At 54.4% G+C, this 54,179-nt stretch carries 60 protein-coding genes, 1 other RNA gene and 3 pseudogenes; 36 read left to right on the forward strand and 28 right to left on the reverse strand.

Going from position 1 to position 54,179, the window contains the following annotated elements; all coding sequences use genetic code 11:
- A pseudogene (locus tag RHK62_RS09540) lies at positions 1-124 on the forward strand (photosystem II protein D2); the annotation flags it as partial.
- 57 nt (positions 125-181) lie between these two features.
- Here the strand turns inward: RHK62_RS09540 and rfbC are convergent.
- Genes rfbC through rfbB form a run of 3 tightly spaced genes read right to left on the reverse strand, consistent with a single transcriptional unit; the run spans position 182 to position 2,686 of the window.
- Positions 182-730, reverse strand: coding sequence for a dTDP-4-dehydrorhamnose 3,5-epimerase (rfbC, locus tag RHK62_RS09545; protein WP_310453642.1), 549 nt, complete (start codon positions 728-730; stop codon positions 182-184).
- Positions 723-1,610 (reverse strand): glucose-1-phosphate thymidylyltransferase RfbA, encoded by an 888-nt coding sequence (rfbA, locus tag RHK62_RS09550; protein ID WP_310453643.1) that lies wholly within the window; start codon positions 1,608-1,610, stop codon positions 723-725. The genes rfbC and rfbA overlap by 8 nt, the downstream gene beginning before the upstream one ends.
- Positions 1,607-2,686 (reverse strand): dTDP-glucose 4,6-dehydratase, encoded by a 1,080-nt coding sequence (gene rfbB / locus RHK62_RS09555; protein WP_310453644.1) that lies wholly within the window; start codon positions 2,684-2,686, stop codon positions 1,607-1,609. The genes rfbA and rfbB overlap by 4 nt, the downstream gene beginning before the upstream one ends.
- Positions 2,687-2,789: 103 nt before the next feature.
- Between rfbB and RHK62_RS09560 the strand changes: the two are divergent.
- A pseudogene (locus tag RHK62_RS09560) lies at positions 2,790-3,128 on the forward strand (nucleoside deaminase); the annotation flags it as partial.
- Between the two features lie 16 nt (positions 3,129-3,144).
- Here the strand turns inward: RHK62_RS09560 and alr are convergent.
- A complete protein-coding gene (alr, locus tag RHK62_RS09565; protein ID WP_206199700.1) occupies positions 3,145-4,296 on the reverse strand; it encodes an alanine racemase in 1,152 nt (383 codons plus the stop codon).
- A 297-nt stretch (positions 4,297-4,593) separates the two neighbouring features.
- Between alr and murI the strand changes: the two genes are divergently transcribed.
- The gene (murI, locus tag RHK62_RS09570; protein ID WP_310453645.1) at positions 4,594-5,487 is read left to right on the forward strand and encodes a glutamate racemase; all 894 of its coding nucleotides are present in this window, start codon (positions 4,594-4,596) and stop codon (positions 5,485-5,487) included.
- A gap of 77 nt (positions 5,488-5,564) precedes the next feature.
- Complete coding sequence (locus RHK62_RS09575) at positions 5,565-6,287, forward strand: Bax inhibitor-1 family protein (protein WP_206199702.1); 723 nt, start codon at positions 5,565-5,567, stop codon at positions 6,285-6,287.
- Here the strand turns inward: RHK62_RS09575 and aroC are convergent.
- The 6 genes from aroC to rimI all read right to left on the reverse strand — a co-directional run bounded on the left by aroC (position 6,284) and on the right by rimI (position 11,027).
- Positions 6,284-7,375 (reverse strand): chorismate synthase, encoded by a 1,092-nt coding sequence (gene aroC / locus RHK62_RS09580; RefSeq protein ID WP_310453646.1) that lies wholly within the window; start codon positions 7,373-7,375, stop codon positions 6,284-6,286. The genes RHK62_RS09575 and aroC overlap by 4 nt on opposite strands.
- 15 nt (positions 7,376-7,390) lie before the next feature.
- The gene (locus RHK62_RS09585; protein WP_302676218.1) at positions 7,391-7,729 is read right to left on the reverse strand and encodes an iron-sulfur cluster assembly accessory protein; all 339 of its coding nucleotides are present in this window, start codon (positions 7,727-7,729) and stop codon (positions 7,391-7,393) included.
- A gap of 11 nt (positions 7,730-7,740) precedes the next feature.
- Entirely contained in the window at positions 7,741-8,679 is a 939-nt protein-coding gene (locus RHK62_RS09590; protein ID WP_310453647.1) for a TIGR01777 family oxidoreductase, read from the reverse strand.
- Between the two features lie 6 nt (positions 8,680-8,685).
- Complete coding sequence (locus RHK62_RS09595) at positions 8,686-9,147, reverse strand: ChuX/HutX family heme-like substrate-binding protein (protein WP_399378131.1); 462 nt, start codon at positions 9,145-9,147, stop codon at positions 8,686-8,688.
- A 62-nt stretch (positions 9,148-9,209) separates the two neighbouring features.
- Positions 9,210-10,385: a transaldolase gene (locus RHK62_RS09600; protein WP_302677997.1), complete on the reverse strand. Its 1,176-nt coding sequence runs from the start codon at positions 10,383-10,385 to the stop codon at positions 9,210-9,212.
- A gap of 99 nt (positions 10,386-10,484) precedes the next feature.
- The gene (gene rimI / locus RHK62_RS09605) at positions 10,485-11,027 is read right to left on the reverse strand and encodes a ribosomal protein S18-alanine N-acetyltransferase (RefSeq protein ID WP_302677998.1); all 543 of its coding nucleotides are present in this window, start codon (positions 11,025-11,027) and stop codon (positions 10,485-10,487) included.
- A 61-nt stretch (positions 11,028-11,088) separates the two neighbouring features.
- Between rimI and RHK62_RS09610 the strand changes: the two genes are divergently transcribed.
- From RHK62_RS09610 to ald, 6 genes are all read left to right on the forward strand, one after another.
- Entirely contained in the window at positions 11,089-11,466 is a 378-nt protein-coding gene (locus tag RHK62_RS09610; protein ID WP_302677999.1) for a DUF2996 domain-containing protein, read from the forward strand.
- Positions 11,438-11,947, forward strand: a complete 510-nt coding sequence (locus RHK62_RS09615) for a peroxiredoxin (RefSeq protein ID WP_225901532.1) — start codon at positions 11,438-11,440, stop codon at positions 11,945-11,947. The genes RHK62_RS09610 and RHK62_RS09615 overlap by 29 nt, the downstream gene beginning before the upstream one ends.
- 98 nt (positions 11,948-12,045) lie before the next feature.
- Positions 12,046-12,768, forward strand: coding sequence for a DUF928 domain-containing protein (locus tag RHK62_RS09620; protein ID WP_302678000.1), 723 nt, complete (start codon positions 12,046-12,048; stop codon positions 12,766-12,768).
- A 7-nt stretch (positions 12,769-12,775) separates the two neighbouring features.
- An RNA gene (rnpB, locus tag RHK62_RS09625) (RNase P RNA component class A) lies at positions 12,776-13,140 on the forward strand.
- Between the two features lie 69 nt (positions 13,141-13,209).
- Positions 13,210-14,058, forward strand: coding sequence for a prephenate dehydratase (gene pheA, locus RHK62_RS09630; RefSeq protein ID WP_206199710.1), 849 nt, complete (start codon positions 13,210-13,212; stop codon positions 14,056-14,058).
- Between the two features lie 7 nt (positions 14,059-14,065).
- The gene (gene ald / locus RHK62_RS09635) at positions 14,066-15,157 is read left to right on the forward strand and encodes an alanine dehydrogenase (RefSeq protein WP_302678001.1); all 1,092 of its coding nucleotides are present in this window, start codon (positions 14,066-14,068) and stop codon (positions 15,155-15,157) included.
- 661 nt (positions 15,158-15,818) lie between these two features.
- Here the strand turns inward: ald and RHK62_RS09640 are convergent.
- Complete coding sequence (locus RHK62_RS09640; protein ID WP_149821646.1) at positions 15,819-16,676, reverse strand: phosphatidate cytidylyltransferase; 858 nt, start codon at positions 16,674-16,676, stop codon at positions 15,819-15,821.
- Positions 16,677-16,930: 254 nt separating this feature from the next.
- Here RHK62_RS09640 and RHK62_RS09645 point away from each other — a divergent pair, with 254 nt between their 5' ends.
- Both RHK62_RS09645 and RHK62_RS09650 read left to right on the forward strand, forming a co-directional pair.
- A complete protein-coding gene (locus tag RHK62_RS09645; RefSeq protein ID WP_206199712.1) occupies positions 16,931-17,596 on the forward strand; it encodes a sigma-70 family RNA polymerase sigma factor in 666 nt (221 codons plus the stop codon).
- Between the two features lie 41 nt (positions 17,597-17,637).
- Positions 17,638-18,174: a DUF4880 domain-containing protein gene (locus tag RHK62_RS09650; protein ID WP_310453648.1), complete on the forward strand. Its 537-nt coding sequence runs from the start codon at positions 17,638-17,640 to the stop codon at positions 18,172-18,174.
- On the opposite strand, the gene RHK62_RS09655 is transcribed toward RHK62_RS09650, so the two are convergent.
- The 6 genes from RHK62_RS09655 to RHK62_RS09680 form a co-directional block, all read right to left on the reverse strand.
- Complete coding sequence (locus RHK62_RS09655; RefSeq protein WP_310438257.1) at positions 18,158-19,084, reverse strand: NAD(P)H-dependent glycerol-3-phosphate dehydrogenase; 927 nt, start codon at positions 19,082-19,084, stop codon at positions 18,158-18,160. The two genes, RHK62_RS09650 and RHK62_RS09655, sit on opposite strands and share 17 nt — an antisense overlap.
- Positions 19,085-19,096: 12 nt before the next feature.
- Positions 19,097-19,417: a hypothetical protein gene (locus RHK62_RS09660; RefSeq protein ID WP_302678003.1), complete on the reverse strand. Its 321-nt coding sequence runs from the start codon at positions 19,415-19,417 to the stop codon at positions 19,097-19,099.
- Between the two features lie 99 nt (positions 19,418-19,516).
- Complete coding sequence (locus RHK62_RS09665) at positions 19,517-20,371, reverse strand: DUF6671 family protein (protein WP_310453649.1); 855 nt, start codon at positions 20,369-20,371, stop codon at positions 19,517-19,519.
- Positions 20,364-21,134: an ABC transporter ATP-binding protein gene (locus RHK62_RS09670; RefSeq protein WP_310453650.1), complete on the reverse strand. Its 771-nt coding sequence runs from the start codon at positions 21,132-21,134 to the stop codon at positions 20,364-20,366. Before RHK62_RS09670 ends, RHK62_RS09665 begins: the two co-directional genes overlap by 8 nt.
- The gene (locus RHK62_RS09675) at positions 21,135-22,082 is read right to left on the reverse strand and encodes a serine hydrolase (protein WP_310453651.1); all 948 of its coding nucleotides are present in this window, start codon (positions 22,080-22,082) and stop codon (positions 21,135-21,137) included. It lies immediately after the preceding gene.
- A gap of 110 nt (positions 22,083-22,192) precedes the next feature.
- Positions 22,193-22,945, reverse strand: coding sequence for an RNA methyltransferase (locus RHK62_RS09680; RefSeq protein WP_310453652.1), 753 nt, complete (start codon positions 22,943-22,945; stop codon positions 22,193-22,195).
- A gap of 410 nt (positions 22,946-23,355) precedes the next feature.
- On the opposite strand from RHK62_RS09680, the gene RHK62_RS09685 reads away from it, so the two are divergent.
- Positions 23,356-23,535 (forward strand): hypothetical protein, encoded by a 180-nt coding sequence (locus RHK62_RS09685; RefSeq protein ID WP_302676203.1) that lies wholly within the window; start codon positions 23,356-23,358, stop codon positions 23,533-23,535.
- A gap of 1 nt (position 23,536) precedes the next feature.
- Here the strand turns inward: RHK62_RS09685 and RHK62_RS09690 are convergent, their stop codons facing one another.
- Positions 23,537-24,544: a GntR family transcriptional regulator gene (locus RHK62_RS09690; RefSeq protein ID WP_190278210.1), complete on the reverse strand. Its 1,008-nt coding sequence runs from the start codon at positions 24,542-24,544 to the stop codon at positions 23,537-23,539.
- Between the two features lie 166 nt (positions 24,545-24,710).
- Positions 24,711-25,820, reverse strand: coding sequence for a glutamate 5-kinase (gene proB, locus RHK62_RS09695; protein ID WP_206199721.1), 1,110 nt, complete (start codon positions 25,818-25,820; stop codon positions 24,711-24,713).
- Positions 25,821-25,894: 74 nt separating this feature from the next.
- Here proB and RHK62_RS09700 point away from each other — a divergent pair, with 74 nt between their 5' ends.
- From RHK62_RS09700 to RHK62_RS09715, 4 genes are all read left to right on the forward strand, one after another.
- Complete coding sequence (locus RHK62_RS09700; RefSeq protein WP_206199722.1) at positions 25,895-26,698, forward strand: inositol monophosphatase family protein; 804 nt, start codon at positions 25,895-25,897, stop codon at positions 26,696-26,698.
- A 34-nt stretch (positions 26,699-26,732) separates the two neighbouring features.
- Positions 26,733-27,182 carry a DUF29 domain-containing protein gene (locus RHK62_RS09705; RefSeq protein WP_302676200.1) on the forward strand — a complete coding sequence of 150 codons (450 nt, stop codon included), beginning with the start codon at positions 26,733-26,735 and terminating at the stop codon, positions 27,180-27,182.
- Between the two features lie 16 nt (positions 27,183-27,198).
- On the forward strand, positions 27,199-27,633 hold the full coding sequence (locus RHK62_RS09710; RefSeq protein WP_310453653.1) for a DUF29 domain-containing protein: 435 nt from the start codon (positions 27,199-27,201) through the stop codon (positions 27,631-27,633).
- Positions 27,634-27,705: 72 nt separating this feature from the next.
- The gene (locus tag RHK62_RS09715) at positions 27,706-27,891 is read left to right on the forward strand and encodes a hypothetical protein (protein ID WP_302676198.1); all 186 of its coding nucleotides are present in this window, start codon (positions 27,706-27,708) and stop codon (positions 27,889-27,891) included.
- Here RHK62_RS09715 and RHK62_RS09720 read toward each other — a convergent pair.
- Both RHK62_RS09720 and ggt read right to left on the reverse strand, forming a co-directional pair.
- A complete protein-coding gene (locus RHK62_RS09720) occupies positions 27,888-28,472 on the reverse strand; it encodes an L-threonylcarbamoyladenylate synthase (protein ID WP_310438251.1) in 585 nt (194 codons plus the stop codon). The two genes, RHK62_RS09715 and RHK62_RS09720, sit on opposite strands and share 4 nt — an antisense overlap.
- A gap of 9 nt (positions 28,473-28,481) precedes the next feature.
- Entirely contained in the window at positions 28,482-30,209 is a 1,728-nt protein-coding gene (ggt, locus tag RHK62_RS09725; RefSeq protein WP_302676196.1) for a gamma-glutamyltransferase, read from the reverse strand.
- Between the two features lie 99 nt (positions 30,210-30,308).
- On the opposite strand from ggt, the gene RHK62_RS09730 reads away from it, so the two are divergent.
- The 12 genes and pseudogenes from RHK62_RS09730 to RHK62_RS09785 all read left to right on the forward strand — a co-directional run bounded on the left by RHK62_RS09730 (position 30,309) and on the right by RHK62_RS09785 (position 44,358).
- Entirely contained in the window at positions 30,309-32,138 is a 1,830-nt protein-coding gene (locus RHK62_RS09730) for an NAD(P)H-quinone oxidoreductase subunit F (protein ID WP_302678010.1), read from the forward strand.
- A complete protein-coding gene (locus RHK62_RS09735; RefSeq protein ID WP_310453654.1) occupies positions 32,123-33,619 on the forward strand; it encodes an NADH-quinone oxidoreductase subunit M in 1,497 nt (498 codons plus the stop codon). Before RHK62_RS09730 ends, RHK62_RS09735 begins: the two co-directional genes overlap by 16 nt.
- Entirely contained in the window at positions 33,616-34,761 is a 1,146-nt protein-coding gene (locus RHK62_RS09740) for a CO2 hydration protein (RefSeq protein ID WP_310453655.1), read from the forward strand. The genes RHK62_RS09735 and RHK62_RS09740 overlap by 4 nt, the downstream gene beginning before the upstream one ends.
- A gap of 66 nt (positions 34,762-34,827) precedes the next feature.
- Positions 34,828-36,105, forward strand: a complete 1,278-nt coding sequence (glyA, locus tag RHK62_RS09745) for a serine hydroxymethyltransferase (protein WP_206199729.1) — start codon at positions 34,828-34,830, stop codon at positions 36,103-36,105.
- A gap of 31 nt (positions 36,106-36,136) precedes the next feature.
- On the forward strand, positions 36,137-37,183 hold the full coding sequence (locus tag RHK62_RS09750) for an MraY family glycosyltransferase (protein ID WP_310453656.1): 1,047 nt from the start codon (positions 36,137-36,139) through the stop codon (positions 37,181-37,183).
- Positions 37,184-37,187: 4 nt separating this feature from the next.
- Positions 37,188-38,438, forward strand: a complete 1,251-nt coding sequence (locus RHK62_RS09755; protein WP_206199731.1) for a competence/damage-inducible protein A — start codon at positions 37,188-37,190, stop codon at positions 38,436-38,438.
- Positions 38,435-38,842: a hypothetical protein gene (locus tag RHK62_RS09760; protein ID WP_302678013.1), complete on the forward strand. Its 408-nt coding sequence runs from the start codon at positions 38,435-38,437 to the stop codon at positions 38,840-38,842. The genes RHK62_RS09755 and RHK62_RS09760 overlap by 4 nt, the downstream gene beginning before the upstream one ends.
- 969 nt (positions 38,843-39,811) lie before the next feature.
- Positions 39,812-40,342 (forward strand): annotated as a pseudogene (locus tag RHK62_RS13110) (hypothetical protein); the annotation flags it as partial.
- A 27-nt stretch (positions 40,343-40,369) separates the two neighbouring features.
- Positions 40,370-42,043 (forward strand): YadA-like family protein, encoded by a 1,674-nt coding sequence (locus tag RHK62_RS09770; protein WP_310453658.1) that lies wholly within the window; start codon positions 40,370-40,372, stop codon positions 42,041-42,043.
- A 263-nt stretch (positions 42,044-42,306) separates the two neighbouring features.
- Positions 42,307-43,269 carry a glycosyltransferase family 9 protein gene (locus tag RHK62_RS09775; RefSeq protein WP_302678016.1) on the forward strand — a complete coding sequence of 321 codons (963 nt, stop codon included), beginning with the start codon at positions 42,307-42,309 and terminating at the stop codon, positions 43,267-43,269.
- Positions 43,262-43,852, forward strand: coding sequence for an HAD-IIIA family hydrolase (locus RHK62_RS09780; protein WP_206199736.1), 591 nt, complete (start codon positions 43,262-43,264; stop codon positions 43,850-43,852). The genes RHK62_RS09775 and RHK62_RS09780 overlap by 8 nt, the downstream gene beginning before the upstream one ends.
- Positions 43,853-43,854: 2 nt before the next feature.
- Positions 43,855-44,358 (forward strand): hypothetical protein, encoded by a 504-nt coding sequence (locus RHK62_RS09785; protein ID WP_206199737.1) that lies wholly within the window; start codon positions 43,855-43,857, stop codon positions 44,356-44,358.
- Here RHK62_RS09785 and RHK62_RS09790 read toward each other — a convergent pair.
- Both RHK62_RS09790 and RHK62_RS09795 read right to left on the reverse strand, forming a co-directional pair.
- Complete coding sequence (locus RHK62_RS09790) at positions 44,347-45,042, reverse strand: Crp/Fnr family transcriptional regulator (protein ID WP_206199738.1); 696 nt, start codon at positions 45,040-45,042, stop codon at positions 44,347-44,349. The two genes, RHK62_RS09785 and RHK62_RS09790, sit on opposite strands and share 12 nt — an antisense overlap.
- Before the next feature lie 5 nt (positions 45,043-45,047).
- Positions 45,048-45,506, reverse strand: a complete 459-nt coding sequence (locus RHK62_RS09795) for a hypothetical protein (RefSeq protein WP_310453659.1) — start codon at positions 45,504-45,506, stop codon at positions 45,048-45,050.
- Between the two features lie 353 nt (positions 45,507-45,859).
- Between RHK62_RS09795 and RHK62_RS09800 the strand changes: the two genes are divergently transcribed.
- Genes RHK62_RS09800 through RHK62_RS09810 form a run of 3 tightly spaced genes read left to right on the forward strand, consistent with a single transcriptional unit; the run spans position 45,860 to position 46,927 of the window.
- A complete protein-coding gene (locus RHK62_RS09800) occupies positions 45,860-46,069 on the forward strand; it encodes a DUF2997 domain-containing protein (RefSeq protein WP_190278215.1) in 210 nt (69 codons plus the stop codon).
- Positions 46,070-46,089: 20 nt separating this feature from the next.
- Positions 46,090-46,476, forward strand: a complete 387-nt coding sequence (locus tag RHK62_RS09805) for a DUF1257 domain-containing protein (protein ID WP_149818434.1) — start codon at positions 46,090-46,092, stop codon at positions 46,474-46,476.
- A 22-nt stretch (positions 46,477-46,498) separates the two neighbouring features.
- Positions 46,499-46,927: a ferredoxin gene (locus tag RHK62_RS09810; RefSeq protein WP_206199741.1), complete on the forward strand. Its 429-nt coding sequence runs from the start codon at positions 46,499-46,501 to the stop codon at positions 46,925-46,927.
- Here the strand turns inward: RHK62_RS09810 and RHK62_RS09815 are convergent.
- The gene (locus RHK62_RS09815; protein ID WP_206199742.1) at positions 46,914-47,345 is read right to left on the reverse strand and encodes an NfeD family protein; all 432 of its coding nucleotides are present in this window, start codon (positions 47,343-47,345) and stop codon (positions 46,914-46,916) included. The genes RHK62_RS09810 and RHK62_RS09815 overlap by 14 nt on opposite strands.
- Before the next feature lie 203 nt (positions 47,346-47,548).
- Between RHK62_RS09815 and RHK62_RS09820 the strand changes: the two genes are divergently transcribed.
- The 3 genes from RHK62_RS09820 to RHK62_RS09830 are packed head-to-tail and all read left to right on the forward strand — an operon-like array spanning position 47,549 to position 49,264.
- On the forward strand, positions 47,549-47,725 hold the full coding sequence (locus RHK62_RS09820; RefSeq protein ID WP_190278217.1) for a hypothetical protein: 177 nt from the start codon (positions 47,549-47,551) through the stop codon (positions 47,723-47,725).
- A 38-nt stretch (positions 47,726-47,763) separates the two neighbouring features.
- A complete protein-coding gene (locus RHK62_RS09825; protein ID WP_310453660.1) occupies positions 47,764-48,528 on the forward strand; it encodes an EI24 domain-containing protein in 765 nt (254 codons plus the stop codon).
- On the forward strand, positions 48,509-49,264 hold the full coding sequence (locus tag RHK62_RS09830; protein ID WP_310438245.1) for a DUF429 domain-containing protein: 756 nt from the start codon (positions 48,509-48,511) through the stop codon (positions 49,262-49,264). Before RHK62_RS09825 ends, RHK62_RS09830 begins: the two co-directional genes overlap by 20 nt.
- Here RHK62_RS09830 and RHK62_RS09835 read toward each other — a convergent pair.
- The gene (locus RHK62_RS09835; RefSeq protein ID WP_206199745.1) at positions 49,261-49,560 is read right to left on the reverse strand and encodes a DUF6825 family protein; all 300 of its coding nucleotides are present in this window, start codon (positions 49,558-49,560) and stop codon (positions 49,261-49,263) included. The genes RHK62_RS09830 and RHK62_RS09835 overlap by 4 nt on opposite strands.
- A 285-nt stretch (positions 49,561-49,845) precedes the next feature.
- Here RHK62_RS09835 and RHK62_RS09840 point away from each other — a divergent pair, with 285 nt between their 5' ends.
- Positions 49,846-51,537 carry a SulP family inorganic anion transporter gene (locus RHK62_RS09840; protein WP_302678022.1) on the forward strand — a complete coding sequence of 564 codons (1,692 nt, stop codon included), beginning with the start codon at positions 49,846-49,848 and terminating at the stop codon, positions 51,535-51,537.
- Here RHK62_RS09840 and RHK62_RS09845 read toward each other — a convergent pair.
- The 3 genes from RHK62_RS09845 to RHK62_RS09855 are packed head-to-tail and all read right to left on the reverse strand — an operon-like array spanning position 51,528 to position 54,156.
- Positions 51,528-52,106 (reverse strand): DNA-3-methyladenine glycosylase, encoded by a 579-nt coding sequence (locus tag RHK62_RS09845; protein WP_310453661.1) that lies wholly within the window; start codon positions 52,104-52,106, stop codon positions 51,528-51,530. The two genes, RHK62_RS09840 and RHK62_RS09845, sit on opposite strands and share 10 nt — an antisense overlap.
- Positions 52,087-53,172: an acyl-CoA dehydrogenase family protein gene (locus tag RHK62_RS09850; protein ID WP_310438243.1), complete on the reverse strand. Its 1,086-nt coding sequence runs from the start codon at positions 53,170-53,172 to the stop codon at positions 52,087-52,089. The genes RHK62_RS09845 and RHK62_RS09850 overlap by 20 nt, the downstream gene beginning before the upstream one ends.
- A 3-nt stretch (positions 53,173-53,175) precedes the next feature.
- On the reverse strand, positions 53,176-54,156 hold the full coding sequence (locus RHK62_RS09855; RefSeq protein ID WP_302678024.1) for a J domain-containing protein: 981 nt from the start codon (positions 54,154-54,156) through the stop codon (positions 53,176-53,178).
- Between the last annotated feature and the right edge of the window lie 23 nt (positions 54,157-54,179).

Here is a 54,179-nt window from a genome sequence, read left to right on the forward strand (position 1 = left end):
GACCTTCTACACCAAGAACCTGCTCTTGAACGAGGGCATTCGCGCTTGGATGGCGCCCCAAGACCAACCCCATGAAAACTTTGTCTTCCCAGAAGAGGTACTCCCCCGTGGTAACGCTCTGTAGAGCCTAATCGTATCCTCGTCTGAGTGTCCCTCTCCAATTGGGGAGGGATTTTTTATCTCAAGCAAATAGGGGAAGTTCGTTAAACGACTTGCCCTGCTGATCCTTGGCAGAAAGGAGGGGTTCGCTGTCGATCGGCCATTGAATGCTGACAGTTGGATCATTCCACAGCAGCGTATATTCATCCTCCGGATTGTAGTAGTCCGTTGTTTTATAGAGGACTTGGGCTGTTGGTGACTTCACCCAGAAACCATGGGCAAAGCCAGGGGGAATCCATAGTTGCTGGAAGGTCTGCGCACTCAGCCAAGTCCCCACCCATTGGCCACAGGTGGGCGAAGAGCGCCGCAAATCGACTGCGACATCGAAAATTTCCCCCTCGATCACGCGAATGAGTTTGCCCTGGGGCTGTTGGTGCTGGTAGTGTAATCCCCGTAGCACGCCCTGTTGTGAGGCAGAGTGATTGTCTTGGACAAAGGTCACCTCTAAGCCTGTAGCGGCCATAAAAGCCCGCTGATTAAAGCTTTCTAGGAAAAAGCCCCGCTGGTCGCGAAAGACACGGGGTTCCAAGAGCAGAACGTCAGCGATCGCCAGCGGTTGTACCTTAAGCATGAATGCCTCCAGTGACTTCTGCCCACACCTGCAAGAGATATTGACCGTAGCTACTTTTGCGCAGGGGTTGGGCGAGTTCATAAAGTTGCTCTGGGGTAATGTAGCCCTGATGCAGAGCAATTTCCTCTAAGCAGGCAATTTTCACCCCCTGCCGTTCCTCCAGTGTGCGAATAAAGCTGCTGGCCTGTTGCAGCAGATCATGGGTACCCGTATCCAGCCACGCATAGCCGCGTCCCAGCAATTCCACCCGCAGTTGTCCCTTTTCAAGGTAGAGGCGGTTGAGATCGGTGATTTCCAGTTCCCCCCGCGCCGATGGTTGAAGCTGGGCTGCCAGATCGCACACTTGATGGTCATAGAAATAGATGCCGGGCACCGCATAGTTGGACTTGGGCACCGCTGGCTTTTCCTCAATGCCGAGGACGCGACCGCTGGCATCAAACTCAATCACACCGTACTGCTGCGGATTGGCCACCCGATAGCCAAAAATCATTGCCCCTTCCGTCAATTGCGCCCCCTGTTGCAATTTTTGGGGTAAATCATGGCCGTAGAGCAGATTATCCCCAAGGGTGAGGCAGATGGGTTCTCCTTGTAAAAACTCCCGCCCTAGGATAAAAGCTTCCGCGAGACCATTGGGCTGAGGCTGCACACAATAGCTGAGGGACAAGCCCCACTGATGACCATCCCCTAGAAGCTTTTCAAAAAGATAGAGGTGCTCTGGGGTAGAAATAATGAGGATCTCCCGAATCCCCGCCAGCATCAGAATTGAGAGGGGATAGTAAATCATCGGCTTGTCATAAATGGGCATCAGTTGTTTACTGAGCACCTGTGTCAGGGGATAGAGGCGGGTTCCAGAGCCACCAGCCAAAATAATTCCTTTCATGGGCAATGACTAAGAACGCTGCCATAGTGGGTTGCCAGCCAAGCACTGTAGTCGGCGGTGCGCGCTGCTTCCACCCAGTCTTGATGGGCAAGATACCACTGCACGGTTTTTTCGAGGCCACTGCCAAACGTTTCTTCGGGCTGCCACCCCAGTTCTCGCTGAATTTTACGGGCGTCAATGGCGTAGCGGCGATCGTGACCGGGGCGATCGCTGACAAAGGTAATCAAGCTGCGGTAATTCAAATCAGCGCGAGGCACAAGGGTTTGCAGTAGATCGCAGAGGGTGTGCACGACCTCAAGGTTCGGCTTTTCGCAGTTGCCACCAATGTTGTAGGTTTCCCCCACCTGACCCTTTTGCCAAACGGTATAGACCGCACGGCAGTGATCTTCAACGTAGAGCCAATCCCGCACATTTTGACCATCGCCATATATCGGCAGCGGTTGCCCCGCTAGGGCTTGGCAGATCACCAGCGGAATCAGCTTTTCGGGAAACTGGTAGGGACCATAGTTGTTGGAGCAATTCGTTGTCAGGGTGGGCAGACCGTAGGTGTGGTGGTAAGCTCGCACCAAGTGATCTGAGGCAGCCTTTGAGGCGGCATAGGGGCTGTTGGGGGCATAGGGGCTGTCTTCACGAAAGGGCGGATCCTCAGAGCCAAGGCTGCCATAGACTTCATCGGTGGAAATATGAATGAAGCGGAACTGCTCCTGTGCTCCAGTGGGTAACTGCTGCCAGTAGGTTTTGACCTCCTCTAGGAGATTGGCGGTGCCCACAACATTGGTTTGGATAAAGTCTTGGGGACTATTGATGGAGCGATCGACATGGCTTTCGGCAGCAAAGTGAATCACGGCATCGGGCTGAAAGGTTTGCAATAGCTCTTGCACAAGGGGGCGATCGCCCACATCCCCCTTGACAAATTGATAATTGGGCAATTGCTCGAGCATGGCCAAGGTGCCGGGGTGACAGGCATAGGTCACTTTATCGAGGTTGAGTACCGCCCCCCAGCCTTCCGTAAGGGCTAAGCGCACAAAGTTGGCGCCAATAAAACCACCCCCACCCGTTACCAAAAACTTGATCATGGACACTGACACCACCAGATTCTGGCTTGCATCATACCAAGACTAGACACCCGTTCAGAAAAAGACGTTTACTAGGAATGAACATTTGCTCAGGCGGACAATCATGGATGAATTTATGGCGGCGGCGATCGCCGAGGCAGAACAAGGACTCAGAGAAGGTGGCATTCCGATTGGCTCGGTCTTGGTGCGCAATGGCCAAATCATTGGTCGCGGACACAACCAACGGGTGCAGCGGGGCAGTCCGATTCTGCATGCGGAGATTGACTGTCTGGCCAATGCGGGTCGCATCGGTCGCTATGAAGATACGGTGCTGTACTCAACCCTAATGCCCTGCTATCTCTGTGCGGGTGCTGTAGTGCAGTTTGGCATCAAAAAAGTGATTGCGGGTGAATCCCAGACCTTTCCGGGGGCGCGGGAGTTCATGGCAGCCCACGGCTCTGAAGGAGAGTAGCGAAATTTTAGGACACGGGAATACGCGGCAAGCGGTTCTTGAAGCCACAGAGAATTTCCCAAGTAATTGTGCCTAGGGTGTCCGCCCAAGTTTCTACGGTTAGGCAGTCCCCGCCATCTTCGCCAAGAAGGGTCACCACATCCCCCTCCTGAAGGCCATCAATGTCACTGACATCAATCATCAGTTGATCCATCGTAATGGCCCCCACTTGGCGAACGCGCTTTCCCTGAACCAAGACTTCGAGCTTGTTGGAAAGAAGGCGGGGCACCCCATCAGCGTAGCCAATGCCCACAACGGCAATTTTCATCGGCTTGGGGGCAATGAATTGGTGGCCATAGCTAATGCCCGTATGGGCGGGAATCTCCTTCAACAGGGTAATGCGCGATCGCACTTGCATCACTGGTCGCAGCGGCACCACCCCCCGTAAATGGGGCGCCGGATACACGCCGTAGAGACTCAAACCAACGCGCACCATGTCATAGTGACTACTGCGGTTGGCCAAGGTGGCTGCCGAATTCGCCATGTGACGGCGCACAGCCCCTAAACCTAGGGCCGAAATCTGTTCCCACACCTGTTCAAAATAGGCCTGCTGCTGCCACATCAAACTGGGATCGGTGTCATCGGCACTGGCAAAGTGAGAATAGATTCCTTGGATGCGCAGGTGGGGTAACCGCTGCACAAACTGCACAAATTCGACTGCATTCTGCCACGGACAGCCCAAGCGGGACATGCCTGTATCAATCATCAAATGGACATCAAGAGGTTCCCGCCGGTGATCAGCGTAGTCAGAGAAAATCAAGGCTTGCTTGGGTGTAGAGAGGGTGGGCTGAAGCTGCCACTCGGCCATCATCTGCACCTGCACGGGCAAATTGACGGATCCCAAGACCAAAATTGGCGCTGTAATCCCCGCCTGCCGTAGGGCAATCCCTTCGGGGATTGTTGCCACCCCTAGCCAAGTTGCACCGTGGGCTAAAACCGTCTGTGCCACCGTGAGGGCACCATGACCATAGGCATCTGCTTTCACCACGGCTAAAAGTTCCGTTGTTGGTGCCAGCCATTGGCGAAGATGTTGGGTATTCGCTGCCAAGGCCGCCAAATCAATTTCAATCCATGCGCGCTCACACTCCTGGGAACTGGTGAGCTGTTCCTGACTGAGCATTGTTTTTCCTATCCTCACACCATAACTTCCCCACAGGGGGTGACCAACCCTACAGCCACGGGTGCTCTGTGATTCAATGTATAGCACCCGATGTTCAGTCTTAGCGTCAATCATTCGCTTCTTAGCAAAACCTGCTAGAGTGGCACTACAGCCCTTTTCTATGACCTAGAGTCCATCAAGGAGATCTCGCGGTTTTGAGCGTGTCCCATCTCCGTAAAAAGGGCAGTAGATTGGCTGTGGTTGCCCTCTTGCTGAACGGGGCAATGTCATTTTTGTTGGTGTGAGGTCGAGGTTCGAGTGGACAACTGGCACAAGACATCCCTAGGGCTAAATCCTCTGGGAGCGATTGGCGTGTTTGACAGTGGGGTGGGCGGCTTGACGGTTTTACAGGCACTCCAAAGCCTTTTACCCCAAGAATCGTTTCTCTACTTTGGGGATACAGCACGGTTGCCCTATGGAACTCGCCGCCGCAGTGAAATCCTGCAATATGTGCGGGAGATTTTGACGTGGATGCATTCCCAAGGCGTCAAGATGGCGGTGATGGCCTGCAACACCAGTTCAGCCCTTGCCTTGGCACAGGTTCGCAGTGAGTTTCCCTTTCCGATCCTTGGCTTGATTGTCCCCGCTGCCAAGATGGCGGTCACGCTGGGAAAGCGCATTGGTGTCATTGCTACCCCCGCAACGGTTAAAAGCGGTGCCTATGCACGGGCACTTCAGGAACTCTCACCCACAGTGGCGATCGCTCAAGTGGCTTGCCCTGAGTTTGTCCCCCTTGTGGAAAGCAATTGCCTAGAGGGCGATCGCGTCCACCGCATTGTTTGTCAGACCCTAAACCCCCTAGTTCAATTTGACCCCGATACCCTCATTTATGGTTGCACCCATTACCCCCACCTGCGCCCTGTGATTGAGCAGTATTTGCCCGCAACGGTTCATCACCTTGATCCTGCCCATGCCGTTGCCCGTGCAACAGTGCGCAAACTAGAGGCCATGAATTTAGCGACTCCTTGCCCCCAAGGCCAAGTGCACTTTTATGTCAGTGGGATACCCGAACAATTTGCCCAGTTAGCCAGTCAATGGCTGGGATACTACCCAACGGTGGAGCATCTATCCTTGAGTGTCTTGACCCAATTCTATCCGCCATTAGAGATAACCGCCCCGCCACCAGAGGTCTCCGTGGTTGTTGCCAGCTAGGTGCCCTTGGGAATTTTGGCACAATAGAACTATGCCATCTGGCTGTGTTGTCTATTCACCACCCTTGGAGGATTCCCGTGAGTAGTACCAGTAATTTTCAAGAGGCGATTCGCGAGGCGCGTAGTAGCGCGATTGTAGGGCCTAATGTGATTCGCAATGCCCTGCCCTTTGTCGGTGGTGGCCTCGTCCTGACGGCGGTGGGTAGCTGGGGTGGCCTCGGCGTCATCAGCGCCGCACCTCAACTGTTCATGCCCACATTCATTGTTGCCATTATTGCTGAACTTGTCCTCTTTTTTGTGGCGCAGGGAGCCGCTCGCAAAGGGAATAATGGGCTAGCCCTACCCCTGTTGGCCACCTACAGTTTGCTGTCGGGTTATACGCTCTCTGGATTGATTGCCCTTGCCCTCAGCACCGTAGGCATTATGGGGATCATCATTGCCGCTGGTGGCTGTGGCATCACGTTTATGGCCGCTAGTCCCATTGGTTCCAATCTGTCGGAACGCGATGGCTTTGCCCTTGCCAAAACGGTACAACTGGGGATTATTGCCCTGCTGGTGGTGCTCGTTCTCCAGTTAGTCTTCAGCTTCTTTGGTGTCTTTACACCCACGTTTCTGGAAATTGCGATTTCTGGCATTGGTGTCGTGCTCTTTGTGGGGGCTGCGGTGGTGGACTTCTTTGTGCTGCCCCGTACCTACCGCGATGATCAGTACCTCTCTGCTGCCCTTTCGATGTACCTGACCTACATCAACCTGTTTATCTTTATCCTGCGGTTACTGATTGCCCTCAATCGCAGTCGCTAAAACAGCAGATGACACTGGGCATGATCCCGGAGCAGATGGTCACAGAGAACGAGAGCTACCATTGCCTCGACCATCGGCACCGCTCGCGGTAACACACAGGGATCATGCCGCCCTTTTGCCGCTAGAATTGTCTCCTCGCCTGCTTGGTTCACGGTTTTCTGGGCTTGACCAATGGTGGCGGTGGGCTTAAAAGCTACCCGCAAAATAATGTTTTCGCCATTGGAGATGCCCCCCTGAACCCCCCCAGAGCGATTGGTGCGGGTGCGAATTCTTCCCTGTTCATCGGTATAAAACTCGTCATTGTGCTCTTGACCCGTGAGCAGGGTACCGGCAAAGCCAGAACCAATTTCAAAGCCCTTACTGGCGGGCAGCGACATCACCCCCTTGGCAAGATCTGCTTCTAGTTTGTCAAAGACGGGGGAGCCTAGGCCGACAGGCACATTGCGAACCACGCACTCAATGACACCGCCAATGGAGTTGGCCTGCCGCCGCACCTCATCCACAAGGGCAATCATCTTTTCTGCGGTGGTGGCATCGGGACAGCGCATGATATTCGCCTCAACGGCAGCCGCTGCCACGGTATCAGGATCAACAACGGCTTCAATGTCCTTGACCCGCTTGACGTAGGCAATGATTTCGGTACCCGCGACTTGAGCCAGAATTTTGCGGGCGATCGCCCCCGCGGCCACACGCCCAATGGTTTCCCGTGCCGAGGCACGGCCCCCCCCTTGCCAGTTGCGAATCCCGTATTTGCCGTCATAGGTAGCATCTGCATGGGAGGGACGATAGACCCGTGCCATTTCGGCATAATCTTCGGGGCGAGTGTCCTTGTTGCGCACCAGAATCGCAATGGGCGTGCCGAGGGTTTTGCCCTCAAAGACACCGGAGAGAATTTCACAGCGATCGCTCTCTTGGCGAGGGGTCGTGAGCCGACTTTGGCCGGGGCGGCGGCGATCCAGTTCCTTTTGAATATCCGCTTCTGACAGTTCCAATCGGGGAGGGCAGCCATCCACAACCACCCCCACACCGCCCCCATGGGATTCACCAAAGGTGGTGACGCGAAAGAGATGCCCAAACGTATTGCCCATAGTGATTTCTGAAACCTACGATCCGCTCACCCGAAAGGCCATGCCACAGCCACAGGTTTGACTGGCATTGGGATTGTGGAAGCGAAAAGCGCCCCCCATTAAGTCTTCGATGTAATCCACCCGCAACCCCCGCAACATCTCAGCCGCTTCCGCCGCGATCGCGATTGTCCAGCCTTGGGACTGGGTGAGCACATCCGTCGGCTCGGGTTCGGTCACAAGGGCAAGATCGTAGCGCCAGTCACCGCAGGCACTAGGTTGCACCTGAATCCGTAGAATCGCGGCCCGACCTCGACTGACGCCATGGGCTTGGAGACGTTCCAACTCTTGAATGGCTGCGGGGGTCAATTCCACCATCTTGCACCAAACTAGCGGGAACCATCAGTATATCGTGGTTTGAGGAGGTTGGTGAGAGCTGCCTTGGCGTTGGGGTAGTCAAATTGAAATCCCGTAGCCAGCGTCCGCTCCGGCAAGACCCGCTGCCCCTTGAGCACCACATCGGCACCTTCCCCCAGCAGCAATTGGAGAACTGGGGCGGGCACAGGCAACCAAGAGGGGCGCTGCATCACCTCTCCTAATACCCGGCAAAAGTCCGCTATCGTCAGTGGCTCTGGGGCGGTGGCATTGTAAACCCCCTGCATTCCCGCTTGATCCACTGCGGCCAGAATCAGGCGCACTAAGTCCTGCTGATGGATCCACGAAAACCACTGCTGACCCGACCCAAGGGGCCCCCCTAGATATAACTGAAAGGGCAATAGGAGCTTGGCCAGTGCCCCCTGCTCGCCGAGGACAATGCCAAAACGCAGAATTACGAACCGCACCCCTAAATCCGTTACCCCTTGGGCAGCCGCTTCCCAGTCCACACAGACCTTGGCCAGAAAATCATTTCCCGCTGCATGGGTTTCGACAAACGTTTCTGTATCGCTAGTGCCGTAGTAGCCAATGGCAGAGGTCGAGACCAATACCCGCGGGCGCTGTTGACATTGGGCGATCGCCCGCACCAACTGCTGTGTGCCGACAACCCGGCTATCGTAGATCTCCTGTTTGCGCTGCGCTGTCCAGCGACCATTGGCAAGGGGTTCTCCTGCCAAGTTAATTACTGCATCCGCCCCCTCAAGGGCAGCAAACCAGTCCCCAGCGGCTTTGGGGGTATAGCCCACCCATTCAACATGGGTCATGCCAGCGAATTGTTTGGCGGCTTTCGCCGGGGAGCGTACTAAGGCAACCACGTGATCGCCGCGATCGCTGAGGGCGCTGACGACCTGCTGCCCGACAAATCCAGTAGCACCGGTTACAACGACTCTCATAGATCCCTATCCATGGGTTGCGCTGGACGCTTTTGCCTCAAGGGCGGCCACCACGGGTTGCCACTCTGTACCGTAGCGTTCCCGCAGGGTGTGCCAAGCTGCCACTTGACCTGCGGCGTATTCACCGGGCTTACCCCACTGCAAAAAGGCACTGAGGACGGATTTCTCATTGGCATCGAGAAAGCGAATGGCGTAGGTAGGAAAGTTGCCCCGCTTGGCTTGCCCTTCCTCAAAGCGAATTTTGGCCACCTGATCCATATTCAAGTGAAACTCAAAGTCCTCCGTGTGCATATTGGCATAGCGCCCCTTGGGCAGTTCAGCATAGAAAACCTTGGTGAGGGGCGATCGCACCTCCAGAACGGCAGTTTCGTTTGTAACCACAAGGCGCAGTAGCCCCAATTGCTCACAATCCCTGAGAAATTGCTGAAAGGAGGGAGAAGTATCAGACATCGTTGGTGCATCAGCTATGAACGCTTCTTCCACTGTGACGCACAGAGGATGCTGATGCAAGACTGCCAAGTTGGTCTTTGTTATTTGGCCTTGGCCAAGTGCAGCACCACCCCCAAGCCTGCTCCCATGTCCTCCGGGGTCACCTTACCATCGTGGTTGGCATCGAGGGCATCAAACACTGCATCCGTTCCCAGCCACTCTTCGCGGGTAATAATGCCATCGCCATCGAGGTCATAGACATGGAAGAGTTCTTCTGCTGCATGGGTGAGGGTTTCCGCCCCTTCAAGGCGGGTCAGTCGCTGCGTCAAGAGATCCTCAAGGGTCTCCAGTGCCTTGGTGAAGCCCTTAATGCCCTCATCCAGTTTTTCACTGGCCATCTCATCAGCCGCGTGCATCTTGCGGAAGGTGGCTTCATCCATAGCGACTTTTTCAATGTCAAGGGTGGCAGCGATCGCCGGATCCAGTTTGCGTTTTAGCTCGCCATTGGTGTTTTGTAGCTCCTGTAGCAGTGCCGGTGAAATCGTCAGCAGATCACAACCCGCCAGTTCAATAATTTCGCCAATGTTGCGGAAGCTGGCGCCCATCACTTCCGTGGGGTAGCCGAATTTCTTGTAGTAGTTGTAGATTTTGGTGACGGAAATCACCCCTGGATCCTCAGGCCCTGGATACTCGGCACGACCTGTTTTTTTCTTGTACCAGTCGAGAATGCGCCCAACAAAGGGGGAAATCAATGTCACACCCGCCTCAGCACAGGCGATCGCCTGATGGAAGCCAAACAGTAGGGTTAAATTACAGTGAATGCCCTCTTTTTCGAGAATTTCGGCAGCGCGGATGCCTTCCCAGGTCGAGGCAATTTTAATCAGCACGCGATCGCGCCCCACGCCTGCGGCTTCGTATTGGCCAATCAACTCCCGCGCCTTTTGCACTGTAGCTTCTGTATCGTAGGAGAGCCGCGCATCTACTTCCGTTGAGACCCGACCGGGGATAATTTGCAAAATTTTCAAGCCAAAGGCCACCGCCAAGCGATCCACAGCAAGGGAGACAATCTCACGGGGAGTAGCACCAGACCCCAAATCAGCTTTGGCTTTGCGCAGGGTTTCATCCACAATGGGCTGGTACTCCTTCATTTGGGCAGCAGCCGTAATCAACGAGGGATTGGTGGTGGCATCACGGGGGGTGAATTTTTCGATGGCGAGGATGTCTCCCGTATCGGCGACCACAACTGTCATTTGTCGCAACTGTTCCAGCAAGTTCATGGGACAAGTCTCCCAAACGTGTCCCTTTCATTATCGTTCGCCAGCCCAAGGGTCGGGGAAAGCGCCGTAACAAAGCGCAATATGTCACCCCTCGGCTCTCTAGGTGTCATCGATGAGCGACCAACCTTGCGCCTCAACCCGCGATCGCCAGTGCTGCCAGTGCCGCTTAAGTTCCTGCCCCATTTCGGGAGTATTGAGGTGATTGCGCCAAAGAATCAGGGCATCCTCTGGGGGGTTCTCGTAGTAGTGGGGACGCCGTCCGACCAGTTCAAAGCCAAAGTGCTGATAGAGTCCTTGGGCGGCTGCATTGCTGGCGCGTACTTCCAACGTTGCCCACTGGCGATCGCCCCCTTGATGCCCCAGTTGCAAGAGCCGACATAGGAGTAACCCTGCTAACCCCTGCCGCCGGTACTGCGGATGCACCATCAACAGCACCAAGTGCAATTCATCGGCAATCCCCCAGCTCACGCCACAGCCCCACACCCCATCAAGGGTGGCCACCACCAGCAGCGTATGTTGCGGATTCTCCAACTCACGGGCATAGCCTTGGTGCGACCAAAAGCCCCCCAGACACACCTGATCCAGTTGAACGATGCTATCTAAATCCTTAATCGTTGGGCGTCGTAATTCTAATTGCCCCATGGCCGTTGCCTGCAAGGGAGAGTGCTATCATGCAGAGGAAATGGTACCCTATAGCAGCGCTATGGCAGAAGAGACGCCCACCCAAGCCCCCAAAAAAGAAAAGCCCCCCGCCATTGAGGATAAACCCTTTGCTGAGTTTATTAATGAGGCTTTTTTGCCTGCTCTCCAGAACGCCCTCAGCGCCAAAGTGGGGGATGTGAGTCTGCGCCTAGAGGAGAATACCGTGATAGGTGAGTGGGGCAAGGGAATGTATCAGTTTCGCCTCTACTTCCTAGAGGGGGATATCCAAGGGCCGAAGGCTTTTGTCTGTAGCAGCGGTGGCATTGCCCCCAGCACCATTGAGCCATTTTTGGGGGATGAGCGTAAAGTAACGCTTGATCTACTGGTCTTTGGGGTGATGCAGCGCCTGAATGGCCAAAAGTGGTTGGGAGGCAATTAGCGAGAGTATGGCCACAGCAATTCAAGTGGGCGATCGCGCCCCTGATTTTGAACTCACGGCTGCCGATGGCCGCAAAGTGAAGCTCTCCGACTTTCGTGGCAAAAAGAACGTTGTCCTCTACTTTTACCCCGCCTCAGAAACCCCCGGCTGCACGATTCAAGCCTGTGCCTTTCGCGATGCCTACAGTGTTTTCCAAGAACTGGGCGCTGAAGTGATTGGCATTAGTGGCGACCCCGTGGAGCGGCAGCAGGGCTTCCAGAAAAATCACCAACTCCCCTTTCTCGTCCTCAGTGATCCCGGCAACAAGGTTCGCCAGCAGTATGGTGCCTCTTCGCTCTTTGGTCTCTTTCCGGGGCGAGTCACCTATGTCATTGATCAAGAGGGTGTGGTGCGCTACGTTTTTGACTCTATGCTCAACTTCAAAGCCCACGTAGATGAGGCGCTCAAGATTTTGCGTCAGTTGGCCAGTGCCACTGCCTAGAGCAAGCGATCGCAATCACACCCCAACGGTAAGCGAGTTCACTGCCAAGGCCGACTCCCTAGGGCTAGGGTAGAGCTATTCTTCTTAGGAGTTTGGCCATGCGTTCCTACCTTGCCCTTGTACCTGCGGTGACCCTCTTTCTGTTGTCCCTTGGTTCTCTCAGCCTTGCTCAGGGAACGACGCCTGTGGTGAGCCAGCCTTCCAGTCTTGTGGCGCGACTGCGGGCGAATCTGCCGAACCGTGGTGTTCCCGGTAGTCGCTTTGGGGGGGCAACCCGTGGAGCCTGTGTTAGCGGCAGTGAACGTTTAACCGCCTTACTCCCTGATACCCACCTTGGCCAAACGGCTGTGGCGACACCAACCCTCTTTGTTTTTGTGCCCAAGAGCAAAGCCACGCAGGGGGAAGTGGTGATTGCTGATGCTGAGCATCGTCCCCTAGCAACAATGGTGGTGGATCTACCCGCTGAACCGGGGATTCTGGCACTGAAGCCCAATGTGCAACTCCAACCCGGCCAAGACTACCGCTGGACCTTTACCCTACTGTGTGGTGCTGATGCCGATGATCCCTCCGCCTTTATCTCTGTCAGTGGCGTGATTTCGCGGGTGCAGCCGGCCACGGATTTGGCAAAGCAACTTCAGGGCAAGAGTGGGGGCGATCGCCTTGGGGCAGCAGTTGATGCGGGTCTTTGGTACGAAACCTTGGCGATTTTGGCCGAGCTGCAAGGAAATGAAGCCACACGGAACCTAGCCCGCAGTGAATGGGTCGCCGTATTATCTGCCGTTGGTCTAGGGAGTATTGCCCAAGCGCCCCTAGTACAATAAAACTGAATGAGTTAGCGCGGTGGTTGCGGGAGTCTCTCACTCCTGAGGAAAGTCCGGGCTTCCGAAAGACCAAGCTTGCTGGGTAACGCCCAGTGCGGGTGACCGCGAGGATAGTGCCACAGAAATATACCGCCGATGGAGGGAAACCTCACAGGCAAGGGTGCAACGGTGCGGTAAGAGCGCACCAGCAACATCGAGAGGTGTTGGCTCGGTAAACCCCGGCTGGAAGCAAGGTGTGCTAGCGCTAAGGAACTAGGGTTGGTCTTTTCCCCAGTTCTTTGCTAGCCAGAGCCGCTAGAGGCACTTGGTAACAAGTGTCCCAGATAGATAACCACCCTTTGAACAGAACCCGGCTTACGTCTAACTCATTCATTAGACCCTTTTGCAAATCCCTTGTGAGGATGTGTCCTTGAGTCCTTGCCCCCCTTGTCTAGATCCTCTATGGTGAAGCTGGGTTATCTTGGCCCAGTGGGCACCTACAGTGAAGAAGCCGCTCAAAGCTACGCCCAATGGCAACAGGGAGAACCCCTGACGCTGATTCCTTTGACGACGATCGCTGGCTGTTTGGAGGCGTTGGCCGCCGGCGAGTTGGATTTGGCGCTAGTCCCCAGTGAAAATTCCGTTGAGGGCAGTGTCAACATTACCCTTGATTCACTATGGCGACTGGATACGCTGCACATTCAGTACGCCTTTATCCGCCCCATTGTCCATGCCTTCATTGCCCAAACCACAGATTTCGCCCAAATTCAAGCGGTCTATTCCCATCCCCAAGCTCTCGGGCAGTGCCAGCGCTGGTTACAAGCCCATCTTTCCCATGCTCGCCAATGTCCGGTGACCTCCACCGCCGAAGGGCTGCAATACGTGGCTCAATCCGATCGGGTGGCGGCGATCGCCTCCGTGCGAGCCGCCCAACTCCATCAACTACCCATTGTCGCCACCGAAATTCAGGATATTCCCGACAATTGCACGCGGTTTTGGGTGGTGAGTCGCCAACAGGGGGACGGCTGGCCCCAGCCGGGGGATACCCACACTTCCATTGCCTTTAGCCTGAAGGCCAATGCCCCCGGTGCCCTGCTCAAGGTGCTGCAACTCTTTAGCGATCGCCAGATTAACCTCAGCCGCATTGAATCGCGCCCCAGCAAACGTGCTTTGGGGGATTATCTCTTCTTTGTTGACTTAGAGGTGAATGGTCGCCCTGATGTGGTGGCTGATTGTCTGCTGGCGCTTAAGGACGCTACAGATGTGTTGAAGGTCTTTGGTAGTTATCAATTTCTAGACCTCGGAGAATAGATTGGCCATGCGTATCGGTGTCCCCAAAGAAATGAAGGATCAAGAATTCCGCGTCGGTCTGACGCCAACAGGGGTGCAAAGTCTGCGGGAGCGCGGTCATGAGGTTCTCATTGAAAGTGGCGCGGGGGTGGGTTCAGGCTTTCTCGATGAGGCCTATGTTGCCGCAGGGGCCCAAATTGTGGCCACGGCCCAAGCGGCGTGGGATGCCCAACTGGTGGTCAAAGTCAAGGAACCCTTGCCCTCGGAGTATCGCTATTTGCGTTCTGGCCAACTGCTCTTTACCTACTTGCACCTTGCCGCTAGTCGGGAGCTGACGGTGGCTCTGTTGGAATCGGGGATTACCGCGATCGCCTATGAAAGTGTTGAAGAAACGCATCATCACCAACGCAGCTTCCCGCTGCTAACCCCCATGAGCATGATTGCCGGTCGCTTGGCAGTGCAGTTTGGTGCCCGCTTCCTAGAGCGTACCCAAGGGGGGCGGGGAGTGCTCCTCAGTGGCATTCCGGGGGTGCGGCCGGGGCGGGTTGTCATTTTAGGGGGCGGTGTCGTCGGCACAGAGGCGGCGCGGATGGCTGTGGGTTTGGGGGCACAGGTGAGCATTCTCGATATTAATGTCGAGCGTCTCAAGTACCTAGAAACCCTCTTTGGCGCCCGGGTGGAGTACCTCTACAGCAGTTCTCACCTCATTGCTGAGCTATTGCCCCAAGCGGACTTAGTGATTGGTGCTGTCCTTGTGCCGGGTCAGCGTCCTCCCTGTTTGGTGCCCAAGTCCCTTGTGCAAACGATGCGCCCCGGCGCTGTGATCATTGATGTGGCCGTGGATCAAGGGGGCTGTGTGGAAACGCTGCGACCCACGACCCATTCCAACCCCACCTATACCGCCTTTGGTGTGGTTCACTATGGCGTGCCGAATATGCCGGGAGCTGTGCCTTGGACAGCCACCCAAGCCCTGACGAATAGCACCTTGCCCTATATTCTTTGCCTCGCCGATCATGGCGATCGCGCCCTCGAACTCTCCCCTGCCCTTGCCAAGGGTCTAGTGGTCAAGCAGCACCATTTAGTCCATCCTGATGTGCGGGTTGTCTTTCCTGATCTTTAGGCCGACGATCAAGTACCTCTGGACAGGCTGAGCCCCGTTCTCATTGACGCTCATCCCGCTAAGGCTAGGCGTATAGCAGGAGATTCCCCGTTCACAGCATCTCTACGAAAAACCTAGGCCATGCTAGTTGAAGTCCGTCCGAGGTGGAGAGAAAGTATTCCAGGCCAACATCGAGGCCAACCACCCGCTTCAAGACTTGCTGCAATGCTTGGGCGTTAACCGACGCTAAATCAGGGTTGGTCTGCTTTGCTTGGGTTAATCCTTGGCACTGCACGTTGAAGCTGGGGTAGGGGGCATCCGCTGGGATGATGTACTCGCTAGGCACAGAGCAGGCATTGACTGGACATTTGCGCGCAGCAATCCAGTCTTTGCGCTCCCTCAGCGCATCATTTCAAACTTGGCGACACACGTCTAGATCGTAGTCGATCTGCTTAGCCTGCTGCTGGGTTAGTTTTAGTTTGTACTCGTACGTCAGGGTGATCATGAGTGGACTATAGCTATCAGTCGCACCCGATGTTCGGTGCTAGCTCAATATATCCAGCAACAAGCTGAGATTGAGTGACTGCTCCCTATGGTCGCCCGCCGCCTCACCACTACCTAACCGCTTTGCGGTATAGACGGAGCACTGCGGCGAATTTTGGTAGATTGAATGGCAAGAAACTCATTGACACAAGGGCAATAGTAACGTCACAAAGTAAAACACAAGGGGTGCCGTAAAAACATAGCTATCGGCGCGATCCAAAATGCCGCCATGCCCGGGAATCAACTGGCCAGAATCTTTGACGCCGGCATCCCGTTTCATCATTGACTCCGTTAAGTCCCCCAATAGACTGGCAATGCCAATCATGAGGCCAAACATTGCACCCAAAAGCCAAGGGAGTGGCCAGCCGAGGGAATGTGCTCCCCAAAGGGCGACGCCTAAACTCCCTAAAACGCCAAACACTGCCCCTTCTACGGTTTTCTTGGGACTGATGTGGGAAAGCCGTGTCCGGCCAAAGAGCTTACCAACAGCATAGGCACCAATATCTGCCGCCCAAATACAGACAAAGGCCAAGAGGGTTACCTGCAACCCCAAGGGCAAAGCGGTGAGTTGAAACTGCTCTGGCCAAAATCCTCCCAAAGGTAATGTTGCCTGTTGCTCCAATCCCCGCAAGCGCACCCAATAGCTTGGCAAATAGCCGCCGTAAAATAGCCCCATGATTGAAGTGGAAATGTCGGCGATCGAGGCCAGCTTGGGTTGAAATAGCAAGTAGAAGCAAATGAAGGTACCTGCGACGGGAAAGACAGCATCCGCAAGGTCTGGACGCAGCAGTGAGGTGATCAGGAGCACTTGACTCACCACGAGGGTGGTTTTAGCCGCCGGCGCACTCCCTTTGGCACGGGCTAATTCAAAGTATTCCAGTTGACCCAGATAAATCAGTGCCCCAATGCCCAGACAAAAATACCAACCGCCTAGAAAGGTCATTAGCAGCGCGAGAGCGATCGCGACAAGTCCACTGGCAATGCGGATCCAGAGCATGGTGGTGAGGGGCGGTGATAAGGAGAGGGGGTTACGATTGAGCCGCGCGTTGAGTGTTTGCGTAGCGCGTCCAAAGAACGATCGCCGCTACAATAAAAAGTTTAATCTAAATTCACCAACGTTAAGGAAACATTAACAGACTCGCAGCCAAAACAGGATGCATGGCAATGTCCTTGGCAAGCTATAACGGATCAGGGAACATCATGGGGGCAAGGGCGTCATGAAAAGCGATTGGTCTGAGGTCGATTGTATCCATGACATCCAGTCTTCCCCTTGCTTGGACGCGTGTTGAGGAGACCAGTGCTCGGGTGACGCTGCCGCTGACAAAACTTACACCCCAAGAGTTGGTTGTCCGCTGTCAAGCCGGCAGAACCCCAGATCGTGCTGCCTTTACTGAATTGTTGCGGCGATACCAATCCCATGTGGAGCGAATTATCTATCACCTCGCGCCCGACTGGGACGATCGCGCCGACCTTGTGCAAGAAGTCTGGATTCGGGTCTATCGCAACATTCACAAACTCCAAGACGCCAGCAAATTTCGGGGTTGGCTCAGCCGCATTGCCACCAACTTGTTTTACGATGAGTTGCGCAAACGCAAACGCCATCAACCGCCCCTGTCGCTGGATGCACCCCTGAAAACCCAAGAGGGTGAAATGAGCTGGGAACTTGCCGCCAGTGATGCCAGTCCCGATGACCGGTTGCGTACGGATGAATTTTATGATCAATTACGGCGGGCGATCGCCAACCTACCGGCAACCTTTCGGACAACGATTGTTCTGCGGGAAATTGAAGGCCTCTCCTACGAAGAAATTGCCCAAATCACTGGGGTTTCCCTCGGAACCGTGAAATCGCGAATCGCCCGTGCCCGACAGCGACTCCAACTAGAACTCCAACCCCACCTCGATCTCCCTTCAACCTGATGCGAATCACCCCTACCCTTTTCCTGCAAGGACAGACCCCTATGATGGACGAACTGGATCACTGCAAACGCGATACCTTTGAACTCCTGAGCGCCTACCTCGATGGTGAAGTGACGGCTGCAGAACGGCAACAGGTGGAAGCATGGCTGGCCACTGACCCCGAAGGCCAACGCCTCTATCAGCGACTCCTGACCCTCAAGCAACAGATGCAAGAACTGCCCGTACCCTTGACCCCCTGTCCAGCGGATCGTTTGGCCGCTGAAGTGATTGCTAAGGCCCATCGCCCCCGTCGTATTTGGGTCTTAGGGAGTGCAGGAGCAACCCTAGCGGCATCCTTCGTGGCAATGCTGACGGGTCTAATTCCCAATCCCTTCTCCAGTCTGCCTGTGGCTATCACCAGTCCTGCCGGCATTGAGCCAGCGGTATCTCCTCTATCGATTGAGCCAACGGCAGTTGGTTTGATGCTCAGTCTTGACCGTCCCCCTGTGGCCATTCCCGTCAGTGAAACGGCTCCTGCGGCGCTGCCGGCACCCGGGGCAAGTTCACAGCCAAGGACTGAAGCTACTGACCAGGAATAATCTCCGGCTTGAAGGGACGCTCCAAAAGACAGTGGAGAGCCGCTTGGGGAGTGAGGTCGCCCCTCAGAACGGCATTCACCATCGCCGTAATCGGCATCTCTAACTGGTGCTGCTGGGCATAGGTGCAGAGCACGCGAGCAGTGTTCACCCCTTCAGCCGTCCCCTTGGTCAGCGCTAGGGCTTGGGAGAGGGATTGACCCTGGGCAAGATGCCACCCCACTTGATAGTTGCGACTCAGGGCGCTGGTACAGGTGGCGAGGAGATCCCCTAACCCTGAAAGGCCGTAGAAAGTTTCCACTTGTCCGCCCCAGTGGGTACCCACCCGCACCATTTCCACCAGTCCTCGGGTAATCAGGGCAGAGCGGGCATTGACGCCAAGACCCAGACCATCATTGACGCCACAGGCGATCGCAATCACATTTTTGAAGATGCCCCCCATTTCCACACCCCGCCGATCCTCATTGCTATAGAGGCGAAAGGTGGTACTGCCCAAACAGTCTTGCACTGGCTTGGTGGCTGCTGGCTTTCCCCCCACCACTGCCGCTGCCGGTAGTCCCTGTTGAATTTCACCGGCCAAGTTGGGACCAGAAAGAACGACGAGATCGTGATGCGGGCAGTAGGTTTGCCAAATATCCGCTGCTGTGGCAAAGGTTTCTGCTTCTAAACCCTTGGTGGCACTGACAAGGATGGTGTCTAGGGGGGGCTTGAGGGCGGCCACTTGGGCAGCGACTTCCCGCACAGCTTTGATGGGGAGAGCCGAAACCAATAAGTGAATCTCTTGGAAAAGAGCAGCCGAGAGTGCCCCCTGCGATCGCCCCCAGCAGGAGACCCTGCAGCCCTGTTGCTCAAATAGGTATGCCAGTGTTTGTCCCCAATGACCTAAGCCCAAAATCAATACCCTTGGGGACATACCATCCCCGTCCTAGGGCGTAACCGTTAGATTTTGGAATTGTTGCTGCTGCCGTTTGCGAAAGGCCTCCGCTTGAGCATTGAGATTTTCCATTTGATCCGCCACTACTTCGTTGGGATCGCGACCATCCATCAAACGCAGGCGATTCATCAGTCCGGGCACGGAAAAGTTGCCATTCTGGGGATTAAGAATGCTTCCCAAATCATTGGTATTGCCGTTTTGTTGCCAGCCTTCCATTGGGTTATTCGTGTTTGCAGTCTGGGCAAGCGCCATACCCCCGAGATTGAGAGTGAGTGCAGCAAGGGCAAGACTGGTGAGATAGCGAGGTGTCATGGGTCACTCCTCAAAACATGCGCTAGGAATGCAGACGATAGGATGGCTTAATCGGTGCCGAGGGCTGTACAAGGGATTATACCAAGTCTTTGTCCTTGCCTAGGGGTTGCAGAAGTAGCATTGACTGGGATCGGCAACGGCTTCAGGAACTGGCACTGTGAGTTGGTGCAAACAGCGTTGACAGCGGTAACGGCTGGCTTTGATGGCGCTGGTGGGTGCGCCACACACTTCACAGGGTAGCCCCGCCAGTTTCTCACAAGCCACAAACCCCGGCCAGCCGCACTGGGGACAGCCCTGAGCCATTGCTTGAACGAGGTCAGCAGCCGCTTGAGCAATCACCCGCATGCGCGTCGGGTTCATGTGGGCCCGCATATCGGTTTCAAGGTGAATGGTGGGGCGATCGGTTTGCAGGCTAGCGATCGCCCTTTGCAACTGTTCCTCGCTTTGAATCCCTTTGAAAATTGGCGTATTGGGTAGAGGATCCGCCTGCGCCATTGCAATCAAACCATGGGATGGAAAGCCCACCCGTGCGCCAAAGGCCAAGGCCTCTTCAAGATGACTCACGGTGGCATGGTTAAAGTTGGTTTCTAGGGAGAGCACCTCCCCCCGCAAGACAAGGTCATGGCGGCGATCCACAAGCAGGATGAGTTCGCGATCGCTCGGAAGCATCGGAAATTGCGGATGAGGGCCAAAGCTCCCCTCACTGGCAACCACTAAGTCTGCCTCCGTTTGTGTCAGCACCGCTTCTGCCTTGGCGAGAGCTGCCTCCTCTTGGGTGCCACAGCGGGGAATTTCACGGCTAAACGTCCCAAAGCGATCGCTATCAAAATCCGAGGCCACAACCACCGTTACCCCTAGACGCGCCAGCACCGGGGCGATCGCCTGCTCTTTGCCATGCTTGGTGGCAAGAATGGCTGTTCGTCCTTGGAAATAGGAATCCGTCGCCTTAAACATCACCGCCGAGGTATGCCTCAATCACCTTGGGATCATTTTTAACCGTCAGGGGATCCCCTAAAGCAATGAGTTGACCAAAGTCCAATACTGCCAAGCGATCGCACAAACTCATCACCAAGGGCACATGGTGCTCAATGAGAATCACCGTCAGGTCAAAGGTCTCCTTGAGGCGGCGAATTAACTCACAGAGGTCTTGCTTTTCCTTGGGGTTCATACCCGCAGCCGGTTCATCTAACAAGAGCAGGCGGGGTTGCAGTGCCAAGGCACGCGCCAGTTCAAGGCGGCGTTGTTCACCATAGGGTAAGTTGCCTGCCCGCTCGTGGCGCCGCTCATAGAGATTCACCCAGTAGAGGAGTTCCTTGGCGCGGTTTTCCAAGCGCTCCTGAACATACCGTACGGGCGCTGCTCCCCAGAGGTTTACCCAAAAACCGGCAGGGGCATGGAGATGCTGTCCCATGCGCACATTCTCCCAAACACTCATCTCTGGAAAGAGGCGAATATTTTGAAAGGTGCGAGCAATGCCCAACCCAGCAATCTGGTGGGGCTTAAGCAGGTGCAGGGGCTGCTGCTGAAACTGAATTTCTCCTGAGGTGAGAGGAATTAACCCCGTCAGCAGGTTAAAAAGGGTGGTTTTACCAGCGCCATTGGGGCCAATAATGCCAAAAATCTCCCCCGTTGCCACGCTAAAGGACACGCAATCAACCGCCTTGAGGCCGCCAAAGTAGCGGCACACATTCTCTAAGGTCAGGAGTGGCTGCGACATCTAGGGCTGAGAAGGGGGAAGTTTCTCGAAGGCTTGGTAGGCCATGCGCGAGACTTGGCGAATGAGTTCACTACCTCGGGGATCATTGTAGGGGCGTTTCACCATCATTGCTGCCACATAGCGTTGGCCATTGGGCATATCCACCATGCCCGCATCTCCCACCACAATACCAATATCGCCAGTTTTGTGGGCAATCGTAGCCCCTTTGCCAAGGCCAGCGGGCAAGAGGGTATTAGTGACCGTGCGCCGCATAATGTCCAGCAGGCGATCGCGACTACGGGGGGAGACAATTTCCCCCTGACCAATTTTCAGCATCAGCGTTGCCAAGTCGCGGGGGCTAGTGGTGTTGGTGCCCTTCATATCCGGTAGCAGATTGTTGATCACTGTATTTTCTAAGCCCCATTCCCGAAACTGTTGGTTGAGCACGGCTGCGCCCCCAAGGCGATCAATAATCATATTCGTTGCCGTGTTGTCGCTAATGGTAATCATTAAATCGGCCACCTCAAGGGCAGGATACTGGGAATTGGGCTTTTGATACTGCAGCGTACCGGCCTCAGGGGCAATCAGATCCGGACGCATGGTGAGGCGTTCATGGAGCGTGACTCGTCCCTCATCCACCGCCTTGAAAAAGGCAACAAGGATGGGAAATTTAATCGTAGAGGCCGCTGGAAAGACCGCATCGCCGCCTACATTCAGAGATGCCCCGGAGTCGAGGTTAAAAAAGTACAGCCCCGCCGTCAGATTGGGTTGACGGCTCACCAGTTGTTGAATTTGCTGTTGCAGAGTGGGGAGGGGACGTTCTGGGGGCAAGTTGGGGGTTGGTGTTTCAGGAGCGATCGCCTGACTGGCCGTGGTCTCTAGGGACAGTTTTTCAGGCTGCAACACCGACAGCAGTGTGCCGACTATGGTGGCAAGGGCAACCACACTGACGCCAAAGCGAAAAGTCATTAAGAACAAATTGGGACGGGGAGGCGTTGGGCTAGGAAGCGGTGACGGATGAGACAGTGAGGAAAGCGTAGAGGACGAAACCATTGAACGCGACTGAGCAACCATGCCATTTACTGTAGAGGGAAGGTGTCCGAAGCAATCGTGGCTGCGTGCTGAATCGCCCACTCCACCTGACGAACCATGCCCCGCAACAGCGCCACTTCGGCATCCGTGGGGTAGGCACGCCCGAGGAGCGATCGCACCTTGGCCATACGACTAGCAGCGGTATGGGGATACAAAAAACCAATCTGGAGCAGCACCTGCTCTAAATGGTCATAAAACCCCTGCAACCGCTCAAAGGGGACGGCAGACCCTTGGGGAAAAGTTCCCGCACTGTCGCAGGCCGTCAACCACAACTCATAGCAGCATACGGCAACAGCTTGCGCCAGATTCAAAGATGGATAAGCATTAGCCGTAGGAATCTGCACCAAACCATGGGCACACTCCAATTCTGCATTCGTGAGTCCCCGATCCTCGCGACCAAAGACCAGTGCCGACTGCGGGACAGCCAACAGTTGCGGTGCCGCCTGACGCGGTGTCCACAGAGGTAACGCCAAATCCGCCACCTCTCGCCCCACCGTGGCAAAGACCCGCTGACAATCCGCCAGTGCCGTTGCGAGGGAGTCCGTCATTCTGGCTTGCTGGAGCACATCCTCTGCATGAACCGCCCAGCGACGGGCTAGCTCTCCCTTGGGATCACAGCGGGGACTGACAATCCACAACTGCTGTAACCCCATATTTTTCATCGCACGGGCAATGCTGCCGACATTGATCTCCCCTTGGGGTTCCACGAGCACAATACGTACCGGAGGCAGGGTATCCACGCTTGCTGGCTGAGCCAAAATAAAAAAATAATTAACATTTTCTAGATGATTTTAGAAGACTTCTTTAATCTTTCTCAAGTCCTTACAAATTCAGGACTTTGCTGCATATTTCATAAAATTTAATAACTGTAACACGCTGAGTACGGTTCTTAGCGCAATCAGTAAAATTGGAAATAACTTTTTAGGTGTGACCCCTACTCGCAAACCGCGTTCCCTTGCTTAGGAAGTTCTCCAGAGATTTCCTAGGTACAGTCCTGTTCTAAAACATGGGGGACACAAAGGGGGCTTCTCTCCTATAGAGACTTTCACCGTTTTAACTGTGTTCCATCCCTGTGAAGAGGGCTGGGTTTTGGGCTGGCAGCAGGGGTCTTGACTTATGTGGTGTGGTTCTGTCAATGAGGAGTTAACTCATGTGGCGTTTTATGAGCTTGCATTGGCCAAAACTCAGTGCCGTCGGCATCCTGTACTGTAGTCTAGCCGCTGGCTTAGGTTATCTTACGAACCTACAACTGGATGCAATGCACAATCAAGCAAAAAATCAGGTAATCACCGTGCAATTGTCCCATAGCCTGAATGACCTCAATCCCTGAGTCAAGAGGCTTTAGCTTCGAGGGGGAGATCCTCCGTCAGACCAATTTCCCGTTTCAGCAGCTCAACCGACTGTGGATCAATGTAGCTTTCGCAGCAAATGAGACGGGGGATGCGAATCAACTCATGACGAGCCGCCGCAATGGCTGCTTTGACCCGTTCCCCACTGGCGCGATCGCTAATGATCGTGTGGGCACGGTGCACCAAGGCATTGAGCTTATAGCTATCGTTGGCTTGAGCCGTCACCAAGAGTAGCTCATCCCCTCGCAAACTGTGGATCATCACCTCGGCCACACCGAGGGTACCGGAACTCAGGCTCACCAACCCCAAGCAGGAGCCTTTTGGCAATTGTCGCACCACTTCCAGTTCCCGCTGGTAGTTGTAGATGTCGATGAAAAATACTCGCACGTCCTTATCGCGGGTAATCGCTTCCGTCATGCTGGCAAAATAGCGCACGGTAACGACAGTTGCAGAGGTATCGCCATCAAGGACGGTTTCTAAGTCTTCAAGAAAAATCAGCTCGACGGGAATTGGCAGCAGTTGTTGCAGTTCCTGAACAATCAGTTCGCCAGCCCCTTGATCGTGGCGGGGCACCGTCACCAAAACCCTCACTCCAGCTTTCTGGCGGGCATCAATCTCGGCAAGGAATAACTCGCGAATTTGACTCAGGGAATAGCCCATTTCGAGGAGGGTATCGACACTTTCTTGAACAATGCGGTGTACAGGCACAACAGCGGGTCGGCGTTGGCGAGGACGGGTTTCCTCTTGGCCGAGGGCACGCACATAGATGCCCGACCCCACTTGGGGCACGACTAAACCAGCAGCTTCAAGGCGTTCGTAAACTTTGCTGATCGTGTTGCGGTGCAATCCAGTTTGCATGGCGAGCTGCCGCGTACTGGGCAAGCGATACCCCGGCGGAAATTGCCGTGCAGCGATCGCAAAACTAATTTGGTTAAAGAGCTGAGTTGAAGCAGGAATTTCGCTATCTGGTTGGATGTGGAATTGAACCATACGTGTCCTTTCGCCCATCAGGTACTGTCCTAGAGGGATACGCCCTCCTTGGTGTGACTATGCCAGATGCAAAACCTACCCCCAATCGCTGCATAAACCGTCACAGTTAGTGAGTAATTTTACCGCACTTGCTACCGATCGTTCTTTTTGGGGCGATAAAGCACGGTTACAGGGTCACCACCAAGTTGTCGCGGTGGACAATCGTATCGGCAGCGGCATAGCCGAGGATCTTGGCTAGTTCGCTGGACTGTTGCCCCTGCACACGCCGGATTTCTTCACTGTTGTAGTTGACAAGGCCACGGGCAATTTCAGTGCCTGCGGGGTCACAGAGCTTAACAGCATCTTGGGCTTGAAACTCCCCTGCAACACGGGTGATGCCTGCTGCTAAGAGGGACTTGCCACCCACAGTAATGGCCTTAACGGCACCCTCATCGAGCCACAACTCGCCTTTGGGAATGAGGGCACGGGCAATCCAGCGTTTGCGGGCATTGATGGTTTTGGGACGGGGTTCAAAGTGGGTGCCCAAGGGCTCACCCGCAAGAATTTTTAGCAGGTTGGTGGGCGATCGCCCATCGGTAATGACAGTGCGTACGCCGGCTTCGGTGGCAATCTCGGCAGCCCGAATTTTGGTGGCCATGCCCCCGGTGCCCCAAGGGGAGCCAGCAGCACCAATTTGAATCGTTTGGGCTAACTCGGCTAAGGAGACCACCCGCTCAATGGGAACGGCTGTTTTATCAATGCGCGGGTCTGCTGAGTAGAGGCGATCGACATCCGTGAGCAAAAATAACCAATCCGCTTCCACAAGGCTCGCCACAAGGGCTGAGAGGGTATCATTGTCGCCAAACTTGAGTTCATCCACCGCCACCGTATCGTTTTCATTGACAATGGGGATGACGCCCAGTTCAAACAGCGCTTGGAACGTGTTGTAGATATTCAGGTAGCTCTGGCGATCGACAAAATTTTGCCGCGTCACGAGGATTTGGGCAATCGGCTGGCGCAGGACTGAAAAAAGATCATCGTACATGCGCATTAGGTGTCCCTGCCCCACTGCTGCCACTGCTTGTTTTTGGGCTAATTGTTGGGGACGCTCTGTTAAGCCCAAGCGCACAGCACCCACGCCCACCGCCCCAGAGGAGACGAGTACCACGCGATCGCCCCGCCGTTGACAGTGACACAAGACCTCCACCAGTTGGGCAATGGTGGCCAAGGCCAGATTTCCTTCTTTACCCCCCGTTAAGCTCGATGTGCCAATTTTGACGACCAGTGTTTGTGCCATGGGGAGTCGGGACGGATATTGACCAGTGGGTATAGGATCAGACGTGCTCATTGTATCGCGGTGGGAGACAGCCAATGAACTCAGGGTTTTGGTCTGAGGTGCTGCAAACCTGTCAACAGATTCAACAGGTGGTTGCCCCCCGTTTGCTGGAGTGGGCAGGGCAATCCCCCAGCGATCGCAAAGCCGATGGCAGCCTTGTTACCCGTGCTGACCTTTGGGCCGATCAAAAAATCACCGCGATGCTGCAAGAGCGCTTTCCCCACCATGGCTGCCTGAGTGAAGAGGGCAACCATACCTACGGTGGTGAACAGTGGTGTTGGATCATTGATCCGATTGATGGCACGACTAACTATAGTCATGGTCTGCCCATTTGGTGTATTGCCCTCAGTCTGCTCTACCAAGGCACACCCGTATTTGGCTATGTGCACGTTCCCGGCTTGCAGCAGACGTTTTATGGCTTCTATCAAGCCCCTGACCATGCCAACGGTGCCTATTTGAATGAGAAACCCATTCGCGTCAAAGTCAGTGAGCCAACGTTGCAGACGTTTTTTAGTCTTTGTGCCCGCAGTACTGATGTGCTCAAGCGCTCCTTCCCCTGCAAAATTCGCATGTTGGGATCCGCCAGTTACAACTTGCTGACCGTTGCTGCGGGTTATACGCTTGGTGCTGTGGAGCGCACACCTCGCATTTGGGATGTTGCCCCCGCTTGGCCAATTGTCCATGCCGCTGGTGCCCACTGGCAATGGTTAGACCCGCCAGAACCGTGGCAGAGAATGTTTCCCATTCAGCCGGGGCAGGAAGCCGGGAGTCGTATCTTTCATACACTGGTGAGTGCCAGTCCTAGCTTGGGGCAATTTTTTGCAGCGTACATTATCTAAAATGCAGCTTGAGGGGATCTGCTCATCAAAAATCATGCAAAGCAATCTTTATGAAAGCGACTTTTATGCTTGGACCCTAGAGCAGGCGAAGCTACTCAAGACAGGGGACTTTAGCCATCTTGATATTGCCCACCTAGTAGAGGAAATCGAAGCCTTGGCACGGCAGCAGCGGCAAGAACTAAAAAACCGCCTCGGTGTTTTGATTGGGCATTTGCTGAAGTGGGAGTACCAGCCAGAAAGACGCAGTAAAAGTTGGCGAGTCACGATTCAGATGCAACGACGCGAGATTAAGGATTTATTGGAAGAAAATCCTAGCCTTCAGTCTTATCTAACGAAGGCGATCGCCAAAGCCTATTTGGCAGGACTAGACTTAGTGTGCTTGGAAACGCCCCTAGACTATCCAGATTTACCCCCAACCTGTCCCTATACCCTAGAACAATTGCTCGACCCAGACTTCCCGCGAGATTTGTATCCCACGGAATAGTTCACCATCAAAGGCCATGACCTCTCCTCTGTATGACACGGACTTTTATGCTTGGACCCTAGAGCAGGCGAAGTTGCTCAAGGCAGGCGACTTTGCCCACCTTGATATTGCCCACCTAGTAGAGGAAATCGAAGCCTTGGGACGGCAGGAGCGTCGGGAGCTAGAAAATCGCCTCGGGATTCTCATTGGACAGCTCCTGAAGTGGGACTATCAGCCGCAAAAACGCAGTAAAAGCTGGCGAGCAACCATTCGCGAACAACGGCGAGCTGTGGAGAAGCTGATCAGTCAAAACCCCAGCCTGCAACCCTACTTACCCCAGGCGATCGCTGAGGCCTATGAATCTGGCAAAGATTTAGTGGTGCGTGAAACCCCCTTGGATTACTCAGATCTCCCTGAAACCTGTCCCTACACCTTGGAGAAAGTCTTAGGTACCCAATTGCTTGGCCAATAGAGACAAACGTCAGCTTTACAAAGCATGAGGCTATACTGGCAGTGACTGGCAGTGACGACGTGGAGTCGCAGTATGGATACAGCCCAAATTAAAGCTTTAGTGGAAAAAGCCCTAGAAGATAAAATTCTGACCCTGGAGGAACATGGCCAAATTATTGACGCAGTGCTTGCCGATGGCGAAATTTCCGAAGAAGAGGAAAAAATTTTACAGGAACTCCTCGAACGGGTCGCCTCTGGGGAAATTGATTCCCAGTATTAGGGTGTTTTCATCTGCACTCGCCCTTGGCGCAGGACGTGCCATTCCCCCGATTGCCATTGCACGACGGTTGAAGGTTCTGGGGGAGTAGGGGGTAACTGCCACGGGTGGAGCGTCAGCACTTGGGGAAACTCACGGGCGATCGCCCCCCATTCAATGAGTGGCGGCTGACCTGAACGGTTAATACTAGTGGTGGCCAATGGTCCTGTTTGCTCGAGGAGGGCTTGGGCAGGCGGCCAATCGGGAACCCGCAAGCCAATTGTGCCTGTACCTAGGGGGTTCAAACCTGCAGGAAGTTCAGCAGCGGGCAACACCAAGGTCACGGCCCCCGGCCAATAACGCGCCGCCATGGCAAACCACTGCTCCCATTCAGCAGCACTACCGCGCACAAAGGGCCAGAGTTGCTCAGGATGGGCACCCATGAGGATCAAGGGTTTAGCCGGTTGGCGCTCCTTGGCAGCATAGATCAATTCCCCGCGATCGCACCGACTGGCCAAGGCGGGCACCGTATCGGTGGGAAAACTAATCAACCAATTGCCCGCTCGCACTGCGGCGACTAAGGCGGCCATACTCACCTGTGCCATATTTCTCCTCTACCAACCCATGGCAGCACCTTCCCCCCGCGGATCGGCTGCCCCTTCCAATTGTCCCTGATCCAAAACGCGAATTAAGCTGGCATTTCCCCAAGGGCGGCTTTGTTCTACCCGATAGCCCCACTGTTGCCACGCTTGAATCCAAGAACTTGGAATCGTTGGCTCGACAAAGAGGGTATCCGGTGCCCACTGCTGATGAATGCGGGGACGGGCAACGGCGGTGGCGGCATCCTGCCCTAAATCAACGACGTTCAGAAACAGTTGCAGCACGGTGGTAATAATGCGACTGCCGCCGGGGGAGCCTAAAACCATATTGGGGCGATTATCCTTGAGGACAATTGTTGGACTCATGCTCGAAAGGGGACGCTTGGCGGGTTCGATGCCATTGGCAAGGGGAGCGTTTTCTGATTGAATACCAACCACACCAAAGAGGTTGGGTTGATTGGGGGCAATGGCAAAATCATCCATTTCATTGTTGAGGAGAATCCCCGTTTGCGGCACCACCACACCCGCCCCAAAGGGACCATTAATCGTAAAGGTTAGGCTAACGGCATTTCTTTGGGCATCGACAACATTCAGGTGACTGGTGTTGTCTGACTCTGCAAGTTGAATTGGGGTTGCGGCACTCACAGCACGTTGGGGACGGGCACGACGGGGAAGAATTTCAGTGACCCGCTGTTGGGCATAGCGAGGATGGGTGAGGGCCGTGACCGGCACCGGCACAAAGTCACTATCCCCGAGGTAACGGGCGCGATCGGCGTAGGCAATTTGCATGATGCTGGCTAGGTAGTGACCGCGATCGCTGGGGGTAGAAGCAGGGGGCAACAGTTGCCAGAGGTTGAGCATTTGCACAAGGGCCACACCACCAGCAGAGGGGGGTGGCATCGAACAGACCTGAAACGCACGATAGGTGCCACAAATTGGCTCTCGCCAAACGGGGGTATAGGTTCGTAAATCCTCTAGGGTGATCTTGCCCCCTTGCTGCGCCATAAACTCGGCAATCGCTCTGGCAATCCAACCCTCATAAAAGCTGCGGGGATCACGGGCGATCGCCCCCAAGGTTTTTGCTAGCTCCGGCTGTTGAATCACCGTGCCCAAGGGGGGGACTTGGCCATCCCTGAGGAAAATGCGCGCGGCGGTAGCATCGTGCTGCAGAACGGCTTGGCGCATCGTTGCCCACTGCTGATAACGTGGGGTAACCGCAAACCCCTGTTGGGCAGCCTGAATGGCGGGTGCCACCACCTGCGACCAAGGCAGTTGACCATAGTGCTGGTGCAAAGCGGCTAAGCCAGCAACGGTGCCGGGGGTGCCTGCGGCCAAGACCCCATCCAAACTGGCGCGGGGAATCACCTCTCCCTTCGCGTTGAGATACATCGTTGGTGTCGCTTGCAGGGGGGCACGCTCCCGAAAATCAAGGGCACGCAGGGTTTGAGATTGGGCGTGATACACAAGGACAAAGCCACCGCCACCAATCCCAGCGGCATAGGGTTCAACGACGGCGATCATGAATGCGGTTGCCACGGCTGCATCCACGGCATTGCCCCCTGCCTTGAGGATATCTCTTCCTACGTTTGCTGCTGCGAGTTGAGCTGCTGTCACCATTCCCCGCTGGCTAATCGTTTGAGCTGGGGCGGGTGGGGCGGCAAAAAATGTTACCGCTAGGACAATAGCGAGGAAGGGCGATCGCCCCCATTGCTCAACCTTCCCTAGAGTGAATCCTTGCCCCATGATTGATTTGGCTCAAAACTGCTGCGGAACCCCAGCCTGTAAAATACACGAAGAGAGCAGTATTGCAAACGTCCTCAACCGCCAAGGTTCATTTTTGCCATGCCAAATTCACTGTTAGAAACCAGTTGGTGGGTACCCTGTTATGGCTTAGTGGGTGCAGCCCTGACGTTGCCTTGGGCCACCGGTGTTGTGCGGCGCACCGGGCCTCGACCCGCAGCCTATTTCAATCTGCTGATGACGATTGTTGCTTTTGTGCATGGCTTTTTCCTATTGCAACAAACTCGCAGTGGCGCCACCGCAACGATTGTTTGGCATTGGCTACAGGCACCGGGACTCGATCTCTCGTTTTCATTGCTCATCAACAGTGTCACCACGGGGGCTATGGAGTTGGTGACGGGTCTGAGCATCTTGGCGCAGATTTTTGCCCTTGGTTACCTCGAAAAGGACTGGGGCATGGCCCGCTTCTTTGCCTTGATGGGCTTTTTTGAGGCGGCCCTCAGTGGCATTGCGATCAGTAACTCGTTGCTCCTCAGCTATGGTCTGTTGGAGATGCTGACCCTCTCGACCTATTTGCTGATTGGCTTCTGGTATGCTCAGCCCCTTGTGGTCAAAGCAGCACGGGATGCCTTTCTCACCAAACGGGTGGGGGATATCTTACTCCTCATGGGGGTAGTCGCTGTCGGCAGCCTTGCGGGGAGTTATGATTTTCCCGATCTCTACCAATGGGCAGAAGACGCCAATTTACCAGACGGTTGGGGCTTTTTACTGGGCTTAGCCTTGATTGCAGGTCCCACGGGTAAATGTGCTCAAGTGCCTTTGCACCTGTGGCTCGATGAAGCGATGGAAGGGCCCAACCCCGCTTCGATTATGCGCAACTCAGTGGTGGTGGCGGCGGGTGCCTATATTCTCATTAAGCTACAGCCGATTCTGGTGGCCTGCCCGGGGGCAAACATTGCGCTGATCCTGATTGGGGCGGTGACTGCCATCAGTGAATCCCTTGTTTCCATTGCCCAGATTGACATTAAACGGGCACTGTCCCACTCGACGAGCGCCTATCTGGGGTTGGTGTTTATTGGGGTCGGCACCAACTGGACAGATTTTGCCCTGTTTGTCTTGCTCACCCACGCGATCGCCAAGGCACTGCTGTTTATGAGTATTGGCAGTGTGATTATGACCACTAACTGTCAGGATTTGACGGAATTGGGGGGCTTAGGCGGACGGATGCCAGCCACAAGTTCAGCCTTTGTGATCGGCGGTCTATCCCTAATTGGCTGTCTGCCCTTGGGTGCCTTTTGGTCGTTTTATCGCGGCATTGACTATTACTGGCAAACCCAGCTTGGCTTGGTGGGGCTGATTTTGCTGGTTAATACCCTAACGGCTGTCAACCTCACCCGTGTCTTTCGCTTGGTCTTCTTGGGGTCTGCCCAACCCAAAACCCGCCGCGCCCCCGAAGTGCCTTGGCCGCTAGCAGTGCCAATGGTCACCCTGAGTATTTTGAACTTGCTGGTGCCCTTCATTTTGCAGCGAGTGCAGTTGTTACCGACAACGATTGATTGGTGGATTGTGGTTCTGCTTGTGGTGTCGGGATTCACTGGAATTCTCCTTGGCGGCTTTGTCACCCTCAAACGCCAGTGGACACGTCCGATCAAGGTGCCCTTGCGCTTTGTGCAGGATCTGTTAGCCTACGATCTTTACATTGAGGAACTCTATCGCTATACCGTGGTCTGGGCAGTGCGATCGCTCTCGCAGTTGAGCGCTTGGGTGGATCGCCACATTGTCGATCGCATTGTGAATACAACGGGTGTGGCATCCCTTGTGGGGGGTGAGTTGCTCAAGTACAGTGCCAGTGGTCAATCCCAAGCCTATTTGCTGCTGGTGTTCATTGGTGTGGCGATTCTTGGGGGGGCGATCGCATGGCTACTACTGTAATGCCGCTGTTAAGTTTCCTTCTCTGGGTGCCCTTACTCGGTGCCCTTGCCCTCAGCCTGTTACCCGCTGAAAGTCTGGGACGCACCTACCGCAGTTTAGCCGCTGTCGTGATGGCGATCGCCCTTGTCGTCAGTCTCGCGATCGCCCGTCTATTTGACCCCGCCAATGCAGCACCGCAATTAACCGAGGTGATTCCTTGGTTGGAGCCACTGGGCTTGAGCTATCGCCTGAGCGTGGATGGCCTGTCGCTGCCGCTATTGGTCTTAAATAACTTCCTGACGCTGATTGCCCTCTTGGCCACTTCTGTCAATCTGCCCCGTCCGCGGTTGTATTACCCGCTGGTACTGCTGTTGAATGCGGGTGTCAGTGGCGCTTTTTTGGCCGATAATTTGCTGCTCTTTTTCCTCTTCTATGAATTGGAGTTGATTCCCCTCTACCTTCTGATTGCGATTTGGGGTGGGGCACGGCGCAGTTATGCCGCCACCAAGTTTTTAATTTACACAGCCATTTCTGGGGTGCTGCTCTTGGCTGGCTTTCTGGGACTGGTGTGGTTAGCCCATGCCCCCTCCTTTGACTTTGACCCCCAGTTATCCACCCTCTTACCCCTGAGTTCACAGCTGGTTCTGTTGGGGCTGATTTTGGTGGGCTTTGGCATCAAGATTCCCCTCGTGCCCTTCCATACGTGGCTACCTGATGCCCACGTTGAAGCCTCCACGCCGATTTCTGTGCTGCTGGCGGGGGTACTCCTGAAATTGGGTACCTATGGGCTAGTGCGCTTTGGCGTGCAGTTATTTCCGCAGGCATGGCAAGTTTTGGCGCCGGGGTTGGCCACTTGGGCGGTAGTCAGTGTCCTCTACGGTTCCCTAATGGCGATCGCCCAAACGGATATGAAAAAAATGGTGGCCTACAGTTCCATTGGGCACATGGGGTTTGTTCTCTTGGCCACTGCCACTGCCACTCCCTTGAGTATTTTGGCGGCTATTGCCCAAATGATGAGCCACGGGTTAATTTCCGCCCTCCTCTTTTTACTGGTGGGGGTTGTCTATGAAAAAACCGGCAGCCGCAACATTGAGGTACTGCGGGGATTGCTGAACCCTGAGCGGGGGTTGCCCCTGATTGGTAGCCTGATGATTGTCGGTGTCATGGCCAGTGGCGGTATCCCCGGCATGGTGGGCTTTGTGGCGGAGTTCCTGATCTTCCGCAGTAGTTTCCTCACCTTCCCAGTGCAAACACTCCTGTGTATGGTGGGGACGGGCTTAACAGCAGTGTATTTTCTCTTGCTGGTGAACCGCGTCTTTTTTGGTCGTTTGCCCAATGAATTGACGGATTTGCCGCCCGTGGCGTGGGGCGATCGCCTGCCGAGCCTCCTATTAGCCACGCTAATCTTGATCTTAGGGATTGTTCCCAACTGGCTGATCCATTGGAGTGAAACCACCGTTAGCCTTCTCACCACTGCTGTTGCTACGCTGCCCGTACCATGACCCTGATTACTGCTGCTCCAACCTCCCTGCATCAAGAACTGCGTACCGCCATCCTAGAGCGGTTGCTGAATGGTCAAGCCCTGTTACCGGATACGCCAACCCATGTGATGGAAGTGGTGGGCATCCTCAAAAGCTATGGGGTGGTGCTCAAGGCCTACGCGGAAAATCTCTGCGACATTAGTGAGCGGCAGTTTCTGGTGCTCTTTCCCTTTTTCAAATACTTCAACGGTGAGATTACCATTCCCAAGCTGCTGCGCCACTGGTGGCACGACCGCATTAACTACGAATACGCCGAATACTGTATGCGTGCCATGATGTGGCATGGGGGCGGCGGTCTTGATGCCTTCCTTGATTCGGCAGAATTTCGGCAATTGGCGGCCAAGGCGATCGCCGCTAAACTGCGGGGCAATCCCCTGATGCAATTCGTGAACCAGCTTTTTCCAGAGTTTTTGCTGGAAACGGTGCGGATGCTCTGCTACTACAGTGGCTTGGGGCAGTTTTGGACGGTGATGTATCCCATCTTTCTCACCTTGAGCGATCGCTACGATGCGGGTGAGATTCGCAGCATTCCCGATGTCGTAGATCATATTCGCGCGGGACTGATTGCGGCTGCCGATCGCCCCATTACCTACAGCGTTACCATTCACGGCCAAACTTACGATATTCTGCCGTCTAGCGCTGGTCTTACCTTTTTAGCCGACACCGCCATTCCCTATGTCGAAGCGGTGTTCCTGCGGGGTACCCCCTTCTTTGGCCTCATTTCCTTCAATGCCCAAGCGCAACAAATTTCCCGCGATCAAAGCGAGTTTGGTTATGGTGCCCTGTTTGCGGATCCCATTCCCACGGGTGCGGCTGGTATTCCTCCCACACTGCTCATGCAGGATATGCGCCACTATCTCCCTCCCTATCTTTTAGAGTTCTATCGTCGCCAAGGCCGAGGGGAAGACGATCTGCGCGTGAAAATTTGCCAAACCTTCCAAAAATCAATGTTTTGCGTCACCACAGCGGCAATCACTGCCCTTGCCCCCTATCCTTGGACGACCACTGACCCCCAAGAGCAAGCCGCCAATCGGGCATTCTACGAAACGTGGCTGGATCGCCTCGAAACCTCCCGCCTCTGGAACGTGCAACTGAGCAACTAACCAAGGCTCAGGCAGCGATCCGCGATAAGATAGTAAGGCAGTTCATCTCCCTCCATTGACAATAAAATGACCTATATTGATTGGCTTGCGCAAACGGATCCCTTGGTGGCTGAAATGGTACAGCGGGAAGTCCAGCGGCAGCAGCAACACCTTGAACTGATTGCCAGCGAAAACTTTACTTCTCCTGCGGTGATGGCCGCTCAAGGCACAGTTCTCACCAACAAATATGCCGAGGGATTGCCCGGTAAACGCTACTACGGTGGCTGCGAATTTGTGGATGAAGTAGAGCAACTGGCCATCGATCGCGCCAAGGAACTCTTTGCCGCCGCCCACGCCAATGTGCAACCCCACTCCGGTGCCCAAGCCAATTTTGCCGTCTTTTTGGCACTGCTCAATCCCGGCGACACGATTATGGGGATGGATTTGTCCCACGGTGGCCATCTCACCCACGGTTCCCCCGTCAACGTTTCTGGTAAATGGTTTAACGTCGTTCACTACGGTGTCCATCCTGAAACAGAACGCCTCGATATGGATCAAGTGCGGGATTTGGCGCGGCAGCACCGTCCTAAGCTGATCATCTGCGGCTATTCCGCCTATCCGCGCGTCATTCCCTTTGCCGAGTTTCGCCAAATTGCCGATGAAGTGGGGGCCTACCTCATGGCCGATATTGCCCACATTGCCGGTTTGGTTGCCACAGGTCACCATCCCAATCCTGTGCCCCTTTGCGATGTGGTCACCACCACCACCCATAAAACCCTGCGCGGCCCTCGCGGCGGCCTGATTCTTACCCGTGATGAAGAGTTGGGCAAAAAGTTCGATAAAGCCGTCTTTCCCGGTACCCAAGGGGGGCCGTTGGAGCACGTTATTGCCGCTAAGGCGGTGGCCTTTGGTGAAGCCCTTAAGCCCGAGTTCAAAGCCTATTCTGGCCAAGTGATCCGCAATGCCCAAGCCCTCGCTGCGGGGCTGCAAGCGCGACAACTGCGCCTTGTCTCTGGGGGCACCGATAACCACTTGATGCTGATTGACCTGCGATCGGTAAATCTAACGGGCAAAGAGGCCGATCGCCTGATGGGGGAAATCAATATCACCACCAATAAAAATACGATTCCCTTTGACCCTGCCTCCCCCTTTGTCACCAGTGGTCTGCGGTTAGGAACCCCAGCGTTGACAACCCGTGGCTTCACTGAGGCTGAGTTTACGGAAATCGCCGAAATTATTAGCGATCGCCTGCATGCCCCCGAGGATGAGGTGATTAAAAACCGCTGCCGCGAGCGGGTGGCTGCCCTCTGTACTCAATTTCCCCTCTATCCCCACTTGCAATTGCCGCAACCAGTGCTAGCCTGAGAGGGAATCCTGCTGCCAATGCCCTGAACAGATGCTGTACCACCTGATTGCCTTCCTTGCTGCCATTGCCGTTGTTCTGTTGGTCACCCCCATTGTCAATGACTTTGGCCAGAAGGCAGGGTTTGTCGATCGCCCCAATGCCCGTAAGATTCACACTCGTCCCATGGTGCGTTTAGGGGGGGTATCGATCTTTTTAGGCAATCTGGTGGCGCTGCTGATTGTTTGGAATGCGGGAGGATTTGGCGTCCTACCTCAGCCAGCAGAATATGAGATTTGGGGGGTCACCCTTGGCGGGGTGGCCTTTTTCCTGATTGGCCTCTCAGATGATCTGTTGACCTTGCCGGCGCTCCTACGCCTTGTCCTGCAATTTCTGGTGGCGGGTATTGTCTGGGCGGTGGGGGTCAAAATTCGCATTATCACAGTGCCTTTGGTGGGAACTGTTGACCTCGGCTGGCTCAGTTTGCCCTTGACCACAGTGTGGCTAGTGGGGATTGCCAATGCCATTAACTTCATTGATGGTGTGGATGGTCTGGCAGCGGGAGTGTCGGGTATTGCTGCCTCAGCGATGCTGTTTGTCTGTATGCTGATGGGGGAGCCGGAGGCAGGACTATTGGCAGCTGCCTTGGCAGGAGGTGCCTTGGGGTTTCTACGCTATAACTTCAATCCGGCACAAATTTTCATGGGCGATGGCGGCGCCTACTTCATGGGTTTTACCCTTGCCGGCCTAGGGGTCATTGGCCTTGTGAAAGCCTACACAGCGGTGGCAATTTTGCTGCCCCTATTAATTCTGGCTGTGCCTATTGTGGACACCTCAACCGTTGTTTTTAACCGCCTCCTGAAAGGGCAGTCTCCCTTTGCCCCCGATAAGGGACATCTACACCATCGCCTTCTCAACGCCGGTCTTTCCCAGCGGATGACGGTGCTGTTTATCTATTGCCTAACGCTATGGGTGGGGAGTCTGGCCTTGGCCTTGGCCGGTTTGCCGGGGGGATGGGGCTATGCCGTGGCCGCCTCCCTTTTGATGGGCTTTGCCGCTTGGTATGTATGGGAACGGGTGCGCAACAACGAAGATGCCTGAAACAATGAGTGCAGAGATTATTTGCGTGGGCACAGAATTGCTGCTGGGGGAAATTCTCAACAGCAATGCCCAGTTTTTGGCCCAGCAACTGGCAAGCTTGGGGATTCCCCACTACTATCAAACCGTGGTGGGCGACAATCCCACTCGCATCAAAAAAGTCCTCGCTATTGCCTGCGATCGCGCCCGCCTATTGATTTTCACGGGTGGCCTTGGCCCCACGCCCGATGACCTGACAACGGAAACCATCGCCGATTTCTTTCAAGCGCCCCTCGAAGAACGTCCTGAAATTATTGCCGATCTAGAACGCAAGTATGCCCATCGCGGCGGCTTTAGTCCCAGTAACCGTAAACAGGCGCTCCTGCCTGCGGGCGCCCAGATTTTGCCCAACCCGATTGGCAGTGCCCCCGGTATGATTTGGCAGCCGCGCACGGGTCTGACAATTCTCACCTTTCCCGGTGTTCCCGCCGAAATGAAGCAGATGTGGCAAGAAACTGCGGTGCCCTTTTTGCGCTCCCAGGGCTGGGGAAAAGAGGTAATTTACAGCCGTGTGCTGCGTTTCTGGGGCATCCCTGAATCGGTACTTGCGGAAAAAGTGGCTGCCCAAATTGCCCGTGAGCATCCCACGGTGGCGCCCTATGCCAGCAATGGGGAAACCCGCCTCCGCATTACCGTCCGTGCCAAAGATGAAGCGGAGGCCCAGCAATTGATTCAACCCGTTGAAGCAGAAATCCGCCAAATTGTCGGCCTAGATTGCTACGGTGCGGATGAGGATACCCTTGCCAGTGCAGTGGCGCGGCTGCTTCAGGAACGACAGCAAACAGTGGCAGTGGCAGAGTCCTGCACCGGCGGTGGCCTTGGGGAGATGCTAACCCGTTTGCCGGGGAGTTCCCTCTCGTTTAAGGGGGGCGTAATTGCCTACGCCAATGATGTCAAGGTAACTCTACTGGGGGTCAATCCTGAGGACTTAGAGCAAGAAGGCGCCGTGAGTGCCGTGGTGGCTGCCCAGATGGCTTTAGGCGTGAAAACGCGTTTAGGCAGTGACTGGGGCGTCAGTATTACCGGGATTGCTGGCCCCGGCGGCGCGACGCTCAGTAAGCCAGTGGGACTGGTGTATATTGGCGTGGCACTGCCCAATGGCGAGGTCATGACCCGTGAATTTCGCTTTAGTGGTCAACGGGGACGGGATTGGGTGCGGCATCTCAGTGCGATGAATGCCCTCGATGTATTGCGGCGGCAGTTATTGGTGAATCGATGAGTCACGGTCTGCTCTGGTTACCCCTATTGGCTATTTTTATCGTGCTCGCACGGTTGGGCTGGGTCGAGTACCGGAAGGTGGAACACTATCGCCAGTGGGCAAAAAATTTTGAAACCAGTAAATATGACATTGCCGCTGTCCTCGGTCAGCAGGGCGATCGCTTGACGTGGGGACACCCTACCCAACAGGGCATTATTCATTTGCAAACTTGCGAATTATCGACTATTCAAAACATTTGGATTGAGTGTAACGGTCAACGAATTGACACACAAACTACTCATTCTAAAGGAGCAATTCAACTGGTGCTAGAAACCTTTACAGGAGACTGTTATCGCATTCCTTTTACAGAGTTCACCCTTGCCTTGGCATGGCGCGATCGCCTGCAACGGGCGATCGGGAACTGATGGGGTCGATTAAAAACGAAAAAAATCTAAATTGTGCTTGACTAAGCTTGACAATTAAGCGAAGTCTGACTAGGGTTACTTAAATAGTGAGCTAACGGGGGATACTAAAAAGGCAGGGTTTTCCTTCGCTTTTTTAGCGACTGTAGGACTTGTGTCTTTTTGGGTTTAAGGAAAGAGTAGCCCATAGGAAAGTGCAAAATTCTACAAAGCACTTGACTGTTGTATTTACACCTTAACCTTGGGAGGCCTACCCTCATGTACAAAAGACTACACCCCGTTTTGGCTTGTGTTGTTAGCACAGCAGTGCACATTATTCTGGTCACCACACCTGCATTGTCTCAAACTCGAGACTGTGGGAATCTTGGTGGTACTGGTTTCTTCGATTCCACCACTACTACCAGTGCAGGGAACGAAAACCTAATTTGTGGCGCAAATAACAATTTACTCCCTGCCTTGCAACGGTCTATTGCTGTTGGTATTAGCAACACAGTAAATGGTGGCACTGTCGCCAATCATGCGATCGGTAGCAACAATAACCTTGGGTCAAACATAAATACCACAAACACCGCTGTTGGTCATAATAACAAAATTGACGGAGTTAATGCTCAGAATCATGCCTTTGGCTCTAGCAACACAATCGGCGTTGAACGGCCTATTCTAACTGAAGACGAAGGCAACAATAACACTGCCCTAGGAGCACAAAATCGAGTCGGTACAACTGGAACACCCAGTGGATCAGGTTCTTTTGCCAATGCAGCTCGCAATAACAATACCGCAGTCGGTTATCAGAACGTTGCTGATGGCACTACGAATACAACTGGCAGTAACAACACCGCCATTGGCATGCAGAACCGAGCCGAGGGTGATAACAACACTGCTGTGGGGATGCAGAACCGAGCCCAAGGAGCTAATAGCACCGCAATGGGGATGCAGAATTCAGCGAATGCAGTAAGTGCCACCGCCGTGGGGATGCAAAACCAAGCCCAAGGAGATAGAAGCACCGCAATGGGGTTTGTGAACCAAGCCAATGCAGACAACACCACAGCTGTGGGGTTTGTGAACACCGCACAAGGAGCTAATAGCACCGCAATGGGGTTTGCGAACCAAGCCCAAGGAGCTAATAGCACCGCAATGGGGATGCAGAATTCAGCGAATGCAGTAAATGCCACCGCCGTGGGGATGCAGAATAATTATGATGGCACCTACCTGACCCCTGGCGACAACAGTACCGCTGTGGGGTTTGTGAACCGAGCTCTGGGAAATGACAGCAGCGCAGTTGGCTTTGCAAACACCGCACAAGGAGATAGAAGCACGGCAATGGGGTTTGCGAACCGAGCTCTGGGAAATGACAGCAGCGCAGTTGGCTTTGCAAACACCGCACAAGGAGATAGAAGCACGGCAATGGGGTTTGCGAACCAAGCTCTGGGAAATGACAGCAGCGCAGTTGGCTTTGCAAACACCGCACAAGGATTTCAGAGCAGTGCGGTTGGCTTTGCAAACACTGCACAAGGAGCTAATAGCACCGCAATGGGGTTTGTGAACCAAGCCAATGCAGACAACACCACAGCTGTGGGGTTTGTGAACCAAGCCAATGCAGTAAACGCCACCGCCGTAGGCTCTGGTAACCAAGCCCAAGGGCTTGACAGCACCGCAATGGGTTCAGGCAACCAAGCCACCCAAGCAAACGCCACCGCCGTGGGGATGCAGAATTCAGCGAATGCAGTAAGTGCCACCGCTGTAGGGATGCAGAATAATTATGATGGCACCACCAACACCTACCTGACCCCTGGCGAAAACAGTACCGCTGTGGGGATGCAGAACCGAGCCACCCAAGCAAACGCCACCGCTGTGGGCAGACAGAACTTTGCCACTCAACAGGACGCCACCGCCGTAGGCTCTGGTAACCAAGCCCAAGGAGTTCGGAGCAGCGCGGTTGGCTTTACAAACACTGCCCAAGAGTCTGACAGCACCGCAATGGGTTCAGGCAACCAAGCCACCCAAGCAAACGCCACCGCTGTGGGCAGACAGAACTTTGCTACTCAACAGGACGCCACCGCCGTAGGCTCTGGTAACCAAGCCCAAGGAGTTCGGAGCAGCGCAGTTGGCTTTACAAACACTGCCCAAGGGTCTGACAGCACCGCAATGGGTTCAGGCAACCAAGCCACCCAAGCAAACGCCACCGCTGTGGGCAGACAGAACTTTGCTACTCAACAAAACGCCACTGCCGTAGGCTCTGGTAACCGAGCCCAAGGGCTTGACAGCACCGCAATGGGTTCAGGCAACCAAGCGCTGGGGGCTCGTAGTATTGCCATTGGCCACCAAAGTACTGCAAATCCGGCTGATAGTATTGCAATTGGTCAGACTGCCCAAGTCGTGGGTGGTGCTACTGATGGTGTGGCCATTGGTAGAGGTGCCACAGTTCAACATGCCAACAGTGTGGCCATTGGGGCAAACTCTGTAACAACACAGGCCAATGTTGTGTCTGTTGGTGCCCCCGGTGCTGAACGCAAGGTTGTCAATGTTGCGCCTGGCCTCATTGCACCAACGAGTACGGATGCAATTAATGGCAGTCAGCTCTCTGCCCTCATCAACCAACTGTTTGCTACCGGAATTTGTTCAATCACTAACGCAACAGTAACGTGCGGTAACATTGCTTTGGGAAATGCTGCTAACCCTGGGGGTGCCAATAGTATTGCCATTGGCAACAATTCGACGACGGGTGCCAATAATGCCATTGCCTTTGGCCCATCGGCACAGGCCATCCATGCCAACAGTGTGGCCATTGGCGCTGGCTCTGTAACAACAGCTCCCAACACGGTTTCTGTGGGCGCCCCAGGAGCAGAACGCCGAATTACCAATGTGGCCACCCCCATCAATCCAACGGATGCTGTCAATAAAGCCTATGTTGACGGCATAGGAGCAGTGGCCTTGGGCGCAGCGAATGCTTACACCGATGCTCAAATCAATCAATTACGGGGAGAGGCCTTTGCGGGCATTGCCTCGGCAGCAGCACTCATGCCGATTGTGCCGGCACGTTCTGGTCAAACCACATTTAATGTGGGATTTGCAACCTACGGTGGATACAGTGCAGCTGGGATGGCCATAGCCCACCAAATCGGACCGGTGATTATTGATGCCGGGGCAAGTTTTTCTAGTGCAGGCTATCCCTTAGCACGCATTGGTATCGGCGCCCGTTTTTAGAACAATAGGGAACTAGGGGGCTTTGATGTCCACATTTGGGAAAAGACGCTAGCCTTTAAAATTGCAGCTAAGCCTCCTCAATACTGCCCAAGGAAACCTAGCCCTATGGATGTGTCTGTGGTCAACCAGAATCCACCATTTATGCTGAATCAGCCAGCAACGGCTCAGTCTTGGATCAAGCCCTGCCAAGTGGTCTCTTTCTGGAAAGGCAGTGGCTTTTGTGGGGCTTTGGATTCAAGGCTTTTTGCTGTTGGAGGTCGCTGATGAAAAATATTGTTGCGCTGGTGCCAGGCGGTATTGGGGATCAAATTTTGTTTTTTCCTACCCTCGAGGACCTCAAAACCCACTTTCCGAATAGTCAAATTGATGTGGTTGTTGAACCCCGTGCGGTTGCTGCCTACCAACTAAGTCCTACAGTCCACCAAGTGATTCCCTTTGACTTCAAAGACCGCAATGCCTTGGCTGAGTGGGTAAATCTGATTGGTATGCTGCGGGATGGGGAGTACGATGCCATTCTCTCCTTGGGGCGCAGTAAGGCGGTGCGCTTTTTGCTGTGGCTGACGGGGATTCCCAAGCGCGTGGGCTTTGCGAAGCTCAATCCCTTGGGGTTTCTCACCGATGCGGTACCTGTCAACCTTGATCAATACAGCGCCGCCACCTACCACGACTTACTGCAAGCCTTTGGTATCACTACCCCCTGTCCCCTGCCCAAGGCCGTGATTGCTGAGGCGGATCAACAGTGGGCAACGGCAGAGCAGCAACGCCTAGGAATTACTGGGCGGTATCGCCTCTTGCACGGTGGCTCAAGTCAGATGGCACTTACCAAGGGAATTAACAAAATTTACCCCCCCGCTGCTTGGGTTGAGGTCGTCCAGACGCTGCAACAGCAGGAGCCGCACCTGCCCTTTATCGTGGTCTGCGGGCCTGAAGATCACGCATGGGTGAGTGCGCTAACGCAGGCGCTACCGGAAATTAAGATTAGCCGTCCTCCAGACTTGCGCAAACTGGCAGCTCTAATGCAACAAGCACAACAGATTCTCTGTACCGACAGTGGCCCGATGCACATTGGCGTGGCGGTGGGGACTCCCCTTGTGGCGCTTTTTGGCCCTACGGATCCTGCCAAACTCCTGCCCAACGATCCGCGCTTTCGAGCCGTCAAATCCCCTACTGGCAACATGGCCGATATTCCCGTGTCAGCCGTGATTGAGGCGGCTCGCCATGGCTAGACCGGCTGTCTTTCTCGATCGCGATGGCGTGCTGAACCAAGAGGTGGGCTATATTCACCGCCTTGAGGACTTACAGCTCATCCCCGGTGTGGCTCAGGCAGTGCGACGGCTCAATGATGCGGGGTGGTTTTGCTGCTTAGCCTCCAATCAATCAGGTCCTGCGCGAGATTATTACAGCATCGATCATGTTCATGCCCTACACCACAGACTTCAGGAGTTGCTAGCCGCCAGTGCCGGTGCGGTGTTGGATGCGGTTTATTTCTGTCCTGATCTCAGCCGTCCTGAAGGGGGAGTGGTTGCCGACTATGCGGGCTGGACAACATGGCGCAAACCCAATACAGGAATGCTCGTAGCGGCCGCTTGGGATCATGATTTAGATCTCAGCCGCAGTGTCATGGTGGGGGACAAAGCGACCGATATTGATCTGGCGCGGAATGCCGGCTGCTATGGGATTTTAGTACAAACCGGCTTTGGCGATCGCGTTCTTGAGGGGAGTTACCAGCACGCCAGTCGACCCGATTACATTGCAGCAGATTTAGCCGCTGCCGTAGAGTGGATTTGTACGCACCTTGCACCCCGTTAGCGATGAGCGCATCGCCAGACTATACCAAGTTTCCCCTTGCTCTACTGTTGCTGGTGGTTCTGGGCTACGTCCTCGTGGGCTGGTATTTGTCTGCCTATCCTTGGCTGTGGTCAGCCTATGCCTCTTTTTTGGCAGCAATTCTGATAGTGTTTGTTGTGGGGGGCACCTCTAGCCTGTTGCGATCGCGCCAGAGCAACCCTAGAAATATCTTTAGTAGCTTAATTATGCGCGTGGGCACCCCCAGTCTCTTGACCGTACTGGTGCTGAGTACCGCTGTTACCCTTGCCATTATTGCCTTTCACGTCTTTAGTGTGATCGCCATTCTCATTGGCACCGAAATTCTCGTGCGCATTGAAATGAAAGCCGCCGGCTACCACAACTGGCAAATTATGCTAGTGCTGATTCAAATGGCCATTTTAGGGGTGTTCATTGGCTGGAGCATTGGGCATTACTTGCTGCCATCGTCTTCAGGGCAATCATTATTGTTCTTAGTCCTAAAGGAGTAAACTTTCTAGGGCACGTAGATTCGTAATGCACAGGCTCTCTGGGTTGCGGCGAATAATCCCCCTGCGCTCCAGCTTCCCAAGCACCCGTGTTACCGTCTCCCGTGCCATGCCACTTAAGCTACTCAGTTCGCGGTGGGGCAGATTCGGAATTTCTAGGCCATCCGCTCCCTGTCGCCCTTGACCATCCGCCAAAAACAGCAAAATATCCGCCACCCGTGACATACTATCCGATTCCCGCAGCCGCAGCCGCCGATTCAGTTGCCGGAGCCGTCGTGCCATCAACTTGGCGAGGCGTATGCCCGCTTGAGGTTCCGTATTGACAAGATTGACAAAATCCGTTGCGGGCATATTGGCCACAACTGTCGGTGTTAGGGTAATCACATCCGTTGAGCGGGGCACTTCCTCTAGGGGAGCCATTTCGCCAAAGAGTTCGCCGGGACCGAGGATATTCAGGGTGACTTCTTTGCCATCAATGTTGTAGGTGCGAATTTTGACCCAGCCACTGAGGATGAAGTAAACTGATGTGCCCCAGTCATTCTCTAGCAAGATCACGCGGTTAGCGGGATGCTGACGTGTCACTACATGAGCTAGGGCTTTCTCCACCACCGCCTGGGGTAAGTCGCGAAAAAAGGGCGTATTTTGTAAAGATAATTCAGGTGCAGGAGAACTACGCCGTTCTTGCATAAAGGTCAAGGCCGAGAGGGCGAAAGCAGAGGCTGAGCAGACAGGTCATCAGGCGCTGCAGGGAAATCAATACCTGTGATCTTACCATTGCTATCCATCATCACAATCAATGTATCTGTAACGTTAGAAAAGGCTACCTTGATACTGACAATATTGTCGTTGATCTGACTCCCAAGACGCTCTTTGTACACGCCTACCCGCCTCAGAAAATTGGCTTGGCGTTGCTTCAATTTTTTCGGTGAAAACTCCCGTTGCAGTTGCGGATGTAAATAGCTCAACGCTAAATCAACGTGATTGCCAAAGAGGGCATCGAGAAATTGTTCAGCACTGTGTACTTGGTCTTGGGGATTGACATTGATGGATTCTTGGGACTCGCCGCGGGCGATCGCTGGCCACAGAGAGGAAGATACCCCCCGTAGGAATGCCAAGGCCAAAACTGTTAATGGTGAAAAAGACTGCCCCATATTTTTTTAAGTTTTTTTATGGTTTTCTGAGAGTTTAAGGCGAAACGAATTTCTGAATATCATACCGCCTTTTGCAGAGGGATTGAGTGAGGTCGCGATCGCCCTGAGGCCGCCGTCCCGTCCAAGAAAAGCAATTCACATATCTCTTATCAATTCTCGACGCAGACTTGGCTCTATAGATGACTGATTCTTCAGGTCTTCAGGCAGCCGGGGGAAACTGCTGCGGAGTGTAAAGTTTATTAAAGCCCTTGACTCCTTTGGTTAGCCTTCGTCACAATGAGTTCCATAGGTTAGGACTTGAATTTTATCCTCGTGAGCGGTTTGTCATAACTGCGAGGGAGTAGGTTGTGCCAATGCTAGAAACCCTTGAATTCGTGATTTATCCCGATGGCCGTGTCGTTGAAACGGTGACGGGAATTTCTGGGGCATCCTGTGCTGAGGTGACTGCTGCCATTGAAGCGCAGCTGGGGTGTGTCATTAGCCAACAGCCCACCGCAGAATACTACGCTCCCCAAGAGGAAGAAAATCAATTGGTTGTTCAATCTGTCCCCTCCCAGTGGTAATCGTTGAGGATTGGTGATCCATGTCGCACTTCAGCCAAATCAAAACCCAAATTCGCAGTTTACCCGCCCTCCAGGCTGCCCTAACGGACTTGGGCTTACCATGGCAATCTGGCTGCCAAGAAGTGCGCGGCTTTCGCGGTCAAACCCAAACGGCTCAAGTCGTTGTTCCCCAAGACAACGGCTATGACATTGGCTTTCGCTGGAATGGCACCGAGTATGAGCTAGTGGCAGATTTGGAGTTTTGGCAGCAGGCATGGTCAGTGGATCGCTTCTTGAATAAAGTCACTCAGCGCTATGCCTACCATGCGGTGTTGCAATCCGCTACTGAGCAGGGCTTCCAAGTGCAGGCCACAGAACAGCAGGCCGATGGGAGTGTCAAGCTCGTATTGCAACGCTGGCGTTCCTAGCCGTTGAAGATCATTCAAAACAATGGAGAGGCACGGGGCAGAGGGGCAACCCCTTGGTTTAGAGCCAGAACTTGGCGGCCAACTTCGCCAAAGTGAACCTCGCAGCGGCTACGAACCTGAACTCGGGGGCACTCACCGTCAGCGCGGTGTCTATGTCGATGAAATTACCTGTATTGGCTGCAAACACTGTGCCCATGTGGCGCGAAATACGTTTTACATCGAGCCGAACTACGGGCGATCGCGGGTGGTACGCCAAGATGGTGACCCCCTTGAACTGATTCAAGAAGCCATTGATACCTGTCCCGTTGACTGTATCCACTGGGTAGATTACACGGAATTAAAACGGCTTGAGAAAGAACGCCTTGAGCAGGTGGTTCCCCTTGCCGGTTTCCCCATTGATCCAGCCACCACGCACCGCAAGAAACGGCGATCGCCGCCTAGGACTGAATAGCATCCTCGGGCATCACAATCAGCGTCGTTCCCTGACGGCCAATGATAATCACCCGCTGATGTTCGGGAATGGCCAAGCGGGGATCACCACAGCGAGCTTGCCAAGAAATCCCTTCGTACAGCACTCGCCCCGTCTCGCCAGCGGGGATTTTCGTAAGTGTTTCCGCCTCGGCGGCTTCCTTGAGGACGGGGGGAACTCGCTTTGGTTGATACCGCCGCAGGAGAAAGGCCACCACAACAGAGAGCAGCATCCAGAGGAGAATCTGTATTGAAAAGCTGGGAATCAGAAACGAGAGAAAGGCAACAATCAGGGCGCTGAGGCCGAGAGTGGCTTCCATAAAAGCCGTCGGCAAAACAAGCTCCATCACAAAAAGAATGATGGCAACAATTAACCAAATCCAAAAGGGAGACAGGGGCATTGCTCTTATCACCCAAGGCAGCCACTTCAACGATAGCTCAAACTCTGCGGCTACAGCGAGCAGGTTTAACCGTTTTGAGTGTATTCAATTCTTGCGAAAGGTTGTACTGGAACTTACAAGAGTCCCACTGCGTCAAGAGAGCCAGCACTCAAGAGAGATTCATCCGATTCTGTACAATAATGACTTCAATGAGGCGAACAACGATGACGGATCTATTCATTCCCCTCCTGGTGGGACTTCTCACCCTTGGACTGTTGACCAGTTGGCTATGGCGACCGACAGCAACGCCAGTTTCCCGTGCTGAACAGGTCAATACCCCTGATTTTGTTGCCGATGCGCCGCCGCCGGATGATGAAGGAACACCGCCCCGCCGTGGATAGGCTAGGATTTTCCTAGGGGCTTCTAGAAGAATGATTGAGTGATCAAGCAGCTTTGGGCAGCAGGACAGCGGTTTCAGGCGGGGTTTTTTGCCTTTGGTCGTGGTCTTTTTTTTATCGCCCGTTATCGTCTTTGGGGCTATCTACTGTTACCTGCCTGCTTGAGCCTCGTTCTGGGGGTAACGCTTATCATTGCTGCTTTCTGGGCTGTTCAAGTCATTGGTGATTATTGGTTTGTGGGTGGGGAATGGCAGTGGCTATACCAAGGGTTCATTGATATTTTGGCAACCCTCATTGCTGTCTTTTTGGCCCTAATTGGCTATCAAACGCTGATTCCCCTTGTGGTGATTCCTTTCCTTGGTCCGCTGCTCAACCGTGTTGAAAAAATTACCACGGGACAAACGATTGAGGTGGGGTGGCGGCGCGATCTATTGAACGCTATTATCGGTGGTTGGTTTGCGCTGCGGGATGCAGTGTTGCAGGTGATCTTCCTGCTGCTTTCATTTCTAACGGGGCCGCTGCAACCTATCGTGATGGCGATCGTTAACAGTTTCTTTCTAGGGCGAAGCAGCTTTGATTACCTCCTTGAAAAACACAGCACCTCTTTGAGAGAGCGCAAGCTCTTGACCCGTGCCTATACGCCACAAATCTATGGTCTTGGTCTAGCGCAGTTTTTGGCACTCTTCATTCCCTTCGTGGGGTTAGTGCTGGTACCGCCAGTGGGAGTTGTGGCTGCTGCTTTGCTGATTCAAGATCATCCACCGCAACAACAGTTGATGGCAGTGAATGCGGTTTCTCGGCGTTGATCTGGCTTGGAAAGGAGGGGCATCAGGGTACTGCTGTTTGCAGTGGCAGGGACAAGATTTGGCGGTGGTCGCTTGCGATCGCTCCCGTGATACGGATGAACTTTTGGCATGGATTGATCGCGATGCACCCTCTGCGCAAGCAGCCATGGTGGCGGTGGATGCCCCCCTCATTATTCCCAATTCGCGGGGAATGCGTACCTGCGATCGCCAAGCTCACCAACTGCTTGGGCGCTATCACGCCGGCTGCTATCCGGCCAATCAGCAATCCCCCTTTGCGCAGCACACCACGGGTTTTAGTCAAGCCCTTAGCCAACGGGGGTTTCGCCATGCGCCTACAATCGCCCCCCAAGCACACGGGCGATTTCAAATTGAAGTCTTCCCCCATGCCACGGCGATCGCCCTCTTTCAGCTTGACCAAATCATTAAATACAAAAAAGGCCGCCTTGCAGAACGAGCCAAAGGGTTAGCCAAGCTTAGGGATTTAATGGCCACCCAGCTTCCCCACTGTGAGCCACCCTTAGCACTAGAACTCACTATCGAAATCCCCAGCAACGGGCGAGACCTCAAGGCTCTTGAAGATCAACTCGATGCCGTTCTCTGTGCCTACACGGCAGCCTATTGGTGGTATTGGGGGCGCGATCGCCACTGGGTTTTGGGTGGTGAGTCTTTTTCCCCAAAGCCAGCATCAACCGATGCCTACTTAAAAACTGGCTATATTGTTGTTCCGCGTGCCTAGCTTTCGCGATTGCGGTAGCGTTGCAGTTCCGTGCGTAGAGCAGCAATTTCCGCCCGCAAATCATCAATCAAAGCTTGCCAATCCACTTGTTGGCTACGCCGAGGCACCACCATTTCTGCTTCTTGACGGGCACGAGCTTGCACCTCTTCCATGAATTGATGGAGCCGCTGCTGCTGCTCGGCATCAAATCGCCCCAGTTGACTTAGGAATTCCACAAATAGATGCTGCGCCTGATCACGCAGGAGCGTTGCGGTTGCTCGACCAAGGAAAAAGGCATCCAGCGGCGACTGACTCATAGGAGTGTCATGACCTCGTAAGTTGCTGCTCTCAATCCCTGAGTGTAACAAAGTTTTACAGTGAGCAAGCCTCGCTCTCTGCCGATTCTCCCCTTTTTGCCTATAGGACAGATAAGAAATTCTTTGATGTTTTCCCTAGACCGATTGTCTCCCCTAAAGCATAGAATTATATCAATTAAATATTTTCTTACCATAGCTACAAGTTATGAGGATACTCCCATAGGGAGTGCTCTTAACAGCGATTTCGCTATGACACCCTCTCTAGATTCGCCAAAAGGGGCAGAAATGCTAACAAATTTAGTTAATCGAGTTCACTTTCGCTATTGGCGCGGCGATCTCTTTGGTGGGCTGACTGCCGCCATTGTCGCCTTGCCGATGGCCTTGGCCTTTGGGGTCACCTCTGGGGCTGGTGCAACGGCGGGACTGTACTGCGTCGTCTTTCTTGGCTTTTTTGCGGCTCTCTTTGGGGGCACGCCAACACTCATTTCCAATCCGACAGGGCCGATGACGGTGGTGATGACGGCAGTGATCACCCGCCTGACCAGTGAATATCCCGAACAGGGGTTATACATGGCTTTTACGGTGGTAATGCTGGCGGGCGGTTTTCAAATCCTCTTTGGTCTGTTGCGGTTGGGTAAATACATCACCCTCATGCCCTACACCGTGATTTCTGGCTTTATGTCGGGAATTGGCCTGATCATGATCCTGCTGCAAATTGGTCCACTGTTGGGGCACAGCAGTAAAGGGGGGGTCTTGGGGGCAGTGCAAAACTTGCCAGAGTGGATTCAAACCTTGAACTCGGCTGCCCTTACCTTGGGCTTGTTCACCCTCGGACTCATTTATTTCACGCCCCAGAAAATTCGGCGAATTGTGCCGCCACAGCTTCTCGCCTTGGTTTTAGGCACGATTTTGTCAATGGTGTTTTTTGCGGATGCCGGTTTGACCCGCATTGGCACGATTCCCACGGGGCTGCCAGCGTTTGTGCCGCCGACGTTTACACTGCCTGCGCTGAAAACGATGATTGTGGACGGGGCAATGCTGGGGATGCTCGGCTGTATTGATTCGCTCCTGACCTCGGTGATTGCCGATAGCATTACCCGCACCCAGCACGATTCCGATAAGGAACTGATTGGCCAAGGTATTGGTAACCTACTGTCCGGCTTATTTGGTGGTCTGCCCGGTGCCGGTGCCACGATGGGCACAGTGGTAAATATTCAAGCGGGGGGACGCACCTGCTTATCGGGCATGATCCACGCTGTCATTCTACTGATGGTGGTGCTGTGGGCTGCGCCTTTGACGGAACCGATTCCCAATGCCGTGTTGGCGGGGATTCTGATCAAGGTGGGGATTGACATCATTGACTGGAATTTTCTCAAGCGTGCCCACCTCTTGTCCCTGCGGGCGGCCTTCATTATGTATGGTGTGATGCTGCTGACGGTCTTTGTGGATTTGATTGTGGCGGTGGGTGTGGGTGTCTTTATTGCCAATATGCTGACGATCAAGCGCTTGGCGGATCTGCAATCGGAGGATGTGAAGGCGATTACCCACGCCGATGATCAAACGCCCCTCACCCCCGAGGAAAAAGAACTCTTCCGCGAAGCCAAGGGTCAACTGTTGCTCCTGCACCTTGGGGGTCCAATGAGTTTTGGCTCCGCTTGGGCAATTTCCCAGCGGCAGGCGATCATGTCGGACTATAAGGTGCTGATTCTGGATGTCAGCAGTGTGCCCCTGTTGGGGGTAACGGCAACGTTGGCCATTGAGTCACTCATCCAAGAGGCACAAAAGCATCGTTTAGCAATTTTTCTCGTGAATGGTTCGGCGGATAAGGTGCAACAGCGGCTGCAACGCTTCCGTATTTTGGATCGGTTGCCGGCAGACCATGTGGTGAGCGATCGCCGACAAGCCCTCGAAAAGGCCATTCAGTTTCTCCACCAACCGGAGGAATTGCTGGAGGTGACAACGGGCAGCTACGAATAACGGGAGACCGCCGGGTTGCCCTGCACATACCACCGCCACGGAATCTCCTGACCTTGGGAAATACCAATGCGAGTGGTTTGTACCACAGGGGCTGTTAGGGGTTGGGGTGGCTTTTCTAACCAGAGGCCGCTCTCTTTCCCTAGCATCAAGCCCGAAAGCTGGCGATCGATCCCCAAGACTTGGCACAGTTTCCCCGGACCAGCAGCACTGCGGGGGGGCAAGGGCGGACTGAGCATCTCAAGGGCACGAATGAGAACAGCACTGGCAAAATTGGGGCGATCGCTGGCGATATTCAGGCAGTGGTGAATGCCATAGATTTGATAGACATAGATTGTCCCTGGTGCCGCAAACATCGGGGCGTTGCGAGCCGTTTGGCGACGGTAGCCATGACACGCGGGGTCGCCGGCCATATAGGCTTCAGTTTCAACAATACGGCCGCGGTAGAGTTGACCATTGGCCTGCTGTCGCACGAGAAGACACCCCAGTAATTCTTGGGCAACCATTGGGGCAGGGCGAGCCAACCACTCAAGGGGCAGACACTGATCTTGCTCAGTGGGAACCCTTTTCAAGCAACAAATCCTCCATCAAGGCATGGCGCACGGGGGCATTCAAGCCAGAGACGGTGTAGAGCATGGCTTCGCGATAGAGACGCTGCACTGTGTGACTGAGCATCAAGGCACTGCCACCCGTTGTCATCAGGGCAGCCTGAGCCGCTTGGACGGCAAGGTGAATGGCGGCGGCGCGCAGTTTTGCATGGTGGGGGGGATTCAGGTTCTCTAGCTCTTCTTGAATCTGGTCGTAAAGGCGGTGCCAGCGATCGCGAAAGTGGTGATAGAGGTCTTTGGCGTCGGCACTCTCAGCGAGAATCTGCAAACTGGCACGGGCACAGCCCATGGGGGCGGCACTGCCCCGCAGCAATTGCTGGCGATCGCGGACGGCCAGCCAATCCACCTCACTGATACCCACTACATCTTCCCGCGGCACCAACCAATTCACCACTTCTGCTTGCACCGTTTGAGTTGAGGGCACAGCCGCTAGAGGCAAGGGCAATGAGAGGTGCAAAATGCCACCGCCAGCCTGTTGGGCATTGATAAAGGGCATGAGGGCAAAGAGAAGACGCCGATCGGGTAAAGGCGCGGCGGCCACAAACATGGTCATGTGCTGAAAGCCACTGAGCCAAGGCAGCGTGCCCCGCAAGAGGTAGCCCCCACTGGTGGGTTGAGCTTGTAGATCCACTGGGTTGTGGCGTAGGTGGGAAAAGCTGACACCAATCAACAGCTGCCCCTTCATTAAGTCCGCCAAGTAGGTTTGGGCAACGTTCCCTTCAGGATGTTCAAGAATCATCCCCAAGGCGGATTGATGTTGTGCCACCAAAAAGGCAAGGGCACCGGAGGTTTGCGCTAGTTGTAAGCTCAAATGCCAGAGCGTGCGGCGATCGCACCCCAATCCCCCCCTTGCCTTGGGTACCGCCAAACGAAAAATGCCCAAATTCCCTAGGGCTTGCAGACTTTCCGATAAAAGGGACTTTTGCTGATCAATGCGGTTGGCAATTGGCGCAACAACGGTACTGAGGTAGGTCTGAATGTCCTCTAGGAGAGGCTGCGCTGCGGGGTCAGCAAAGACCAAGGCATCCATAGTTTAGGAGTACGCCAGATGGGCACGGGGGTTGTAGGACTCAATGGCCTGAAGTTGCCGGTAGAGATCGCGTTCAGCATCACTCAGTTGGGGCGGCAGTGTAATGACAATTTCCACCAGTTGGTCACCGCGATCGCCATCGGGGCGAGGATAGCCCTTACCCGCCAGTCGCAAACGTTGGCCTGTGCGCACCCCTGCTGGCACCATCATTTTCACCCAACCATCGAGGGTCGGGGCTTCAATTTGGCCGCCGAGGGCAGCCTCACTGGGGGTCACGGGGAGTTCACAGACAATGTCGTAGTCCTCAAGGCGAAAGAGGGGATGGGGCGTCACTTGAATTTTCAGATAGAGATCACCTCCACCCGTACCTTGACCCCGCAGCCGAATCCGCTGACCCGTAACCATCCCCGGTGGCAGCGTCACTTCTAAGGAGCGCCCATCCCCAAGGCGAATCCGCTCCCGTCCCCCTTCGTAGGCCTTCTCGAGGGGGATTTCTAGGGTGGCTTCAGCGTCGCGACGACTCACAGCGGTATAGGCGGTTTTGACGGTGCCGGGGCGAAAGTAGTCTGTGTCTATCGTAGGCGAGCGACGGGGGGGATCCGCAGCAACCGTAGAGGTGCGGGGCGATCGCCGACCCAACAGTTGATCCAAAAACTCTTGAAAATTATCTTCACTGAGGTCGGGTTCTTCCCTGACACTGGTGCCATTGCGCCGAGCCATAGTGGTACGTTGGGAAGGGCGAGTGCGAAAGCCGGGCTGTGACCAATATTCACCGTAGCGATCGTATTGCTCACGGCGCGCCGGATCACTTAGGACTTGGTAGGCTTCACTAATATTTTTGAACTTCTCTTCAGCAGCGCGATCGCCCGGATTCATATCGGGATGATACCGCCGCGCCAGCCGCCGATAGGCACGTTTAATTTCCTCAGTGCTCGCACCTCGATCCACGCCCAAAAGCTGGTAGTAATCTCGAAAATTACGCATCGACAGTCCTATCTACACTCACA

The sequence above is a fragment of the Thermosynechococcus sp. HY213 genome (assembly GCF_031460975.1).
Classification (GTDB): Bacteria; Cyanobacteriota; Cyanobacteriia; order Thermosynechococcales; family Thermosynechococcaceae; genus Thermosynechococcus.

What these genes read in the sequence shown, in the direction of transcription:
- RHK62_RS09640 (WP_149821646.1), bottom strand. Translation starts at nt 16,676, where the DNA reads ATGCTCTGGATCCGCATTGCCAGTGGACTTGTCGCGATCGCTCTCGCG.
- RHK62_RS09800 (WP_190278215.1), top strand. Translation starts at nt 45,860, where the DNA reads ATGCTAGAAACCCTTGAATTCGTGATTTATCCCGATGGCCGTGTCGTT.
- glyA (WP_206199729.1), top strand. Translation starts at nt 34,828, where the DNA reads ATGACCTATATTGATTGGCTTGCGCAAACGGATCCCTTGGTGGCTGAA.
- proB (WP_206199721.1), bottom strand. Translation starts at nt 25,820, where the DNA reads ATGGCACAAACACTGGTCGTCAAAATTGGCACATCGAGCTTAACGGGG.
- RHK62_RS09660 (WP_302678003.1), bottom strand. Translation starts at nt 19,417, where the DNA reads ATGACACCTCGCTATCTCACCAGTCTTGCCCTTGCTGCACTCACTCTC.
- RHK62_RS09600 (WP_302677997.1), bottom strand. Translation starts at nt 10,385, where the DNA reads ATGAACTTGCTGGAACAGTTGCGACAAATGACAGTTGTGGTCGCCGAT.
- RHK62_RS09730 (WP_302678010.1), top strand. Translation starts at nt 30,309, where the DNA reads ATGCCAAATTCACTGTTAGAAACCAGTTGGTGGGTACCCTGTTATGGC.
- RHK62_RS09715 (WP_302676198.1), top strand. Translation starts at nt 27,706, where the DNA reads ATGGATACAGCCCAAATTAAAGCTTTAGTGGAAAAAGCCCTAGAAGAT.
- alr (WP_206199700.1), bottom strand. Translation starts at nt 4,296, where the DNA reads ATGCTCAGTCAGGAACAGCTCACCAGTTCCCAGGAGTGTGAGCGCGCA.
- RHK62_RS09855 (WP_302678024.1), bottom strand. Translation starts at nt 54,156, where the DNA reads ATGCGTAATTTTCGAGATTACTACCAGCTTTTGGGCGTGGATCGAGGT.
- RHK62_RS09760 (WP_302678013.1), top strand. Translation starts at nt 38,435, where the DNA reads ATGAGTCACGGTCTGCTCTGGTTACCCCTATTGGCTATTTTTATCGTG.
- RHK62_RS09620 (WP_302678000.1), top strand. Translation starts at nt 12,046, where the DNA reads ATGCGTTCCTACCTTGCCCTTGTACCTGCGGTGACCCTCTTTCTGTTG.
- pheA (WP_206199710.1), top strand. Translation starts at nt 13,210, where the DNA reads ATGGTGAAGCTGGGTTATCTTGGCCCAGTGGGCACCTACAGTGAAGAA.
- RHK62_RS09590 (WP_310453647.1), bottom strand. Translation starts at nt 8,679, where the DNA reads ATGAGAGTCGTTGTAACCGGTGCTACTGGATTTGTCGGGCAGCAGGTC.
- RHK62_RS09775 (WP_302678016.1), top strand. Translation starts at nt 42,307, where the DNA reads ATGAAAAATATTGTTGCGCTGGTGCCAGGCGGTATTGGGGATCAAATT.
- RHK62_RS09830 (WP_310438245.1), top strand. Translation starts at nt 48,509, where the DNA reads ATGCGGTTTCTCGGCGTTGATCTGGCTTGGAAAGGAGGGGCATCAGGG.
- RHK62_RS09655 (WP_310438257.1), bottom strand. Translation starts at nt 19,084, where the DNA reads ATGTCCCCAAGGGTATTGATTTTGGGCTTAGGTCATTGGGGACAAACA.
- RHK62_RS09785 (WP_206199737.1), top strand. Translation starts at nt 43,855, where the DNA reads ATGAGCGCATCGCCAGACTATACCAAGTTTCCCCTTGCTCTACTGTTG.
- RHK62_RS09810 (WP_206199741.1), top strand. Translation starts at nt 46,499, where the DNA reads ATGGAGAGGCACGGGGCAGAGGGGCAACCCCTTGGTTTAGAGCCAGAA.
- rfbA (WP_310453643.1), bottom strand. Translation starts at nt 1,610, where the DNA reads ATGAAAGGAATTATTTTGGCTGGTGGCTCTGGAACCCGCCTCTATCCC.
- aroC (WP_310453646.1), bottom strand. Translation starts at nt 7,375, where the DNA reads ATGGGCAATACGTTTGGGCATCTCTTTCGCGTCACCACCTTTGGTGAA.
- rfbB (WP_310453644.1), bottom strand. Translation starts at nt 2,686, where the DNA reads ATGATCAAGTTTTTGGTAACGGGTGGGGGTGGTTTTATTGGCGCCAAC.
- RHK62_RS09585 (WP_302676218.1), bottom strand. Translation starts at nt 7,729, where the DNA reads ATGGTGGAATTGACCCCCGCAGCCATTCAAGAGTTGGAACGTCTCCAA.
- RHK62_RS09820 (WP_190278217.1), top strand. Translation starts at nt 47,549, where the DNA reads ATGACGGATCTATTCATTCCCCTCCTGGTGGGACTTCTCACCCTTGGA.
- RHK62_RS09795 (WP_310453659.1), bottom strand. Translation starts at nt 45,506, where the DNA reads ATGGGGCAGTCTTTTTCACCATTAACAGTTTTGGCCTTGGCATTCCTA.
- RHK62_RS09690 (WP_190278210.1), bottom strand. Translation starts at nt 24,544, where the DNA reads ATGGTTCAATTCCACATCCAACCAGATAGCGAAATTCCTGCTTCAACT.
- RHK62_RS09645 (WP_206199712.1), top strand. Translation starts at nt 16,931, where the DNA reads ATGACATCCAGTCTTCCCCTTGCTTGGACGCGTGTTGAGGAGACCAGT.
- RHK62_RS09840 (WP_302678022.1), top strand. Translation starts at nt 49,846, where the DNA reads ATGCTAACAAATTTAGTTAATCGAGTTCACTTTCGCTATTGGCGCGGC.
- RHK62_RS09735 (WP_310453654.1), top strand. Translation starts at nt 32,123, where the DNA reads ATGGCTACTACTGTAATGCCGCTGTTAAGTTTCCTTCTCTGGGTGCCC.
- RHK62_RS09665 (WP_310453649.1), bottom strand. Translation starts at nt 20,371, where the DNA reads ATGTTTAAGGCGACGGATTCCTATTTCCAAGGACGAACAGCCATTCTT.
- RHK62_RS09750 (WP_310453656.1), top strand. Translation starts at nt 36,137, where the DNA reads ATGCTGTACCACCTGATTGCCTTCCTTGCTGCCATTGCCGTTGTTCTG.
- RHK62_RS09670 (WP_310453650.1), bottom strand. Translation starts at nt 21,134, where the DNA reads ATGTCGCAGCCACTCCTGACCTTAGAGAATGTGTGCCGCTACTTTGGC.
- RHK62_RS09615 (WP_225901532.1), top strand. Translation starts at nt 11,438, where the DNA reads ATGGCCAAAAGTGGTTGGGAGGCAATTAGCGAGAGTATGGCCACAGCA.
- RHK62_RS09610 (WP_302677999.1), top strand. Translation starts at nt 11,089, where the DNA reads ATGGCAGAAGAGACGCCCACCCAAGCCCCCAAAAAAGAAAAGCCCCCC.
- RHK62_RS09815 (WP_206199742.1), bottom strand. Translation starts at nt 47,345, where the DNA reads ATGCCCCTGTCTCCCTTTTGGATTTGGTTAATTGTTGCCATCATTCTT.
- ald (WP_302678001.1), top strand. Translation starts at nt 14,066, where the DNA reads ATGCGTATCGGTGTCCCCAAAGAAATGAAGGATCAAGAATTCCGCGTC.
- RHK62_RS09740 (WP_310453655.1), top strand. Translation starts at nt 33,616, where the DNA reads ATGACCCTGATTACTGCTGCTCCAACCTCCCTGCATCAAGAACTGCGT.
- RHK62_RS09850 (WP_310438243.1), bottom strand. Translation starts at nt 53,172, where the DNA reads ATGGATGCCTTGGTCTTTGCTGACCCCGCAGCGCAGCCTCTCCTAGAG.
- rfbC (WP_310453642.1), bottom strand. Translation starts at nt 730, where the DNA reads ATGCTTAAGGTACAACCGCTGGCGATCGCTGACGTTCTGCTCTTGGAA.
- ggt (WP_302676196.1), bottom strand. Translation starts at nt 30,209, where the DNA reads ATGGGGCAAGGATTCACTCTAGGGAAGGTTGAGCAATGGGGGCGATCG.
- RHK62_RS09705 (WP_302676200.1), top strand. Translation starts at nt 26,733, where the DNA reads ATGCAAAGCAATCTTTATGAAAGCGACTTTTATGCTTGGACCCTAGAG.
- RHK62_RS09720 (WP_310438251.1), bottom strand. Translation starts at nt 28,472, where the DNA reads ATGGCACAGGTGAGTATGGCCGCCTTAGTCGCCGCAGTGCGAGCGGGC.
- rimI (WP_302677998.1), bottom strand. Translation starts at nt 11,027, where the DNA reads ATGGGGCAATTAGAATTACGACGCCCAACGATTAAGGATTTAGATAGC.
- RHK62_RS09755 (WP_206199731.1), top strand. Translation starts at nt 37,188, where the DNA reads ATGAGTGCAGAGATTATTTGCGTGGGCACAGAATTGCTGCTGGGGGAA.
- RHK62_RS09650 (WP_310453648.1), top strand. Translation starts at nt 17,638, where the DNA reads ATGATGGACGAACTGGATCACTGCAAACGCGATACCTTTGAACTCCTG.
- RHK62_RS09835 (WP_206199745.1), bottom strand. Translation starts at nt 49,560, where the DNA reads ATGAGTCAGTCGCCGCTGGATGCCTTTTTCCTTGGTCGAGCAACCGCA.
- RHK62_RS09790 (WP_206199738.1), bottom strand. Translation starts at nt 45,042, where the DNA reads ATGCAAGAACGGCGTAGTTCTCCTGCACCTGAATTATCTTTACAAAAT.
- RHK62_RS09770 (WP_310453658.1), top strand. Translation starts at nt 40,370, where the DNA reads ATGGGGTTTGTGAACCAAGCCAATGCAGACAACACCACAGCTGTGGGG.
- RHK62_RS09710 (WP_310453653.1), top strand. Translation starts at nt 27,199, where the DNA reads ATGACCTCTCCTCTGTATGACACGGACTTTTATGCTTGGACCCTAGAG.
- RHK62_RS09685 (WP_302676203.1), top strand. Translation starts at nt 23,356, where the DNA reads ATGTGGCGTTTTATGAGCTTGCATTGGCCAAAACTCAGTGCCGTCGGC.
- RHK62_RS09780 (WP_206199736.1), top strand. Translation starts at nt 43,262, where the DNA reads ATGGCTAGACCGGCTGTCTTTCTCGATCGCGATGGCGTGCTGAACCAA.
- RHK62_RS09700 (WP_206199722.1), top strand. Translation starts at nt 25,895, where the DNA reads ATGAACTCAGGGTTTTGGTCTGAGGTGCTGCAAACCTGTCAACAGATT.
- RHK62_RS09675 (WP_310453651.1), bottom strand. Translation starts at nt 22,082, where the DNA reads ATGACTTTTCGCTTTGGCGTCAGTGTGGTTGCCCTTGCCACCATAGTC.
- RHK62_RS09805 (WP_149818434.1), top strand. Translation starts at nt 46,090, where the DNA reads ATGTCGCACTTCAGCCAAATCAAAACCCAAATTCGCAGTTTACCCGCC.